Annotated in this window: 57 protein-coding genes and 2 rRNA genes (1 of these 59 cut by a window edge); 28 read left to right on the top strand and 31 right to left on the bottom strand. The window is 63.7% G+C overall.

Features of this window, described 5'->3' with window-relative positions:
- From BLR34_RS11090 to BLR34_RS11060, 7 genes are all read left to right on the top strand, one after another.
- Positions 1–103, top strand: partial view of a DHH family phosphoesterase gene (locus BLR34_RS11090; RefSeq protein ID WP_092702993.1) — the 3' end only. The gene continues 1403 nt to the left of window position 1, outside the view; the window shows 103 of its 1506 coding nt (coding positions 1404–1506); its start codon lies off the left edge, out of view; the stop codon is at positions 101–103.
- Positions 104–148: 45 nt separating this feature from the next.
- Positions 149–943 (top strand): CBS pair associated ParBc domain-containing protein, encoded by a 795-nt coding sequence (locus BLR34_RS11085; protein ID WP_092702991.1) that lies wholly within the window; start codon positions 149–151, stop codon positions 941–943.
- Between the two features lie 233 nt (positions 944–1176).
- Entirely contained in the window at positions 1177–2877 is a 1701-nt protein-coding gene (locus BLR34_RS11080; protein WP_092702989.1) for an acyl-CoA mutase large subunit family protein, read from the top strand.
- A gap of 50 nt (positions 2878–2927) precedes the next feature.
- Positions 2928–3152, top strand: a complete 225-nt coding sequence (locus BLR34_RS11075; RefSeq protein WP_092702987.1) for a hypothetical protein — start codon at positions 2928–2930, stop codon at positions 3150–3152.
- A 241-nt stretch (positions 3153–3393) separates the two neighbouring features.
- Positions 3394–3897 (top strand): hypothetical protein, encoded by a 504-nt coding sequence (locus tag BLR34_RS11070; RefSeq protein ID WP_143414154.1) that lies wholly within the window; start codon positions 3394–3396, stop codon positions 3895–3897.
- A gap of 259 nt (positions 3898–4156) precedes the next feature.
- Positions 4157–4480, top strand: coding sequence for a DUF5783 family protein (locus tag BLR34_RS11065; RefSeq protein ID WP_092702983.1), 324 nt, complete (start codon positions 4157–4159; stop codon positions 4478–4480).
- A 60-nt stretch (positions 4481–4540) separates the two neighbouring features.
- Positions 4541–5665 (top strand): acyl-CoA dehydrogenase family protein, encoded by a 1125-nt coding sequence (locus BLR34_RS11060; protein WP_092702981.1) that lies wholly within the window; start codon positions 4541–4543, stop codon positions 5663–5665.
- A gap of 7 nt (positions 5666–5672) precedes the next feature.
- On the opposite strand, the gene BLR34_RS11055 is transcribed toward BLR34_RS11060, so the two are convergent.
- The 3 genes from BLR34_RS11055 to BLR34_RS11045 form a co-directional block, all read right to left on the bottom strand.
- Positions 5673–5912, bottom strand: a complete 240-nt coding sequence (locus BLR34_RS11055; RefSeq protein WP_092702979.1) for a hypothetical protein — start codon at positions 5910–5912, stop codon at positions 5673–5675.
- Positions 5913–5965: 53 nt separating this feature from the next.
- Positions 5966–7207 carry an MFS transporter gene (locus tag BLR34_RS11050; protein ID WP_092702977.1) on the bottom strand — a complete coding sequence of 414 codons (1242 nt, stop codon included), beginning with the start codon at positions 7205–7207 and terminating at the stop codon, positions 5966–5968.
- Between the two features lie 80 nt (positions 7208–7287).
- Positions 7288–8052 (bottom strand): DUF2797 domain-containing protein, encoded by a 765-nt coding sequence (locus tag BLR34_RS11045; RefSeq protein WP_092702975.1) that lies wholly within the window; start codon positions 8050–8052, stop codon positions 7288–7290.
- A gap of 95 nt (positions 8053–8147) precedes the next feature.
- Between BLR34_RS11045 and BLR34_RS11040 the strand changes: the two genes are divergently transcribed.
- Together BLR34_RS11040 and BLR34_RS11035 are read left to right on the top strand one after the other, a co-directional pair.
- Positions 8148–8462 carry a YbjQ family protein gene (locus BLR34_RS11040; RefSeq protein ID WP_092702973.1) on the top strand — a complete coding sequence of 105 codons (315 nt, stop codon included), beginning with the start codon at positions 8148–8150 and terminating at the stop codon, positions 8460–8462.
- Between the two features lie 14 nt (positions 8463–8476).
- Positions 8477–8938, top strand: a complete 462-nt coding sequence (locus tag BLR34_RS11035) for a hypothetical protein (protein WP_092702971.1) — start codon at positions 8477–8479, stop codon at positions 8936–8938.
- Here the strand turns inward: BLR34_RS11035 and BLR34_RS11030 are convergent.
- Complete coding sequence (locus tag BLR34_RS11030; protein WP_143414153.1) at positions 8935–9423, bottom strand: hypothetical protein; 489 nt, start codon at positions 9421–9423, stop codon at positions 8935–8937. The two genes, BLR34_RS11035 and BLR34_RS11030, sit on opposite strands and share 4 nt — an antisense overlap.
- 136 nt (positions 9424–9559) lie before the next feature.
- On the opposite strand from BLR34_RS11030, the gene BLR34_RS11025 reads away from it, so the two are divergent.
- Entirely contained in the window at positions 9560–11617 is a 2058-nt protein-coding gene (locus BLR34_RS11025) for a S9 family peptidase (protein ID WP_092702967.1), read from the top strand.
- 245 nt (positions 11618–11862) lie between these two features.
- Here the strand turns inward: BLR34_RS11025 and BLR34_RS11020 are convergent, their stop codons facing one another.
- Entirely contained in the window at positions 11863–12789 is a 927-nt protein-coding gene (locus BLR34_RS11020; protein ID WP_092702965.1) for an NAD-dependent epimerase/dehydratase family protein, read from the bottom strand.
- 45 nt (positions 12790–12834) lie between these two features.
- The gene (locus BLR34_RS11015; protein WP_176765306.1) at positions 12835–13998 is read right to left on the bottom strand and encodes an outer membrane protein assembly factor BamB family protein; all 1164 of its coding nucleotides are present in this window, start codon (positions 13996–13998) and stop codon (positions 12835–12837) included.
- An 84-nt stretch (positions 13999–14082) separates the two neighbouring features.
- Between BLR34_RS11015 and BLR34_RS11010 the strand changes: the two genes are divergently transcribed.
- Together BLR34_RS11010 and BLR34_RS11005 are read left to right on the top strand one after the other, a co-directional pair.
- Positions 14083–14481: a VOC family protein gene (locus BLR34_RS11010; protein ID WP_092702961.1), complete on the top strand. Its 399-nt coding sequence runs from the start codon at positions 14083–14085 to the stop codon at positions 14479–14481.
- Positions 14482–14545: 64 nt separating this feature from the next.
- Complete coding sequence (locus BLR34_RS11005) at positions 14546–15478, top strand: DUF3179 domain-containing protein (protein WP_092702959.1); 933 nt, start codon at positions 14546–14548, stop codon at positions 15476–15478.
- 33 nt (positions 15479–15511) lie between these two features.
- Here BLR34_RS11005 and BLR34_RS11000 read toward each other — a convergent pair whose 3' ends face one another.
- On the bottom strand, positions 15512–15892 hold the full coding sequence (locus tag BLR34_RS11000) for a SpoIIAA family protein (RefSeq protein WP_092702957.1): 381 nt from the start codon (positions 15890–15892) through the stop codon (positions 15512–15514).
- A 121-nt stretch (positions 15893–16013) separates the two neighbouring features.
- Between BLR34_RS11000 and BLR34_RS10995 the strand changes: the two genes are divergently transcribed.
- Entirely contained in the window at positions 16014–16271 is a 258-nt protein-coding gene (locus BLR34_RS10995) for a hypothetical protein (RefSeq protein WP_092702955.1), read from the top strand.
- Between the two features lie 16 nt (positions 16272–16287).
- On the opposite strand, the gene BLR34_RS17025 is transcribed toward BLR34_RS10995, so the two are convergent.
- The 5 genes from BLR34_RS17025 to BLR34_RS17755 form a co-directional block, all read right to left on the bottom strand.
- On the bottom strand, positions 16288–16461 hold the full coding sequence (locus tag BLR34_RS17025) for a hypothetical protein (protein WP_176765305.1): 174 nt from the start codon (positions 16459–16461) through the stop codon (positions 16288–16290).
- A 42-nt stretch (positions 16462–16503) separates the two neighbouring features.
- Complete coding sequence (locus BLR34_RS10990; RefSeq protein ID WP_092702953.1) at positions 16504–17064, bottom strand: CAP domain-containing protein; 561 nt, start codon at positions 17062–17064, stop codon at positions 16504–16506.
- Between the two features lie 83 nt (positions 17065–17147).
- The gene (locus tag BLR34_RS10985; RefSeq protein ID WP_092702951.1) at positions 17148–18104 is read right to left on the bottom strand and encodes a succinylglutamate desuccinylase/aspartoacylase family protein; all 957 of its coding nucleotides are present in this window, start codon (positions 18102–18104) and stop codon (positions 17148–17150) included.
- A 176-nt stretch (positions 18105–18280) separates the two neighbouring features.
- A complete protein-coding gene (locus BLR34_RS10980) occupies positions 18281–19588 on the bottom strand; it encodes an ABC transporter substrate-binding protein (protein ID WP_092702949.1) in 1308 nt (435 codons plus the stop codon).
- Positions 19589–19770: 182 nt separating this feature from the next.
- The gene (locus BLR34_RS17755) at positions 19771–19890 is read right to left on the bottom strand and encodes a DUF7859 family protein (protein WP_438267595.1); all 120 of its coding nucleotides are present in this window, start codon (positions 19888–19890) and stop codon (positions 19771–19773) included.
- A 111-nt stretch (positions 19891–20001) separates the two neighbouring features.
- Between BLR34_RS17755 and BLR34_RS10975 the strand changes: the two genes are divergently transcribed.
- The 6 genes from BLR34_RS10975 to BLR34_RS17020 all read left to right on the top strand — a co-directional run bounded on the left by BLR34_RS10975 (position 20002) and on the right by BLR34_RS17020 (position 27548).
- The gene (locus tag BLR34_RS10975; RefSeq protein WP_092702947.1) at positions 20002–21969 is read left to right on the top strand and encodes an outer membrane protein assembly factor BamB family protein; all 1968 of its coding nucleotides are present in this window, start codon (positions 20002–20004) and stop codon (positions 21967–21969) included.
- Between the two features lie 49 nt (positions 21970–22018).
- Positions 22019–25261 (top strand): isoleucine--tRNA ligase, encoded by a 3243-nt coding sequence (gene ileS / locus BLR34_RS10970; RefSeq protein WP_092702945.1) that lies wholly within the window; start codon positions 22019–22021, stop codon positions 25259–25261.
- A 48-nt stretch (positions 25262–25309) separates the two neighbouring features.
- Positions 25310–25525 carry a hypothetical protein gene (locus tag BLR34_RS10965; protein WP_092702943.1) on the top strand — a complete coding sequence of 72 codons (216 nt, stop codon included), beginning with the start codon at positions 25310–25312 and terminating at the stop codon, positions 25523–25525.
- Positions 25526–25608: 83 nt separating this feature from the next.
- A complete protein-coding gene (locus tag BLR34_RS10960; RefSeq protein ID WP_092702941.1) occupies positions 25609–26811 on the top strand; it encodes an outer membrane protein assembly factor BamB family protein in 1203 nt (400 codons plus the stop codon).
- A 294-nt stretch (positions 26812–27105) separates the two neighbouring features.
- Positions 27106–27354, top strand: coding sequence for a DUF7576 family protein (locus tag BLR34_RS10955; protein WP_092702939.1), 249 nt, complete (start codon positions 27106–27108; stop codon positions 27352–27354).
- A gap of 38 nt (positions 27355–27392) precedes the next feature.
- Complete coding sequence (locus BLR34_RS17020; RefSeq protein ID WP_176765304.1) at positions 27393–27548, top strand: hypothetical protein; 156 nt, start codon at positions 27393–27395, stop codon at positions 27546–27548.
- Here the strand turns inward: BLR34_RS17020 and BLR34_RS10950 are convergent.
- Positions 27545–28072: a GNAT family N-acetyltransferase gene (locus tag BLR34_RS10950; protein WP_092702937.1), complete on the bottom strand. Its 528-nt coding sequence runs from the start codon at positions 28070–28072 to the stop codon at positions 27545–27547. The genes BLR34_RS17020 and BLR34_RS10950 overlap by 4 nt on opposite strands.
- Positions 28073–28155: 83 nt before the next feature.
- A complete protein-coding gene (locus BLR34_RS10945) occupies positions 28156–29295 on the bottom strand; it encodes a thiolase family protein (RefSeq protein ID WP_092702935.1) in 1140 nt (379 codons plus the stop codon).
- A 180-nt stretch (positions 29296–29475) separates the two neighbouring features.
- Here BLR34_RS10945 and BLR34_RS10940 point away from each other — a divergent pair, with 180 nt between their 5' ends.
- Positions 29476–31740 carry a sensor histidine kinase gene (locus BLR34_RS10940; protein WP_092702933.1) on the top strand — a complete coding sequence of 755 codons (2265 nt, stop codon included), beginning with the start codon at positions 29476–29478 and terminating at the stop codon, positions 31738–31740.
- Between the two features lie 40 nt (positions 31741–31780).
- Positions 31781–32404, top strand: coding sequence for a VOC family protein (locus BLR34_RS10935; protein WP_092702931.1), 624 nt, complete (start codon positions 31781–31783; stop codon positions 32402–32404).
- Here BLR34_RS10935 and BLR34_RS10930 read toward each other — a convergent pair.
- Together BLR34_RS10930 and BLR34_RS10925 are read right to left on the bottom strand one after the other, a co-directional pair.
- The gene (locus BLR34_RS10930; RefSeq protein ID WP_092702929.1) at positions 32401–33900 is read right to left on the bottom strand and encodes a carboxypeptidase M32; all 1500 of its coding nucleotides are present in this window, start codon (positions 33898–33900) and stop codon (positions 32401–32403) included. The genes BLR34_RS10935 and BLR34_RS10930 overlap by 4 nt on opposite strands.
- A gap of 63 nt (positions 33901–33963) precedes the next feature.
- The gene (locus BLR34_RS10925; protein WP_092702928.1) at positions 33964–35046 is read right to left on the bottom strand and encodes a M20 family metallopeptidase; all 1083 of its coding nucleotides are present in this window, start codon (positions 35044–35046) and stop codon (positions 33964–33966) included.
- A gap of 82 nt (positions 35047–35128) precedes the next feature.
- Here BLR34_RS10925 and BLR34_RS10920 point away from each other — a divergent pair, with 82 nt between their 5' ends.
- Complete coding sequence (locus BLR34_RS10920; RefSeq protein WP_092702926.1) at positions 35129–35323, top strand: methytransferase partner Trm112; 195 nt, start codon at positions 35129–35131, stop codon at positions 35321–35323.
- Between the two features lie 46 nt (positions 35324–35369).
- Positions 35370–35930: a DUF7524 family protein gene (locus BLR34_RS10915; protein WP_092702924.1), complete on the top strand. Its 561-nt coding sequence runs from the start codon at positions 35370–35372 to the stop codon at positions 35928–35930.
- On the opposite strand, the gene BLR34_RS10910 is transcribed toward BLR34_RS10915, so the two are convergent.
- The 3 genes from BLR34_RS10910 to BLR34_RS10900 form a co-directional block, all read right to left on the bottom strand.
- Complete coding sequence (locus BLR34_RS10910; RefSeq protein WP_092702922.1) at positions 35931–36797, bottom strand: SDR family oxidoreductase; 867 nt, start codon at positions 36795–36797, stop codon at positions 35931–35933.
- Positions 36798–36855: 58 nt separating this feature from the next.
- On the bottom strand, positions 36856–37161 hold the full coding sequence (locus BLR34_RS10905) for a hypothetical protein (RefSeq protein WP_092702920.1): 306 nt from the start codon (positions 37159–37161) through the stop codon (positions 36856–36858).
- 70 nt (positions 37162–37231) lie between these two features.
- Entirely contained in the window at positions 37232–38653 is a 1422-nt protein-coding gene (locus BLR34_RS10900; protein ID WP_092702918.1) for a RecJ family nuclease, read from the bottom strand.
- Positions 38654–38751: 98 nt separating this feature from the next.
- Between BLR34_RS10900 and purL the strand changes: the two genes are divergently transcribed.
- On the top strand, positions 38752–40926 hold the full coding sequence (purL, locus tag BLR34_RS10895) for a phosphoribosylformylglycinamidine synthase subunit PurL (RefSeq protein ID WP_092702916.1): 2175 nt from the start codon (positions 38752–38754) through the stop codon (positions 40924–40926).
- 56 nt (positions 40927–40982) lie between these two features.
- Positions 40983–42098 carry a DUF7115 domain-containing protein gene (locus tag BLR34_RS10890; RefSeq protein ID WP_092702914.1) on the top strand — a complete coding sequence of 372 codons (1116 nt, stop codon included), beginning with the start codon at positions 40983–40985 and terminating at the stop codon, positions 42096–42098.
- Here BLR34_RS10890 and BLR34_RS10885 read toward each other — a convergent pair whose 3' ends face one another.
- A complete protein-coding gene (locus tag BLR34_RS10885) occupies positions 42099–42452 on the bottom strand; it encodes a DUF5830 family protein (RefSeq protein ID WP_092703172.1) in 354 nt (117 codons plus the stop codon).
- 107 nt (positions 42453–42559) lie between these two features.
- On the opposite strand from BLR34_RS10885, the gene BLR34_RS10880 reads away from it, so the two are divergent.
- Positions 42560–43219 carry a TVP38/TMEM64 family protein gene (locus BLR34_RS10880; RefSeq protein ID WP_176765303.1) on the top strand — a complete coding sequence of 220 codons (660 nt, stop codon included), beginning with the start codon at positions 42560–42562 and terminating at the stop codon, positions 43217–43219.
- Positions 43220–43313: 94 nt separating this feature from the next.
- Here the strand turns inward: BLR34_RS10880 and BLR34_RS17565 are convergent, their stop codons facing one another.
- From BLR34_RS17565 to BLR34_RS10840, 9 genes are all read right to left on the bottom strand, one after another.
- Positions 43314–43430 (bottom strand): HVO_2523 family zinc finger protein, encoded by a 117-nt coding sequence (locus BLR34_RS17565; RefSeq protein WP_303646357.1) that lies wholly within the window; start codon positions 43428–43430, stop codon positions 43314–43316.
- Positions 43431–43447: 17 nt separating this feature from the next.
- Positions 43448–46552, bottom strand: a complete 3105-nt coding sequence (locus tag BLR34_RS10875) for an adenosylcobalamin-dependent ribonucleoside-diphosphate reductase (RefSeq protein ID WP_092702910.1) — start codon at positions 46550–46552, stop codon at positions 43448–43450.
- Between the two features lie 427 nt (positions 46553–46979).
- Positions 46980–47576: an anthranilate synthase component II gene (trpG, locus tag BLR34_RS10870; protein WP_092702908.1), complete on the bottom strand. Its 597-nt coding sequence runs from the start codon at positions 47574–47576 to the stop codon at positions 46980–46982.
- Positions 47573–49162: an anthranilate synthase component I gene (gene trpE, locus BLR34_RS10865; protein WP_092702906.1), complete on the bottom strand. Its 1590-nt coding sequence runs from the start codon at positions 49160–49162 to the stop codon at positions 47573–47575. Before trpE ends, trpG begins: the two co-directional genes overlap by 4 nt.
- Positions 49159–49818 (bottom strand): phosphoribosylanthranilate isomerase, encoded by a 660-nt coding sequence (locus BLR34_RS10860; protein ID WP_092702904.1) that lies wholly within the window; start codon positions 49816–49818, stop codon positions 49159–49161. Before BLR34_RS10860 ends, trpE begins: the two co-directional genes overlap by 4 nt.
- 4 nt (positions 49819–49822) lie before the next feature.
- Positions 49823–50836, bottom strand: coding sequence for an anthranilate phosphoribosyltransferase (trpD, locus tag BLR34_RS10855; RefSeq protein ID WP_092702902.1), 1014 nt, complete (start codon positions 50834–50836; stop codon positions 49823–49825).
- A gap of 203 nt (positions 50837–51039) precedes the next feature.
- The gene (locus BLR34_RS10850) at positions 51040–52311 is read right to left on the bottom strand and encodes a serine hydrolase domain-containing protein (protein WP_092702900.1); all 1272 of its coding nucleotides are present in this window, start codon (positions 52309–52311) and stop codon (positions 51040–51042) included.
- Positions 52308–52511, bottom strand: a complete 204-nt coding sequence (locus BLR34_RS10845; RefSeq protein WP_092702898.1) for a helix-turn-helix transcriptional regulator — start codon at positions 52509–52511, stop codon at positions 52308–52310. The genes BLR34_RS10850 and BLR34_RS10845 overlap by 4 nt, the downstream gene beginning before the upstream one ends.
- 2 nt (positions 52512–52513) lie before the next feature.
- Entirely contained in the window at positions 52514–52969 is a 456-nt protein-coding gene (locus tag BLR34_RS10840) for a DUF2178 domain-containing protein (RefSeq protein WP_092702896.1), read from the bottom strand.
- Between the two features lie 119 nt (positions 52970–53088).
- On the opposite strand from BLR34_RS10840, the gene engB reads away from it, so the two are divergent.
- Entirely contained in the window at positions 53089–53706 is a 618-nt protein-coding gene (gene engB / locus BLR34_RS10835; RefSeq protein ID WP_092702894.1) for a GTP-binding protein EngB, read from the top strand.
- A gap of 48 nt (positions 53707–53754) precedes the next feature.
- Entirely contained in the window at positions 53755–55050 is a 1296-nt protein-coding gene (locus BLR34_RS17015; protein ID WP_176765302.1) for a hypothetical protein, read from the top strand.
- A gap of 87 nt (positions 55051–55137) precedes the next feature.
- On the opposite strand, the gene rrf is transcribed toward BLR34_RS17015, so the two are convergent.
- Positions 55138–55259: ribosomal RNA gene (gene rrf / locus BLR34_RS10825) — 5S ribosomal RNA — on the bottom strand.
- Between the two features lie 127 nt (positions 55260–55386).
- Positions 55387–56071: ribosomal RNA gene (locus tag BLR34_RS17255) — 23S ribosomal RNA — on the bottom strand; the annotation flags it as partial.

Here is a 56071-nt window from a genome sequence, read left to right as displayed (position 1 = left end):
GACTCAGCCCGTCGACGACCACTTCGAGGGCGACCGGTATCTCGTCCAAGACGACGACCGAGCCATCGGGTCGGGTGCGTTCACCCGGGACGAGGACAGATAGCGGCAGACGAGAGGCTTTTGCCCTTCGTCCCCGTCGGTGCGTATAATGACAGCGGACCGAAAGCCCAGCGTCGAGGATTACATGACGCGAGAGGTGGCGACAGTGTCGCCGGACGCGACCGTCGGCGAGGTTGCCCGGCGCATCGCCGAGAGTGACGGACACAGCGGCTTCCCAGTCTGTGACGGCCGCCACGTCGAGGGGTTCGTCGCCGCCCGCGACCTCCTGTTACACGACGACGGCGAGCCGATATTCAAGATTATGACCCGTGACCTGCTGGTCGCTCACCCGGAGATGAAACTCGACGACGCCGCCCGGGTCATTCTCCGGTCGGGCATCCAGCGCCTCCCCGTGGTCGACGACGCCGGCAATCTCGTGGGAATCATCTCGAACGCCGACGTGATACGCAGTCAGATAGAGCGAGCCACGCCTGGGAAAGTCGACAAACTCATGCGGACACTGGAGAACATCCACGGCGTCGCCGCCCGTGAGGAGCGCCGCGAGATTGACCTGCGTGCGTTGACTCCCACACAGGGGAAGGTGTACGCCGACGAACTCGAAGGCCGCAAATACGAACTCGAACGCGGTCTGGCCGAGCCGCTGGTCGTCGTCGAGACGCCAGCGGACTGTCTGCTCGCGGACGGCCACCACCGCGTCAAGGCCGCCAGCGACCTCGGTATCGAGACGATGGACGCCTACGTTATCGTCATCGACGAGGCCGTCGACATCGGCATGGCAAAGACCGCCGAAAAGGAGAATCTCGACGCAATCGCCGATATCGAGGCTGTCGACTACGCGCATCACCCCCTCATCGAAACGACACAGCGCCTCCAAGAGCAGTGAATCGCCTCGGTGTCAAGTGGTTCGAGAGACTTCGTCTCTCGTCATCACGGAAGACTGCGTCTTCCCTACGACCCCGAGGCATTCGCCTAGGCCGCCTGTAAACGACGACGACCCCCTCGTCTGCTGGCAGTTGTCCTGTCGACAGCGGCCGCTGTACCGTGAGACCCGGCAGTTGGTCGGATACTACTGTTCTATCCGGAATTTTATTGCGGGAGCCCCACGTACTGGGTGACATGTTCGACGAGGACGAACTCGACAAAATCCGCGAGTCGGCCGCCGAGTGGGAGACAGAGCGGCGCGACCCGGTGCTCGACGCCTACGGGGAACGACAGGACCGCTTTGCCACAGTATCGAACCTGGAGGTCGACCGACTGTATACGCCCGACGACGTCGAGGACATGGACTTCGAGGAGGATATCGGCTTCCCGGGCGAGCCGCCGTACACGCGCGGCGTCTACCCGACGATGCACCGCGGCCGGACCTGGACGATGCGCCAGTTCGCCGGCTTCGGGACCGCCGAGGAGACAAACGAGCGGTTCCATTATCTCATCGACGAGGGCCAGACCGGCCTCTCGACGGCGTTTGACATGCCCACGCTGATGGGTATCGACTCCGACCACAAGATGAGTCGGGGCGAGGTCGGCAAGGAGGGTGTGGCGGTCGACACGCTGCGGGACATGGAGATTCTGTTCGACGGCATCGACCTCGGAGAGGTCTCGACGTCGTTTACCATCAATCCCAGCGCAGCGGTCATCTACGCCATGTACATCGCGCTGGCCGACCAGCAGGACGTTCCACGCGAGGAGATTCGGGGCACGCTTCAAAACGACATGCTCAAAGAGTTCATCGCACAGAAAGAGTGGGTCGTTCCCCCGGAGCCGTCGCTGCGTGTCGTCACGGACATCATCGAGTTCTCCGCCGAGAACACGCCAAAGTTCAAGCCCGTCTCCATCTCGGGGTATCACATCCGCGAGGCCGGCTCGACGGCCGTCGAGGAGCTCGCCTTTACCCTTGCTGATGGGATGGCCTACGTCGAGGACTGCCTCGACCGCGGGATGGATATCGACGAGTTCGGGCCGACGCTTTCGTTTTTCTTCAACTCCCATAACTCCTTTTTCGAGGAAATCGCGAAGTTCCGCGCGGCGCGGCGCATCTGGGGTCGGGTCACCGAAGAGTGGTACGACGCAGAAACCGAGGCCGCCCGCAAGCTCAAGTTCCACACCCAGACGGCCGGCCAGTCTTTGACCGCACAACAGCCGCTGAACAACATCTCCCGCGTGACAATCCAGGCACTGGCCGCAGTGCTGGGTGGCACACAGAGCCTTCACACCAACAGCTACGACGAGGCGCTGGCCCTGCCAAGTGAGGAGGCCGTTCGGGTGGCGCTGCGGACCCAGCAGATTATCGCCGAGGAGTCCGGTGCGGCCGATATCGTGGACCCACTCGGTGGCTCGTTTGCCGTCGAGTCCCTCACCAACGAGGTCGAGGAGGAGGCGATGGAATACATCGAGGAAATCAAAGAGATGGGCGACGGCTCGATGAAAGACGGCGTCTTGCGCGGCATTCAGGACGGCTACTTCCAGCGCGAGATTCAGGAGTCGGCCTACGAGTATCAAGAGCGTGTCGAACGCGGCGAGGAGACCGTCGTCGGCGTCAACAAATACGAAATCGAGGAGGACACCGAACCGGAACTGCTTCAGGTCGACAAGGAGACCGAGCGCCGCCAGAAAGACCGCCTCGCACAGGTCAAAGACGAACGCGACGAGGAGGTAGTCGAGGCGACGCTCGACGAACTCGACGACGCTATCCGTAACGGCGACAACGTCGTCCCGCCGATTATCGACGCGGTGAAAGCCTACGCGACGATGGGCGAGATTATGGGCGTCTTCGAGGACCAGTACGGCTCCTACCAGGAGACACTCAGCGTCGCCTGATTCGGCCCGATGCGGCAAGCCTAATGCCCGTCGGTGACAGCCTCTGACTGATGAACGAGCGTGACGGCTTCGATATCGCCCTCGTCGTGTTGGTCGGCCTCGCGCTCGCTCGCGAGTCGCTGGCCAGCAGGTCTGGCCGTGTCACGACTATCGAGGCCCTCGTCGGCGCAGTGACGGAGCTCGACCCGGTATATTACCTCATCGTCGGCGGCGTCTTCGGTGTGTTTTTCCTCAGCTACATCACCATCTATCTCCCGCAGAAACAGAACTCGTAGCCGGCCACCGCAGTGATGGGAAGCGGTTGACACGCTTTCCGGTCGGCCCAACTCATGTAGGTAACACGACGGTACTCGGTATTACTGCTAGCTGTCACAAACAACGTCCTCAACCCAAAGAAAATATTCGCTGACCGGTACGCTCAACGACGCTAGTCGAGTTGCCTAGCCACACGAACGAGCCGTTCGGAGACGGCACTTGAACGAAAGGGATATGACCGTTGGATGAGCAGTGGTCGTTATGCGTCGTCGTGCCCTCCTCTCCGCCACTGTTGGAATGACCGTAGGTAGCGCTGGTTGTCTCGCATCGATACGCGATTCCAACCGCCAGATGGTCCAGCTCGGCTGGTTCGGTGTCCACAATGCCGATCCAAAATCCAGCCATACTTTCACGCTTATTGTCGAGAGAGATGGAAACGTCGTTCACGAATCGTCACACGATGTCGATGCAGCGGAATACTCCGACCCCGGCGTGGCAATGGATGGTGCCGTCGCTGAGTGCACGTGGAAAGGAACGTCCGGTGATTACTCTGTTCGTGTCCGTCGGGACGGAGAGGAAGAGACCGAGAAATCAGTCAGTGCGTTCGCGGCAGAAAGAGGAGTTGAGTGTGTGGTTGCAGAGGCCGAATACGAAAACTACGATGTCACCTCGGATTTCCTCGACGGGAAGCGCCTCTCCATTTCCCTTCGAGAAGGCTGTGACAACGACGGCTACGCCGGAAAGTGTTCCGTTACCCAGGAGTGACACACTCCGAGTCTCGGACTGCCCGATCAAGGGTTCTGTTCCGAACCTAGTCGCGTTCTCGGAAGCCTAGACAGCGGTGTTAGAAGCAGGACTCGACACGTTGGAGACGCAGGACCAGTCGTAACGTGGCGGTTTCTTACCGGAGGTTACGCGATTCACGCCCGGATTCGATCGCTGTATCAAGACAGCCGTCGAATCGTCACGTGATACGTTCGTCCAAACGGCAAGAATTTGGGTGTCGGTCCGCTATCGTCACCCGATGACCGACTTCGACCCCGAGAAATTCGAGGATAAGTACGCCAACTACTTCACAGAACTCCAGCGCGCCTACAAACAGGCCTTCGAGACGATGAACGACGCCTACGACTCGGAGCTGATTCACGCCATCGACCAGGGGATTCTCGCCGAGAGCGAACCGTTCTACGAGGGCAACGGCCAGTTCCGTATCGAGTTGCCAGAGAACCCCGCCGACCGACTGCAGGGCGTCGTCGTCGACGAGGAGAAACTCGACGCCACGCTCGACCGCTATCTCGACGAAATAGAGGCCGAACTTCAGGACGTGTTCGGACTCGCCGAGGACTGACCGGTCACTGTCCGCTCGACAATTGACAGCGTTTACTACACAGGCGTCCTACTGTCTCGTATGGAACTGACCGCCGAACAGGAGATGATTCAGGAGACGATTCGTGACTTCGTCGAGGCGGAGGTCGCCGACGTGGTCGACGAAGCCGACGAGACACAGACGTTCCCGGAGGGCGTCTGGGACGAACTCGCGGAACTCGGATTCGCCGGCCTAACCGTCCCCGAGGAGTACGGCGGATTCGACGCCGACGAAGTCACCTACAGCATCATCAACGAGGAACTCGCCCGCGGGCACCTCTCGCTTGCGACCGCGCTCTCGGTCCACTGTCTCGCAACGTCCTGTATCGCGGAGTTTGGCTCCGAGGAACACAAAGCGGAGTGGCTGCCGGAGATGAACGAGGGCCGTCCCGTCGGTGCGTTCGCGCTCTCTGAGCCCCACGCGGGCTCGAACCCCGCCGCGATGACGACGGAGGCCCGACGAGAGGGCGACGAGTACGTCATCGACGGCAAAAAGCAGTGGATAACAAACGGCACCCGCGCCGGTGTCGTCATCCTCTTTGCGAAGACCGACCGGGACGACCCGGATACGGTCACTCAGTTCCTCGTGCCGATGGATACCGAGGGCGTCGAGGTGGGCAAAAAGGAGGACAAGCTGGGGCTTCGAGCGAGCGATACGACGACGCTCATCTTCGAGGACGCCCACATCCCTGCGGAGTACCGGCTGACCGAGGTCGGACGCGGGCTAAAAGCCGCGTTCTCGATTCTCACCGGCGGTCGCATCGCCATCGCCAGCCAGGCCGTCGGCCTCGCACAGGCGGCACTTGACGACTCAATCGAGTACGCCCACGAGCGCGAGCAGTTCGGCAAGCAGATTGGCGAACACCAGGCAATCGCCCACAAGCTCGCCGACATGCAGACGAACGTCCAGGCCGCCCGTCTGCTCACGCGGGACGCCGCCAGACAGAACGAGGGAGCGGTCGCGCCACAGGCTGCCTCGATGGCGAAGTACTTTGCCAGCGAGACCGCCGTCGACGTGGCCGACGAGGCCGTCCAGATTCACGGCGGCTACGGCTTCACCAAGGACTTCGACGTCGAACGGTACTACCGCGACGCCAAGATTACGACCATCTACGAGGGGACCTCCGAAATTCAGAAAGACATCATCGCCCGACACCTGGGCGAGTAATCACGGCTCACTGACCGGGGACACTTTGTGGGTTCGGATATCTCGGCTCCCGTTTCTGCATGTAGTAGACGAGGACGGCGACGGCACCGATTAGTGGCGGAACGAAGAAGCCGACGAAGAATCCGACGGCCCACATGTCTGCGGTCTCCATCTCTCGTTTTGTGGCGTCCTGATATATCCAGACCGCACCAAGTGCCGCGAGTACGAGCGCGAACGGGCCGGAAAAAGAGATGGCGACGCTGACCATGCTCGTAGTTCGGCCACACTACTGAAAGCAGTTCTGGCGCGCGATGCAGACAGTTACTCCGAGGGAGTTCCCTGATACCGGACCCAGAGAAACGCCCCCAGCCCGGCACCGACCAGCGCAAACGCAGACAGCGCGGTAAAGAAGACCGCAAGCTCGAAGGAGCCGAGCAGGAACCCGCCGACTGCAATCGACGCAGAGCCGAAGCCGAACTCGCCGAGATAGGTGTACCCATACGAGAGTCCCCGACCCTCAGGTGGGGTGTAGACTGCGACGGCCTCCTGATAGAACGGCTGGATGGCAAACAGGAAAAAGCCGAGAATACAACACAACACCACAAGCGGTCCGAGACCGAGCTCGGAGACTGGCACGAACAACAGCGCAAGCGCAGCAAGTACCCCGAAGATGCCGACGATACCGCGCTCTGGACTCACCCGGTCGGTGGCTTTCCCGCCGACGTACTGCCCGCCCATGCCGACGACGAGCAGGCCGACGTAGATGTAGTCGCCGGGCTCGATACCCTCCAGTCCGGGTCCGGGGTCGAAGTTGACGAGCGCGGGCAGGTCCTGCAGAATTTCCGGCAGGTAGGTCAACATCCCGCGGTAGAACAGCCCCTCGAAGGAGACGATGAGAAAGACGACGGCGAAGGCACTCGCAAACAGCGCCCGCGAGTTGGCGAGGATGTCCGTCAGCGAGGAGGGTGTCTCCTCGGTCTCTTCGTCGAGTTCGTCGGCGGCCGCGACGGGGTCGAAATCTGCAGAGAGGCCGTAGGCGGCTGCGAGCAGCCCCGGCACCGCCAGGCCTGTGGCGACGAGTTCCCAGTCGTAGAAGATGAGTAGCGTCGCAGCGACAAACGGTCCAAGCGCGATGCCGATGTTGCCGGCGATACCGTGGTAGGCAAAGACCGTCCCGCGATCGCTGACGCCCGTCGAGATGAGCGAGAGGCCGGCGGGATGATACACGCTGGCGGCGACCCCCCAGAGGACGAGTCCGCCGCCGATGGCGTAGATGGAGTTCGCAAGCGACAACAACAGGAATGCGACGCTCATTCCCGCCAGACAGAGGACGATGAGTCGCTTCGTGCCGTACCGGTCGGCGAGGACGCCGCCGGGGAGCGCACCGAGGCCAAACGGCGCGTACCCGAGCGCGACAATCACTCCGAACAGACCGACGGCAACGTCGAACTCGGCGAGCCAGACGACCAGAAAGATTGGAATCGAGGTCTCGAACCAGTGGACGAGCGCGTGGCCGGTCATCGTGAACCCTGCGATCGCTCTGTCGTTGGCGGTCAGACTCATCGGGGTTGTGGTGTGCTTTTTCCCGACACACTTAGCCTCTCTTGTTTCGACAGATTCTGGTCAGGCGGCTGAAACGACGGTCACTGGAAGGCCGCGAAACTCGACTGGAGGGAACGGTCTGGCTCTCCTTCCGTGAGTTCGTACCCGACTAGGTCCCGGAGGTCGACCGCGTAGGTGCTTCCGCTGTATTCTACGATGAGCACCCGGCCCTGTGCCCCGCGGACGGTCCCGCTTGCAATCGTCTCGGCGACCGGCCGCTCGGTCAGGTCGAGGCCGTACTCGAACGTAAAGGTCTCTTGGGGGTCGAACTTGGCCAGCAACTCCTCCCAGGCGTCGTCGTCGACGACTTCGTGGAGGCCCGCAATCTTCGTCGGTACGCGCACTCGGTCGCCAACGTCGGTGGCAATATCGGCCTCTATCTGTCTAGCGACCCTGCCGTTCGAGAGCGTCCGGAGGTGGGCGGCCCGGTCTGCGCCCTGTTCGCGCAGGCGGGTCTCCAGACGCCACGACCGAGTGACACCGACCTTGAACGTCGCGGGCGCAAACGCCGCGAGATAGAGTGCGTGTTTCTCGTGGCAGGTCTCGAGTGGCATTTCGCAGTCGCCGGTACACCGCGCACACGCCCATCGCGAGGTGTGACGGTCGCAGTACGGAGCCGACATAGCCGAACAGCCGGTGTGACGGCCGTCCTCGATAGTGCCGGCGCAGTGGCGCTCGCCGAGTCGGTAAGTGAGGTCGGTCCCGGGCGTCAACGGCTCCCGGGAGACAGTGCCGTCGCTCGCAAGCAGCAACGCGGCCGCGTCCGTGTTTCCGACCGGAGCCGTCTCGTAGCCGACGACTTGCACGTTCGACCGTATTGAGTCCTGGCACAAAGGTCAATCGTTGCTCGGTGTGAAACACAGGCAACACTTTTGTACGACACTACGTCCTACGACGTGATATGCAGGTCGTAAACACCGACAGTATTCCAGGCGAAGAGGTTGCAGAGACGCTTGGTATCGCGCGGGGCAACACGGTCGAGGCCCGCAACGTGGGGCGTGATATCACGCAGAGTATCCGGAACCTCACGGGTGGTGAACTCAAAGCCTACTCCGAGCTGTTGACCAAAGCCCGCGAGGAGGCACTCGACCGGATGGTCACCGACGCAGAGTCGATGGGTGCCGACGCAGTCGTCAACGTCCGGCTCGAAAGCTCCGAAATCTCACAGGGCGGCTCGGAAGTACTCGCCTACGGCACCGCGGTCAGACTGAAATAATCCGGCCATACCAGATGGTCGAGCAGCACGACCCCGCTCACGCGGGGGTAAAAGCCGGCCGCGTCGTCGGTCTGTTGACGGCGCTTCTCGTCGTTATCAGTCTGTTCAGGGTCCAGGAGTCGTTCGTGGGCCGACTCGTCTCACTCATCGAGTTGACCGGCATCGACCCCGGCCCCTCGGTAACGGTGTACTTCTATCTGTACGTTGGCGGTGCGGCCCTCGGGCGGTACGCGCTCTGTTATATCGTCGGCTCGCTCATCGGCGTCGTCTACGACTGGCTCGATGACCCGCCGGTCGCAGTGCTGGCTGGCATCGCGTTACTCGCCGGGCTTATCGACGGAGCCGCTGCGGCCGGCGATACCCGGAGCATCTTGATTGGACTCGGCTACGTCCTCGCCTGGCTCTGTTACGTGCCGGTCTTTTTCTGGCTGTTCGAGGACGGCGACCGGGGGATTCGCCGGTTCGAGGAGCGCTAGTCCTCGAAGTCGTCTTCGAGTTCGGCGAAGTCCTCGATTGCCTGAATCGTGAGAAACTCCTCAGTCCAGCGCTCGCTGAAGAAGACGACAATCTTCTCGGGGTCGGGGTCGGTAATCTGGAGGCGCTTGGCAGCGGTAACTGCCGCGCGGTCGCTCGGCCCGGCCGCATCGAGTTCGAGTGTCAGCTCGTAGCGACCGGCAGTCGTCAGCACGTCCTCGTAGAGGATTGACGGCTCGCCGTCTTTGTCACCCGATTCGGGCGCGAGGTTCACGTCTTCGTCGAGCACCGTCTCACCATCGGGGTCGACGAGCGTGACCGGCCCGGTAAGGCGGTCCTTCGAGAGATTAAATAGGTTGAGTTCGCCGACGACGTAGTCTGCGACGAACTCGCTGAGCCGCGTACAGCCGGCCAGCGTCCCGGTGACCACCCCTGCCCCGGCCCCGAGAAGGCGTCGACGGCTGAGCGATGCGCGAGGTGATGCCATTTGGTGATAGTTTCGGCTACAGATACAAGTACGCCAGGGCTCGTTGCTGGCGCGGAAATTCGCCGGTAGAAGCTGTGAGACGAGCGACAGCTCCGTAACCGAAACCCCCTTTGGAACAGGAGAACACACCGAGAGCATGGAGCGAATCGAGGCGGTCGATTTCCACGACATCGTGCAGATAGAGGAGCCACGAGTGTCGCCTGACGGCGAGTCGGTTGCCTTCGTCCGTAAGGTGCCCGAGGACGAGGCGTCCTACGCTGCTACCATCTACGTCGTCTCGACTGGGGGCGACGACCTCCGACGGTTTACCGTCGAGGAGGGCGTCGACAGCCAGCCGCGCTGGAGTCCGAGCGGCGACCGGCTCGCTTTCGTCTCGACGCGCGGCGCGAGCGACGACCGCCCACAGCTGTGGGTCCTGCCAACAGCGGGCGGCGAGGCCCGGCAGGTCACGAACGTCGTCGGCGGTGTCAGCGAAATCGAATGGTCGCCCGACGGCTCGACGATTGCGCTCGTCCAGAGCGTGGACGAGGACGACCGCGACACCGGGCGCGACATCGAGGTCCCCGAGGAGTTCGAGCCCGACGACCCAGACCCCCGTGTCATCGACCGGACGGTCTACCGTTCGATGGAGCGGTACTTCGACGGGAAACGAAGCCACGTCTACACGGTCGACCTTGGTGGCGACCGCCCCGGCGAGGACGATTCGATACAGCGGCTCACCGACGGCGATGCCGACTACGCGAGCCCGTCCTGGGGCGAAGAGGGAACACTGTACTACACCAAAAGCATCGGCGACGACCCCGACGACTCCGAGACCTACGAGATTATCGAGCACGACCTCGAGACGGAGACGAGCGAGACGGTCCACACGACGACCGGCTGGAGTCAGGGGCTGGCGGCCACCAGTGACGGACGCGTCGCCTTCCTCTACAACGAGGAAGACCAGTCGACGCTTCGCCAGGTCGAGTTGAACGTCCTCGACGCCGAGACGGGCGACGTGTTCCGACCGACAGCCGACCTCGACCGGACACTGGGGTACGCCGCCGCGCCCCAGTGGGGACCCGACGAACAGCGCCTCTTTTTCACGACGCCCGACGAGGGAGCCGTGTCACTGTGGCGTGTCGACTACGAGGACACTGACCCGGAGCGCGTGTTGCGAGAAGACTGGAGCAGCCTCGACGCTGCCCACATTGGCGAGGACCTCGTAGCCGTCGTCCGTAGCGAGTGGGACCACCCCGGCGACCTCTTCGTCTCGACGCTCGGCGGGGCCGAGGAACACCGCCTCACGCGTATCAACGCCGACCTGCTCGACGACCGGGCAGTCTCGCGACCTGAGGAACTCTCGTACACGAACGACGGGACCGACCTGCAGGGGTGGCTGCTCACGCCCCCGGATTTCGACCCCGACGAGACTTACCCCCTCGCTGTCGAGGTCCACGGCGGGCCACACGCGATGTGGACCACGAGCGGGACGATGTTCCACGAGTTCCAGACGCTCGCCGCGCGGGGGTATGTGGTCTTCTGGTCGAACCCCCGGGGGTCGGCGGGCTACGGCGAGGAGTTCATGACAGCAATCGAGCGCGACTGGGGCTCGGTGACGATGAGCGACGTGACCGCGGGCATCGAGGCGGCGACAGACCGCGAGTACGTCGATGACGACCAACTGTTCCTCACTGGCGGCAGCTTCGGCGGCTACATGACCGCCTGGATGGTCGGCCACACCGACCGATTCGAGGCGGCGGTCTCACAGCGCGGCGTCTATGACTTGACGAGCTTCTATGGCTCGACAGACGGTGCCTACTCGCTCGTCGAGGGCGATTTCGACACGACGCCGTGGGAGGAGCCTGAGTTCCTCTGGGAGCGGTCGCCGACCGGCCACGCTCACGAGGTCGAGACACCGACGCTGGTCCTCCACAGCGACGACGACTACCGGACGCCAGCCTGCACGGCAGAGCTGTTCTATCGCATTCTCCGCAAACACGGCGTCGACACTCGTTTCGTCAGATATCCGGGTGAGGGACACGAACTCTCGCGAAGTGGCCAGCCCGGCCACATCGTCGACCGTATCGAACGCATCGTCCGGTGGTTCGACGGCTACTCCGAGTACCACGACACAGAGCGGGCACTCGACCGCGACGAAGACGCTGGCCTCTCCGGGGGTAATGAGGAAGACACAGCAGAGAGCAGTGAGTGAATAGATTGGTCTTCGGACCTACGTGTAGTCGTCGTCCAGTTCTGTTTCACACGCCGGACAGCGGCTGTTGATGTGCTTGTTGAACGTCCGCCCGCAGTCGGGGCAGTCACGGAGGCGGCCCCCTACGTCGTCCATGTTTCTGGTACGGTGGCGAGCAGTCGTCTTAAAAGTTATCATTTACATTGACACAGTATCTCACTGATGAGCAGCCACCGGGACGGAATCACTGTGACAGAGTGACTGGCTTACAGTTCAGAGCCGAGTTCTCGGGTCGCCTGGCGGACAGCGTCGTCACTCGACTGTGACGGCTCCCAGCCCAGCCCCGCAAGCTTCTCGACGGAGAGGCGCATCCGTGGTACGTCGCCGGTCCAGCCCCGGTCGCCGCCGGTGTGTTCGTAGGTCGGGTCGACACCGAGTTCGTCGGCCACGATATCTGCGATTCGGTCGACCGAAGTGGTGGTCCGCGTCCCGAGATTGAAGACGTTCAGGTCGTCGGCCGCGTTCTCGACAGCGAAGCTGATGGCATCGAGACACTCCGTGATGTGCATGTATGATTTTTCCTGGCGGCCGTCGCCGAGGATGACCAGCCGCTCGGGGTCCTCGCGGAGCTTCTCGATAAAGTCGGGAACGACCGCACCGCGGAGCCGTGGACCGACGATGTTTGCAAACCGGAACACCCAGCTCTGAATCCCGTGGCTGTGGGCATACGTCGAGATAATGCTCTCTTCGGCGAGTTTGGCCGCGCCGTAGGGGCTGATTGGCTCTAAGGGCGCGAAATCCTCCGGCGTCGGTCGCGGTGCCTCGCCGTACACCGTCGAGGAGGAGGTAAATGCAAGTTTGTCGACGCCGACCTCGTCCATCCGTTCGAGGACGTTGTAGGTCATCGTCTGGTTGTCCTCGAACTGTGCCCGCGGGCGGTCGGTATCGACGGCCTTCGCAGCGGCGAGGTGAAACACGCCGTCTACGTCGGCTGTAATCGCGTCGGCGGCCACGTCCGGGTCGGTCAGGTCGCCTTCGAGGACCGTCGCTTCATCTGGAACTGCTGTTTTGTCGCCGTTCGAGGAGTCATCGACGACGAGTACGTCGTTTTCGTTGAGAAGTCGCTCGACGAGATGCGAGCCCACAAAGCCCGCGCCGCCGGTGACGACGAGGCGCTTGTCGCTGAGGTTCATATCCGACCCTGTGAGCGGCCGATAAAGTGTCTTCTGACCTGTCTGTTACCCGCGCGCGGTCACCGTGCTGGAGTTGCTTGTGAGGAGGGCGTTCGACGCCGTGACGAGTGTGGCCTGCCCGTCTGTTTTCGTCTGCCACAGTGTCGTCCCGTCGGTCCGGTCGATGGCGGTTATCGCGTCGTCTTCGGGGACGAGCACTGCGTCTCCGGCGACCGTCGGTGGGCGCTTCGCCGCGGCGTTGTGGTCGTAGGTCCAATCTTGTTTGCCCTCTCGTGTGAGCGCGTACGTCGTCGCGCCTCTGGTGACGTAGACGTGGCTGTCGTCGACAGCCGACTGTAGCCGGCGCGGCGTCTGGTTTGGCAGAGACACCGCCCACAGCTCGCCGCCGTCGGTATCGAAGGCCCGGACGACCGAGCCGGTCTGTGCCACCACGAGCCCGTCGTGAACGACCGGGCCGGCGGTCACCCGTGGCGTCGACCGCGACCAGTCGGTCTCGCCGGTTTCGGCGTCGACCGCGACGACGCCGGTCTGGCCCGAACTCGACCCCAGATACAGTCGCCCGTTTTCGACTGCCGCCGCGTGCGGGAAGGTCCGTTGTCCGGCCGCGGTGCCGACGCGACGAGCCCACCGAACCGAGCCGTCGACCGCCGACAGCGCGTGGACAGTCCCGCTCCAGTCCGGGAGAAACACTGTCGTCACGTCGAAGGTAGGTGGTGCGGTCACACGGGCGTCGACATCGTACAGCCACTCCTCCTCGCCGTGTGGCTCACTGAAGGCGACCAGTCGGCCTCGCTCAGTGCTTCGCTTGCCGCTGGCGAGGATGCGTCCTGCCGTGACTGCCGGCGGCCCGTTTGGCTCTGCTCGGAGCGGGACCTGCCAGCGCTCCGTACCGGTTTCTCCTGAGAGAGCGTGTATCCCATAGCGGTGTCGCGCCTGTTCGGAGACCGAATCGACCGGGACGTACACCTGGCCGTCGACGATTGCGGGGGTGCCAACCGAGCGGGTGTCCGGTAGCTCTGTCGTCCACACCGTCTCCGGGTTGCTCGGTACTCCGGAGACAGTGCGCGAGTGCCCTACGTTGCCGCCAGCGACCGGCCACGACCCGTCGAGGTCGTCCAGCGAGCCGGTCCCCGTGGGACGGGAGAGACAGCCAGCGATACTGGTCGCGACGATACCCGCGAGTGCCTGCCGGCGTGTGTAGGAGGGCATAGTTCGTCTGTCGTCACCCGAGGCTGAAATATCTGGTTTCTCTCGCGTGCCCCAATATAAGTCTCGCAGGCCCCAACCGGGAGTATGGACGTTGTCGACATTGACCATATGGCGATTCGGGTGACGGACATCGACCGCGCGCTGTCGTTCTACCACGACCAGTTGGGGTTGCCGGTCCGGGACCGCGACCGCTACGAGGCGGGCGAGGTTCCCTACGTCGCGGTCGTCGCCGGTGGACGACACATCCACCTCGTGCCGACCGACGACGATGTGGAGGTCGGCGGCGAACACCTCTGTCTGCTGGTGCGCTCTGAGACGGTAGACGCTCGGGAGGAACTCGACGACATGCTGGCCGACCTCCGAAACCACGGCGTCGAGGTCGAGGACGGCGAACCCTACAAGCGATACGGTGCCTACGGCCGGGCGTGGGCGGCCTACGTCCGTGACCCCGACGGCCGTCGGGTCGAACTCAAACTCCACTAGTGGTCTGTCTCCGGAGCCACACACACAGCACACATTCTTACCTGAGACAGGTGAATCCAACTCCATGAACGTCGTAGACGTCCTCGAGAAAGACGCCATTCCGAGCATCGATGACCCCGTGTTCGGCGAGAAGTTCGTCGGCGGTGCAGACGACGAGGTCCTCGTCCTCGACGGGGACCCCCCGAAGGCGTACCCGATTCGCATCCTCAACTTCCACGAAATCGTCAATGACCGCATCGACGGCGACCCGGTAGCGGTGACGTGGTGTCCCCTCTGTGCCAGTGGCGTCGTCTACGAGCGGACCGTCGGCGAGCGGGTGCTGACCTTCGGTGTCTCGGGGAAACTCGCCGACGACGACCTCGTAATGTACGACCGCGAAACCGACTCCGAGTGGAAGCAGTCCCGGGGCGAGTGCCTCTCTGGCACCTTCGAAGGGACGGAGTTGGCCGTCCGGCCGGCGGGCATCATCACGTGGGAGCGGTTCTGTGTGGAGTATCCAGACGGTGTCGTACTCCAGCCACCAGACATCAAAAGCGAGGCAGCCAGCGACGACGACCAGCCGGCCCCGGTCGATTACACCGACGACCCTTACGAAGAGTACTTCGAGATAGACGAGTTCGGCCTGAAGGCACACCGCACCGGCGAGGGGCGCTCTTGGGACCGCGAGGATGTCAGCCCGAAGACGCTGGTACTGGGAATCGAACACGGCGGTGAGTCCGTCGGCTACCCCGAGCCGCGCCTCCGCGCTGAGGGCGGTGTCGTCACCGACACAGTCGGCGATATGGACGTGGTGGTCACCGCCGCCGACGGCCTCCACGCGTTCGAGGACCCCGGCTACGACTTCGCAGTTGTCGACGGCCGACTCGGTGCCGACGGCACGACGTGGGACCCGGCCACCGGCGTCGCCGCCGACGGTCGCCAGCTCGAACGGGCCCCCGCCCGGCGGCTGTTCGCGTTCACATGGCAAGACGACCACGGCCCGGCAGCGTTTTACTGAGCGCGTCGGCGTCGCGGCTGTGAGGAGGCGTCGTCAACGGCCGCCCCGTGCCCACTCGATTGCCGTATCGAGGTCTTCGAACGCCTTGATTTCTGCGTCCGGAACATCGAGCTTGTTCTGGAGTGCGAACCGTTTGAGACCATCCGCGACCAGCGCACCGCGTTCGTAGTTTGGCAGCTGTGAGGACTCCTGTGCTGCCTGTTCCCAGACCTCGAGGACATCGTTTCCGAGCCTGTCGTCGACCTCGACAAGGTCGGCCGTTCCCACGATGTCGTCTTTGTGCTCGCCGATTATCGCCTCGAAGGCTGGATACGCTTCGGTTTCGAAGGCTTCGAGCGGCATCTCCTGACCGAAGTGACCGACGACGACTCCGTCTACGAACTCGAGGCTCCAGTGTTCCCCGTCTTTTCTCATACAGGCCAGCTTAGTGATAGGCAGTGATATTATTGTGGGTGACACACTCACACAAGGTACATAGACAGGGACGTCGCTGGCTTCGACAGTTCTATAAACCAGTGCTGCAGAGATACAAACGATGATTGACGACAGCAAGAAACCGCTCCTGTTCGCGTTCATCGTTGCTGGGCTCGCAGCGACGGTGTCGGTGCCGCTTTCGTACATCGTTGGCACAGTCACGACCATCGCATTCGGGACGGTTCACGACACCGTCGGCGCTGGTGACGTCACGTTTGGCATCATCACTGGCGCCATCACAACGCTGTTTTTCGTTGCGTACACCAGCTACGCCACGTACAGCTTCAGCAAGGCGAAGTACGTCAAAGACTCGATTTGAAGGGCCGCGTCGCGTTTTACTCGTCGTTCAATCTGTCGGTCAGCCTGTTGCTCAGGTAAAACCCCAGCATCCCGAACGCCGCTGCGAAGACGATAGAGACCGGCGAGAGGTCGTAACCGAGCACCGACACCAAGGTTCCCCAGATGAGCAACAGCCCGGTCGTCCAGGCGAACAGTCGCCAGGTTTCCATATTCCATCTTTGCGTGGCCGCCTAAAGACGTACCGTTCCCGTCTACGAACAGAATACCTGCGTGATGTAGACCGTATCCTCGTCGGCGACGACGCCGACACCTGTTCGTGACCAGTTCTCGGCCACGATATTCATCAGGTGTCCCGCAGATTCGAGCCACGATTCGACGGCCGTCTCTGCCAGTGGCTCCTCGTGGTTCTGTCGTGGTAAACGGATAATATTCTCGCTGACCGCCTGGCAGGCTACCCCGGCGCGGTCGACCCGCTGGCTCGGGCCGACACCATCGGGAGTCGTGTGGTTGAAAAAGCCGCGCTCGGCCATATCTCGGCTGTGGTTGCGCGCGACGGCGCTGAGGGTGTCATTTCTCGACAGTCGTGTCAGGTTGCTCCCGGCGCGGGCGTCGTTTACCTTCTCGTGGACGAGCGTCTCGGTCGTCCCCTCGTCGAGTTCCAGAGACGGATAGACTCGGTCCCACGCCGGGAGCCGGTCCTCGCCCGGAATGCCGTTTGCGCCGACGAACGCGACCCCGGCGACGCTTCCGACGAGGAGACACAGAGAGACCGCAATCGCCCGGCGGGAGCGAACTACCGACTGCCAGTCCATACTCGCGATAACGCCCGAACGGACATAAAATGCGTACCGAACTCGTAGCGGCTATTGGAATCGAGACAGCCGCGCAATTGCGATCAGTACGTGTCGATATCCGTCCCGACAGAACAGACGTACTCGCCGGAGGCGACCGGTGGGCGGCGCCGGGTCCGCCAGAGGATGCCCGAGGTATCGGCGGTGATGTCCGCCTTGACGGTTCCGAAGACGTCGGTCACGGTAAACAGCGTCGTCCCGCGCGAGACCGTCTCACCGAGTTCGACCTGGAAGTCGACGATACCGCCGACGGGTGAGCCGTACTGTTCGAACCCGCTGGCGCGGGTCTGTGAGCGCATCGTGACGTGCCCGTCGAGGAAGTCGTAATACCGGAGGACGTTAAATACCCCTTCGACTCCGTACTGGACGCTCTCCTCGTCGAACCCGACGGCGCCGCCGAGTTCCGGGTCGACAGTCGGAATCCCTTCGTCGGGACCGACACGGGCGAGCTGGCCGTCGGGGCCTTTCTGGTCGAGGATGTGTCCACAGCCAAACACCTTGGCGAGTTCGAGACAGTCGTCGTGGAGCCGGTGGCGCCGCCCACACCTGACGCGCACCTCGTTTATCATCCGCGAGGTCGAGCCCTGATGCAGGTCGACAATCAGGTCAGCCCGGCGGGCAGCACCGAACGTCGCCGCGGCGATGCGTTCGGTCGAGGTGCCGTTCTCGTCACCGGGATAGGTCCGGTTGAGTTTCGTATCGTCGATTGGATTTCGGTGCTCGCCGCGCTGGAAGGCGTGGTAGTTGGCGACGCCGACAATCAGAATCGTCCCCGAGAGTTCCCGCGGGTCGAGTCGTGGAACGACCCGCTGGAGGGCGCCGACGCCGTTGAGTTCGTCGCCGTCGCTTGCGGCCTGCATGTAGAGTGTCTTCCCCGTGCTCGTGCCGTTGACGACCGCTACGGGCAGCGACACCGTGCTGCCGTCGCGGGCCTCGCCGACGTCCAGTTCACCGGTGGCCATCTCCCCAGGGTCGGCACGCGCCGTACCCAGACGTGTCATTATTTGTAGTGGCGGGTGCACGGTCTTTAGCGGTTCGGTATCGCGCAACTGGTCTGTGTCTCGAAGAAACTCGCCACATAGCACCCGTCTCGACACGGCCGAGTTAGCCTCGGAAGCAGAAGGCTAATAGACAGGTTCACTATATAAATTGATAAAAAGCGAGTCGGTGGCGGTCGTTAGCTGAAGTCGATAGTTCGTTGGACCTGTGCCTCGCCGTCCTGGTACCGGAGGACGTCGTAGGAGACAGCCTTCATGTCGCCGTTCTCGTCGAAGTCTACTGCCGACGACGCGCCGGTGTACTGGATTTCCTCGCCGGCGGCGGCCATTCGGAGCCCCTCCGCGAGGTTGTCTGCGGTAATCTCCGTTCCCGGTGGGTTGGCGACTTCACGCATGTTATCACGGATTGCGGTGCCGTCGTTCTCGCCGGCCCGAGCGTTTGCAAGGACGACACAGGCGGCGGCGTCGTACGCGTGGGCGTTGAACACGCCCGGTTCACGGTCCCACTCCTGTTGATAGAGCTCAGCGAACCGCTCTGCGCCGGCGCCGCCGGCCGCCGGAGCGGTCCCCCAGACGTTTGTCATCGGGTTGCCGACCTCGCCGGGGAGCGTATCGTCGATAAGACCGTCCGGAACGATAATCGGGAAGTCCTCACTGAAACTGTTATAAAAGTCACGGAACAGTTGGATACCCGACTGTGGGAAGCCAACAATCCACAGGAAGTCAGGGTCGGCGCTCATCGCCGTGTCCAGCTGTGAGGCATACGAGGCCTGTTCTGGCTCGAAGGAGACACGTTCGAGCGCCTCACCGTCGTGCTCGTTTCTGAATGCCTCGACGAACGACTCTTCGAGGGCCTGCCCGTAGTTGTCGTTGAGGAACATCGTCGAGACAGTACTGGCGTCGAACTCCTCGACTGCGACCTGCGCGATAACGGGGCCCTGTAACGCGTCGGATGGGGCCGTCCTGAAGATGTACCCGTTGTCGTCGAGTTGGGTAACCGCCGGTGCGGTCGACGACGGCGAGATACCGACGACTTCGTTCGGGATGAACGACTGTCGGGTTACCTGGAGGTTGACGTTCGAAGACGCCGAGCCAACGACAGCGGGATAACCGGCGTCGACGAGCGAGTTCGCCTCGCTGATACCGGTCTGTGGGTTGGTCTGGGTGTCGCTGGAGCTGACGTCGAAGCTGAAGTCGGTCTCGCTTTCGAGTTGCCGGGCAACGAGTCTGGCACCGTCGCCAATCGGCCCACCGAGTGAGCCGAGGTCACCGGTCTCGGGCATCAACACGCCGTACATTATCTCGCGAGTCTCGACGTCACCGCCGTCACCACCGTCACCGTCGCTGCCGTCACCGTCGCCGCCGTCGCTGTCGCCGCCGTCGTCTCCATCGTCGCCGTCGTCACCGCCGCCGATACAGCCTGCTAAGCCGATAGTGCCTGCTGCCCCAATGCCTTTGAGTAAGTCACGCCGTCGTTTTTTGTGCATGCCTGAAAGACTATAGCACACCGGGTTAAATAAAACCTATTGTAAAATCGACCGGAATACCGAGGTTGGCCCGGCGTCGTCCTCGCCGAGAGGATAGCGCTCGATGGCATCAAATATAACCAAGACATCACATCAGCGTCAGAACGACGACACGACAAGTTGTGATAGCCACGCCGCGGCGTTCAGCGGCCCTGTTCCATGCCCTCTTTGAATCCCTGTGCGCTCCGCCGTATCAGCAGGAAGACGAAAAAGACGAACAGCAGGATGAGCGCGAGGACCGAGACGACGATGACCGTGTTCATACGTGAGCATCCACTGGCAGGCAAAAAGGGCTTTCGGCGCGACACGCCCGGCGGCGGCCCACGCGAGGCGGCCCCGGTTGTATTTGTGTGCCCAGGCAGTACTACCGAGCGATGGCAGACGACGCCGCCCACTTCGTCCGCGACGCCACAGGCATCGCGGCCGCCGACCTCCGCGACGAGACCGGTGCCGTGCAGGTCTACGCCGCACGCCTCACAGACGGCCCTGACACAGTTCGTCTCATCACGACGACAGCGGAACAGACGGCAGTGACCGACCGCCTCGACGCCTGGGCGTCGCTCAGTTCACGCCCCGGTATCAGCACCGTCCACGAACGGGGGACGACCCCGCGCCCGTGGCTCGCTGTCACCACGGCGGGAACACCCCTTTCGGAAGCCGCCCCGCTGTCGGTCGAGCAGACACGGGCGGTCGTCGGCGACGTGGCCGAAGCCCTCCGAGCGGCGGCCGCTGCCGGCCACAGTCCGGCCACGATTTCGCCGGCCAGTGTGCGTGTCACGGCAGACGGAGGGACACTTGACTGGCCGATACAGCCTCGGGACGAAGCGACCACGTCTGACGATACCGCGGTCACTCAACTCGGCCGACTGGCGTACTACGCAGTGACGGGTCAGCTACCCGGCGCAGACGACGGACAACAGCCCCTCGAAGACGCAGTGCCACCGGCCGTCGCGGCCGTCATCGAGACTGCTCTCTCAACAGACGCTGACGAGCGGTACGATTCGCCGTACGCGTTCAAACGCGCGCTCCTGTTCGAGAGCCACACGACTCCCGACCCGCCCGATGAGGGGGAGCGCCCTGCCCGCGACACAGAGCCACCAACCGGAATGGGGCCGCCGAGTGACAGCGGCGACGTGGAGGCAACCGACGACAGCACGGCGGTCGGTCGTCGAGCCGTGCTCGGTGCGGCCGGGCTCGCGGCTGTCGCGGCCGCGGGCGGTGCCTGGGCGACGGCGACCTACCTGCAGGACTCGAAGAGCGGGCGGTTCCCGCAGTTTCGGTTCGATGCGGCGAACACGGGGCACGTGACGGCGTCGGCCGGCCCGACCGCCGACGTAACCGAGGCATGGTCGGTCGAACTCGGCGCGGATGTGCGAACGTCCCCGGTCGTCGCAGAGAAGACAGTTCTAGTCAGTGACGGCGACGGCTCCGTCTACGCGCTGGCGACCCAGGACGGAGGCGAGCGCTGGCGTGCATCACTCGAGGCGTTCGGTGCGGTGACGGCAGCACTCGACGACGGTCGCATGTATTTCGCCGACAGCTCGGGTGACGGGCCAGCTATCGCGGCCCGGTCGCTCGCAGACGGAGCCGAGCGCTGGCGGAACGAGACCGTCGAAAGTCCACTTAGAACGCCGACCGTCGTCGACGAGCGACTGTACGCCTTCGGCAACCAGGGCGTGTACGCGTTCACCACCGACGGCGAGCGAGAGTGGGAAGCTGCCGGCCTGTCGACGACGAGTCTCGCCGGTGCCGTCGTCGACGACACGCTGTATGTGGGCGCGCTGACCCGCGAGACGTCCGAGACAACCTGGGAGGAACAGACCAGGGGAGTCGTTGCGCTCGATACGGCCGACGGGAGTACACGCTGGACCTTCGACGGGGGGTCGACTGTCGGCTCTTCACCCGCTGTCGCCGACGGTCTCGTCTACGTCGGTCTCGAAGAGGATGGCCTCGTGGCACTCGACAGTGAGGAGGGAACGGTGGAGTGGCGGTTCAATACGACCGCACCGGTCGTCTCCTCGCCCGCCGTCACAGACCACAACGGTGGCACCGTCTACGTCGGGTGTAACGACGGCTCGGTCTACGCGGTCGACAGCAAACGGGGAGGGATAGAGTGGGAGTTCGACACCGGTGCGGCGGTCATCTCCTCGCCTGCTGTTGCCTCGGACACCGTCTACGTCGGCAGCACCGACGGCGCCGTCTACGCGCTGGATACGACTGAGGGGACCGTCCGCTGGCGTTTCGAGACGGGAAACGATGTCATCTCCTCACCTGCCGTCGTCTCGAACACCGTCTACGTCGGCAGCAACGACGGCGCTATCTACGCGCTGACCGAGCCCTGAGCCGGGACAATCGATTCTCCTTTAATCCCGGCGAACGGTTAGCACACATATGAGCGACGACACACCGGACGGACGACGGTTCGGCGATGTCGGCGACCAGTACGAACCAGATGCGGTCGAGGACCGCGTCTTCGACCACTGGGAGGCCGTCGACGCCTACGAGCGGACGAAAGAGCACCGGGCCGACGAGGAGCCGTACTATTTCCTCGACGGGCCGCCCTACACCTCGGGGTCTGCACACATGGGTCACGCCCTGAACAAGAGCCTCAAAGACTGTTACATCCGGTTCAAGCGCATGCAGGGTCACGATGTTTACGACCGGCCGGGGTACGACATGCACGGCCTGCCAATCGAGACGAAAGTCGAGGAGGAACTCGACTTCCAGAACAAGAAAGACATCGAGAACTACGGCGTCGATAACTTCGTCGACGACTGTCGGGACTTCGCCGAGGACAGCCTCCAGCAGCTCACGGAAGATTTCAAGTCGATGGGCGTCTGGATGGACTGGGACGACCCCTACCGGACGGTCGAGCCGGAGTACATGGAGGCCGCCTGGTGGGGGTTCGCAGAGGCGAACGACCGCGGCCTCGTCGAGCAGGGCCAGCGCTCGATTACGCAGTGTCCCCGGTGTGAGACGGCCATCGCGAACAACGAAGTCGAGTACGAGGACGTTCACGACCCCTCGATATACGTGAAATTCGACCTCACCGAGCGGGAGGGCTCGCTTGTCATCTGGACGACGACGCCCTGGACGATTCCAGCGAACACCTTCGTCGCCGTCGACGGCGACCTGTCTTACCAGGCAGTCCGTGCGAGTGCGTCCGACGGCTCGGAAGAGGTCCTGTGGGTCGCGAAAGCCTGCGTCGATGAGGTAATCGAACAGGGCGGATACGAGGAGTACGAGGTCGTCGACGAGACGACCGGCGCGGAGATGGTCGGCTGGGAGTACGACCACCCGCTGGCCGAGGAGGTCCCGGACCACCCCGACTTCGAGGGTGCCTGCCAGGTCTACACCGCCGACTACGTCGAGGCCGACCGGACGGGGCTGGTCCACTCCGCGCCCGGCCACGGTGAGGAGGACTTCGCTCGCGGCCGCGAACTCGGCCTGGAGGCGTTCTGTCCGGTCGGGAGCGACGGCGTCTACACCGACGCTGCCGGCCGATACGCCGGCGAATTCGTCCGCGATGCCAACGAGGATATCATCGCCGACCTCGAAGCCGAGGGCCGGATGCTCCACGCCGGCGAGACCCAGCACAGCTACGGCCACTGCTGGCGCTGTGACACCGGTATCGTCCAGATGGTCACCGACCAGTGGTTCATCACCGTTACCGACGTGAAAGAGGACCTGCTCGACAACATCGAGGACAGCGACTGGCACCCCCAGTGGGCGCGTGAGAACCGGTTCCGGGATTTCGTCGAGGAGGCACCGGACTGGAACGTCTCCCGTCAGCGCTACTGGGGGATTCCGATTCCCATCTGGCTGCCAGGCGAGACAACCGACGGCGAGAGCCTGACTTGGAGCGGCGAGATGGACGATGCAATCGTCGTCCCCACCCGCGAGGAGCTCGCCGAGCGCGTCGACCAAGACATCGACCCCGAAACGGTCGACCTCCACAAGGGGACCGTCGACGACCTCACCATCACCGAAGACGGTGTCGTCTACGAGCGCGTCCCCGACGTGTTCGACGTCTGGCTCGACTCCTCGGTCGCCTCGTGGGGGACGCTTGGCTACCCGAGCGACGAGTCCGAACACGAGGAACTGTGGCCGGCCGACCTCGTTATCGAGGCACACGACCAGACCCGTGGCTGGTTCTGGTCACAGCTCGGCATGGGGACGGTCTCGGTCGACCAGGTCCCCTACGAGAACCTGCTGATGCACGGTCACGCGCTGATGCCCGACGGTCGCGCGATGTCGAAATCGAAGGACATCCGCATCGACCCTCACGACGTTATCGACGAACACGGCGTCGACCCCCTGCGGCTGTTCTTGCTGTCGGTCAATCCCCGCGGCGAGGACATGCAGTTCTCTTGGGAGGGGACCGAGAAGATGCAACGCCAGCTCAACATCCTCTGGAACGTCGTCCGCTTCCCGCTGCCGTACATGGCGGCCGACGGCTTCGACCCGAGAGAGACGAGCGTCGAGGCGGTCGAAGACGACCTCGAACTCGTCGACGAGTGGATTCTCTCGCGGCTCGCGACGACCGCCGAGACGGTCACCGAGGAGCTCGAGTCGTTCGCCAACGACTACGCGGTCGAGGCGCTGCTGGAGTTCATCGTCGAGGACGTGTCTCGATTCTACGTCCAAGTAGTCCGTGAGCGCATGTGGGACGAGGCCGACTCCCCCTCCAAGCGGGCGGCCTACGCGACGTTGTACCGCGTGCTCGAAGACACGGTGACGATGATGGCCCCCTTCGTTCCACTGGTCGCCGAGGAACTGTACGGCGCGTTGACCGGCGACGACGGCCATCCGACGGTCCATATGGCCGACTGGCCCGACCGCGACGCGACACTCCAAGACGAGCAACTCGAGGCAGAGATTACGGCCGTCCGCGCCGTCGAAGAGGCCGGCTCGAACGCCCGCCAGCAGGCAGAGCGTAAGCTGCGCTGGCCCGTTCCCGAAGTCGTCGTCGACACGGGCAGCGAGACGCTGGCCGACGCCGTCGAGACGCAGGCCGACCTCGTCGCCGAGCGGCTCAACGCTCGCGAGGTGCGGGTACTCGGTCCGGGCGACGAGTGGGGAGAGATTCGCTACTCTGCGACCGCGGACATGTCGAAACTCGGCCCGGCCTTCGGCGAGGACGCAGGCCCCGTGATGAACGCGCTCAACGCGGCACGCGTCGACGAGCCGACACTCGACGCACTCGAAGCGGCCGTCGAAGCCGAGACGGGCATGGACGTGGAGTTGACCGACGAGATGGTCGAAATCGTCACCGAGACACCCGAGGGTGTCTCCGCGACCGAGTTCGAGGCACTCGACTCGACGGGCGTCGTCTACGTCGATACCGAACTCACCGAGGGCATCGAGAGCGAGGGGTACGCCCGCGAAGTCATCCGCCGCGTCCAGGAGATGCGCAAAGAACTCGACCTCGACATCGAGGAAGAGATTCGGGTCGACCTCGACGTGAAAGACGACCGCGTGGCCGCGCTGGTTCGCAACCACGAGAGCCTCATCGGCCGGGAGGTCCGAGCCGCCGAGTTCGGCGCGCTTGAGGATGGCCACCGCGAGAGCTGGACCGTCGAGGGCGTCGAGATGGAAATCGCAATCAGGCCGCTCCAGGAGTCGACGGCCTGACGCTGGCAAGGAGAGTACTTATACGCTGGCGTAGCATACGCCTGTAACATGACAAATCCGGTCGAAGCGAACGTCGTGACCCGGTTCATTCTCGGCCTCGGTGTGATACTCGCGATGATGGTCGGCGGCGGCGCCACCGGCCAGATGGTCGGCGAAACTGGGATTCCCTACGGCGAGGGTGCAGGCGTCGCCGTGGGCGCACTCGTCGTTTTTCTCGCGTTCGTCGTCGTGTATCGCCGGTACGACGCCTCGTTCAGCGAATGACACACCCGCGGCCGCCTGTCGGTCATTTTCTCTGTCTGAAATTGGTGGCCGACCGGTAACTACGACCCCTTGGTAACGGCAGTATGGATTGGACCCGTAGACGCGTGATTGCCTGTGCGCTCGCGGGCAGCACGGCCCTGGCCGGCTGTCTCGACGACGACCCGAGCCGGTCGCTTCCGGCAATGCCGAGGGGAACCTGGGGCCAGTTCGCACACGACGCCGCGAACACCGGCGCCGCCGAGGTAGCGGTCCCCGACCGCGGAACCCTCGCCTGGGAGAGTGGCGACGCCTGGGAGATACCGCCACTCGTGGCCGGCGACACCGTCTTTTCGGTCGCTACGCAGATAGACGCACTCGACGCACAGACCGGCGAGACGCGCTGGAGCGTCGACCTCGACGCAGAAACCGGAGATGCCACCGCGCCTGCAGTGACCGCCGAGGCGGTGATACTCGGCGTCGCCGGACGTGTGGTTGCCGTCGAGCGCGACAGCGGCGACCTGTTGTGGGAGACACCGAGAGAGGGGGCTGCAGCGGGGCCGGTGACTGTCGACCCTGCCGGCGAACTCGCGCTCGTCCCGTTCGAGCGCCGCGGGCGGGACGACCTCGTCGCCCTCGAGGTTGGGACGGGAACCATCGCCTGGACAGTACAGATGCGCTTCGGACTCGACACGGTCCCACCAGCCGTTTTCGAGGGCCGCGTGTACGCGGCCGGTCGCCGCCAGGACGATACCGAGGTGCTTCGCGCCTACGACCTGACAGACGGGACACGAACCTGGGAGCGGGAACTCATCGCCGAGACGCCACCGGCCGTCACGTCGAACGGCGTGTTCATCAGCGACGAGGGGACGCTCCGTAGAGTCAGCCACTCCGGAGACGAGTCCCGGAGGCTGCTCGACCTCGACAGAGTGGACAGGGTGTCGCGACGGATACAGGCAGTAGCAGTCGCCGGGGAGACGGCATTTGTCCTCTCGCCGGCGGGACTGTTCGCCGTCTCTGTGACCGACGGGTCACAACAGTGGCAGACCGAGGTCGAGCCGCTAGCCGATGGTATCTGTGTCGGCCAGGAAAGCGTCGTCGTCTCCGTCAGGTCTGACGAGTTCGACACGATGTGGCCCTGTGTCGCCGCGTTCGACCGCGCCGACGGCTCGACGCGGTGGTATTACTCTGTCGGCAAGTCCTTCGACCCGACGCTGGGCCAGACGGCTATCGCCGACGGCGCGGTGTATTTTTTGAGCAACACAGTCGATGGCATCGCCGCACTGGGAGATTTGGCACCGAAAGGGTGAATACAACTAGTTTGTGGAATGACAACAGATTCCAATCACAAAAGTTATCACCCTCTACGAAGAGTATAGTAGTATGAATTCGCCGGGCCACTGTCTCGTTGCGCCCAGCGCACAGCCCGAGAGTGTCTTCGCCGCCAGTACTGCTTTTTCCACATTTTTTAAACGTTTTACACGTTTCACAGCGTAATCGCGCCAGTTCCGGGACATCGCTCCCGCGGCGCACGGTAATCGAGTTGCCGGGGGAACCCGGTCGCTCGGCTGTACTGTTTCACGATTGTCACTCACCCACAACAGATGTCTGCACATAACCCACCAGCGAACCGACGCCCCGACCGCACCGCAGCCGAACCACAACCAGAGCGAGGCGACGTATCCACGCGTGTCTTACTCGACTCGGGCACGCGCCCGACCTGTGACGCGTGTGGCGACAGCATCGAGCTGAAGGCCAAACACAAGTGTCTCACCGTGCCCGATGACGACGGCTTCGAAGAGTACACCTTCTGTGACGACGCCTGCCTCGCGCGACGCGTCGACCCCCAGTAGCGGCCAGTTTTTTACCACGCGAGCCGAAAGGCGAGACGATGCTCGGAACGGTGCTCAAAGCGCTCTGGAAGCTGGTCACGCTTCCGGTCGCCCTGTTCTTTCTCCCGTTCAAAATCGCGTCGTTACTCGTCGGTCTCGTCGTCTACGGGGCACTCTTTGTTGGGCTCGGTCTCGTCGTGGTGTTCGTCCTCTAGTTCCACTCGTCGGCGAGTACGCTGTACCAGTGGGTGTCGTGGTACTCGCCGTCGACGAAGACGGCCTCGCGGTGTCGCCCCTCGTGGGTAAAGCCGAGTGATTCGAGTAGTGCCTGCGAGGCGTCGTTGAATGCGAAGACGCGGGCAGAGATGCGGTGTAGTCCGCGCTGTCTGAAGCCGTAGTCGGTCAACGTGGCGACGGCCTCGCTGCAGTACCCCTGTTCGCGGTAGTCGGGGGCCATCCAGTAGCCAAGCTCCATGGCATCGTCGAGGGTGGCTTTGGGCGTCAGCGTCACCATCCCCGTGGCTTCGCCGTCGACGGCCACGAGGAGGTTCACCTGGTCGTCCTCGGAGACGACCTCTTCGAAGAACGCCTCTTCCTGGGGGCCGTTAACGGGGGTCGAGGTGCCGATTGCACGCCAGACGGTCGGGTCGTTGACCGCCCGCTGCATGAAATCGAGGTCTTCGCGCTCTATCGTTCGTAATTCGACGCGGTCGCCGGAGAGAAACACCGGGCCTGGCATACGACGTGATTTCGGTCGCGGGACAAAAGATGTTCGTTCGGTATGACACGATTAGACACACCGACCCCGGCAGTCGGCGCGTCTCAGGGCAGGTGGAGTTCGATTGCCGCACCCTGGCCGAAGCCGACGCACTCGGTCGCCAGTCCAAGGTCTGCACCGCGGCGGTTCATCTCGTGGGCGAGCGTGACGGGCAGACGTGCGCCAGAGGCTCCGAGCGGGTGGCCAATAGCGATTGCGCCGCCGTTGACGTTGAACATGTCGTCGTCGAAGCCGAGTTCGTCTCGGCAGTACAGCGTCTGGCTGGCGAATGCCTCGTTTAGTTCGACGAGGTCGTAATCCTCGATATCGCGGCCGGTCCGCTCTGCGAGTTCTCGAACCGCGGGGACCGGGCCGACACCCATAACGGTCGGGTCGACGCCGGCGACGTTGTGGTCGCCGATTTCGGCCAGTACGTCGAAGCCGCGCTCGTCGGCGAACTCTCGGCTGGTAATCAGGAGCCCGGAGGCTCCGTCAGAGACCTGCGAGGCGTTGCCCGGTGTGACGGTCCCGTCGGCTTTGAACACCGAGGGGAGCCCGGAGAGGGCTTCCATCGACGTGTCCGGTCGGATACCCTCGTCTTCCTCGACGACGCCGTCGTCGGTCTCGATTGGGACAATCTCCTCGGCGAAGCGGCCTTCCTCGGTGGCCGCGGCGGCCCGTTGCTGGCTCCGAAGTGCGTACTCGTCTTGCTGTTCGCGGCTGATGTCGAACTCCTCGGCAACCTTCTCGGCGGTCATCCCCATGCCGAGTTCCGCGACGTTGTACTCCTCGTTCAGGCCCGGGTGGACGTTGTGGGTGTTCGACCCCATCTCGACGCGACTCATCGACTCGACGCCACCGGCGACGAGCACGTCGCGCTGTCCCGCCGCGATGGCGTCGGCCGCCCGCATCACGGCCTCTGCCGAGGAGGCACACCAGCGGTTGAGCGTACTCGCTGGAGTCGCCTCGCCAAGTTCCGAGAGCAACGCGATGACGCGGGCGAGGTTGTTCCCCTGCTCGTCTCGTTGCTGGGCACAGCCCCAGAGCAGGTCGTCGACGTCCTCGCCGGTCAGCCCTGTCCGGGCGAGCATCTCGTCGATGAGCGGGACCGAGAGGTCCTCGCTGCGGACGTCGGCGAAGACGCCGTCTTCTTTACCCTGTGGTGTTCGTACCGCTTCGACAATAACTGGGGTATTTGCTGACATACACCTCGTTTCGACGGTCGGCATGTTAAACACACGGGAACCCTGACCCCGTGGTGAATCGTTGTTTCGGCGGCGAGAGCCACGGAGCGGCGTCTCGGCGAACCGGACCCAAACACTCAATGGTCTTATGACCCAACACCTCGGTATCCACAGCGGCCCCCGTCGCAGGCGGCAGATATCATGAGTCTCACAGAGAAGGTTCCGGACGTGCTCCGTTCGCGGTACGCGTTCAAGCTGTTCGCAATCGCGGTGCTCATCGTCGCCGTCATCGGGACAGTCGGCACGGTGATGGCGCTGCAGGTCTCCGACCAGGTAACAGACCAGCAGCTCCAGTCACTAGAGAACAACGCCGAACTCGAGGCCGACCAGCTCGCCCGCTGGTTCGACGGCGAACAGGAGTCGATTCGCGTGCTCTCGGCCCACCAGGGTATCGACCTCGACGACCCGACGCTGACCCGAGAGACGCTGTATTCGGAGCTGGAACAGCGCTCTGAGGAAGTTGTCAGCTTCCACATCGCCGAGCGCGCGAGGACCCAGCCCTCCAACGGAACTACCGAGCCTGTCGTCGTGAGCACGAACCAGACGCTGGAAGGCGACCCGCTCACGGCAACCAACATCGACTGGGGTGAAGACACCGACGGCGAAGAGATACAGTACGCTTTCGAGAGCGTGAACGACATTCTCGTCTCGTGGGTGTATCTCGACAGCGGCAACATGTCCGTCGCTATCGCGTCGCCGACCCCGGACGGCGAACACGTGCTCATCGGCGAGTACGAACCAAGCGTGCGAATCGGCGAGTCGACACACGTCATCGAGGGGACCGAAACGGTCGTCCTCGGCGGCGTGAGCGCGTACGTGATGTTCGAGGCGAACAGTCCAAACGAGTTTCGGCCCTACAAGGGACAGCAAAACCGGACCGAGGTCGGGTCACAGATTCTCGCCCGCGAGGACCAGTTCGCGCCGCTGAACGGCTCGGAAATCGCCGACGACGAGGTTCGAGGGTATCACAGCGTGCCCGGCGAGGGCGTCAACTGGGTCGTAGTCAAGGAGGCACCGCGGGCGAACGCGTTGGCGCTGACAGACCGAGTCCAGACCGACCTGACGGTGCTGGTCGGAACGATGTTTCTGGGCTTTCTCCTCGTCGGTGCGGTCATCCAGTACGGCCCGATTCGGTCTATCAAGCGCCTGGCCGGGCAGGCCGATGCCATCGCCGAGGGCGACCTGAGTGTCGATATCGAGGAGACGGGTCGCATCGACGAAGTCGGTCGCCTCAGGCGGAGTTTCCGTAACACCAAGCGGTATATAGAGACGATTACCCGCCAGTCCGAAGCGCTGTCGCGCCAGGAGTTCGACGCCGACGTACTGGACGAGGAGATTCCCGGCCGCGTCGGCGAGGCGATGGCGGCGATGCAGACCGACCTGGAGCGGTTCATCACCGAGATAGAGCGCGAACGCGAGCGGTACACGACGCTGGTCGAACAGAGCAGCGACGGCGTCGTCGTCGTCCAGGACGGCCGGTGCGTGTTCGCAAACGACCAGTTCGCCGAGATTACCGGCTACGACCACGACACCCTCGTCGAGTCTCGGCTCATCGACCTCGTGGTGCCGGGCGACCGTGACCGCGTCAGCGAACGCTACGACCGACGGCTCGAGGACGCCGCCCCAACCCAGTTCGAGGCCGACATCGAGACGCGAGACGGCACCCGGCGTACGGTCGAACTCTCGATGGCCCGCATCGAGCGCGACGGCGAGCCCGCAGTCCTGGTGAACATCCGGGACGTGACCGAGCGCAAACACCGCGAGCAGCGCCTCGAAGTGTTCAACCGCGTCCTCCGGCACAACATCCGAAACCAGGCCGACGTGGTCAAGAGTCACGCCGAGGTGTTGAGCGACAGGTCAGCGGACCAGCACGTGAGCCAGATTCTGGACTCGGCCGACCGTCTCTCGGTCATCGGGAACCGGGCCCGAACTATCGACCGTATCATCTCCCGGGAGGTCCAGCCCTCGACGGTCGACCTCACCGAGCTATTCGGACGCGTACAGGCAGGTGCCGAGCCACGCCGAGAGAGTGTCACTGTGACGACACGCGTCACGGGCGTCAACAGCCTTGTCACCGACGAGTGGATTCTCGAAGCCATCTTAGAGAGTCTGGTGGCGAACTCGCTGCGATACGCAGAGTCGACCGTGACTATAACCGCCGAGCAGACTGCCGAGGGCTGTGTGCTCACGGTCGAGGACGACGGTCCCGGTATCCCGCCCGACGAGATAGCGGCACTCGATGCCGGAACGGAGACCACACTCCAGCACAGTCGGGGACTGCTCGGGCTCTGGCAGCTCAAGTGGGGCGTCGAGAAGCTCGCCGGTACCCTGACGTTCGATACGGCAGAGGGAACGACCGTCCGGGTCGTCCTCCCCGACTGGGGCGGAAACGACGGTGACATCTAAGTCACCACAGATATTCGGTGGTGTAGCCTCTAGAACGGGTATGGCAGACGACACGACAGAACCGGTCACGGCAGCGCCACCAGAGAGTCCGTTTCAGACACTCGGGACCGACCACATCACCATCTGGGGGTCGAACGCCGAGGCGACAATCGAGTACTACCGCGACCTGCTGGGGATGTCGCTGGTACTGCGCCAGCCGAACCTCGACGACCCCTCGCAAGAACACCTCTTTTTCGACACCGGCGACGGCACGATTCTGACCTTCTTCGTCAGCGACGACCGCCAGTCCAACTCCCGCCCTCAGCGCAGCGGCGTCGGCGGTGTTCATCACCTCTGTTTCAACATCGACCCCGACCGCTTCGAGGCGGTCGCCGAGGCGCTGGAGGAGGCCGGGCGGTCGTACAACGTCTTCGACCGGGGCATCTTTTTCTCGCTGTACACCCGGGACCACGACGGCCTCATCATCGAACTGACCGCCGACAAGTTCGACATTCCCGACGACCGAAAGGGCGAGGTTCTCGCGAAGACACAGGAGAAACGGGTCGCCGACGGTGCGGAGTACGCCAAGACAGAACACCTCGCGGCTGCGCTGGACGAACTGGGTATCGAGGCCGAGGCCTACGACCTCCCGGACGCCACGAGCGGCGTCGGCGGCGTCAACTAGAGGTCATAAAGGTCGCCGTACTTCTCGGTCGCGTAGTCGAGGAAGTAATCGGCGGTGAACTCCTCGCCGGTGGCCTCCCGAATCAACTCGGGGGTGGTGTACCGACAGCCGTGTCCGTGAACGTTCTCGTTGAGCCAGCCGTACAGCCGGTCGAACTCGCCGGACTCGATATCGTCATCGAGGGCGCCCAGCTCGCGCTCGGCGGCGGCAAACAGCTGTGAGGCGAGCACGGAGCCAAGCGAGTAGGTCGGGAAGTAGCCGAAGTTGCCGTGTGACCAGTGGATGTCTTGGAGACAGCCCTCGGCGTCGTTCTCGGGGCGCACGCCGAGGTACTCCTCGTATTTGTCGTTCCAGACCTGGGGGACCTCGCTCACCTCGAGGTCGCCCCGAATCAGGTCGCGCTCGATTTCGAACCGGACGACGATGTGCATATGATAGGTCAGCTCGTCGGCCTCGACCCGGATGAGGTTGTCGTCGTAGACCTCGTTTGCGTGTTCGTACAGCGCACGCGGGGTGGCGTCGACGCCGAGGTGGTCCTCGACGGCCGGCGCGAACAGCCGCCAGAACGGCAGCGAGCGGCCGACGTGGTTCTCCCAGAGCCGGGACTGGGACTCGTGGACGGTCATGTCACGGCTGTCGCCCAGCGGTGTGCCGTAGTGCTCGTCGGGGAGGCCGAGCGTGTAGCTGGCGTGACCGAACTCGTGGATAGTCGAGCCGACCGCGCCCATCGGGTCCGCCGGGGCAAACCGGGTCGTCACGCGTGCGTCGAACTGCGTCCCCGTCGAGAAGGGGTGGGCAGCCGTATCGAGACGGCCGCGGTCCCAGTCGTAGCCGAGCGTGTCGAGCGCCTCGCGGACGAGGTCCTCCTGGGCGGCCGGGTCGTACTCGCCCTCGAAGGGGTCGGCCGGCTCCACGTCGCTGTCGGCGATAGCGTCGATGAGGGCTGGCAGTTCCTCGCGGAGTCGGGTCAGAATCGCTTCCGCGGTCTCGATGTCGATGTACGGCTCGAAGTTCTCGAACAGCACCTCGTATGGGTCGCGGTCGGGGTCGATTTCCGCGGCGTACTCCCGGCGGAGTTCGACCAACTCTTGGAGTGTCTCCTCGAACTGCGAGAAGTCGGCGTCGGCCTTTGCCCCCTCCCAGACCGGGAGGGCGTTCGAGCTCGCCTCGGAGATTCGCTTGACGAGGTCTTCGGGCACCGCGCTTGCGCGCTCGTGGGCGCGCTCGACCTCTCGGACGACCGCCTGGCGTTCGTCCTCGACAGCACCGTCGAGTTCGTCGAGCCAGGCCGCGAGGTCGTCGTCGGTGAGCAGGTCGTGGCGTAGCGTCGACAGCGCCGAACTCTGCTTCGACCGGGCGGGTGTCCCCTCCTCGGGCATGGTCACCTGCTGGTCCCAACCCAGGACACCGGCCGCGTCGCCGACGTAGTTGTACGTCCGCACGTGCTCCAGAAACGCCTCGTAGGTTTCGTCAGTCTGCCGTGCCTCCGGTGACATGAACGCACGTAACGCGACCAGCCCCAAGAACGCATCGCTCCGCCCAGATGTGGCCGTCAGCGCCTACGCCAGCGCCTCGAAGTCCTCGGCACACCGGCGATAGATGTCGTAACACCGGTCGAGGACAGCCGCCGAGACACTCTCGTCGGCCGTATGTGCCTCCCCAGGTTCGGCCGCGCCACACACCACACAGGCCGTCCCCGCCTCGGCGAGCCAGCCAGCGTCGGTGGCGTGTGGTTTTTTCACCTGCTCTGGGGAGCCGTCCTGTGTGACGCCCGCGGTCTCGTGGACGAAATCGGCAAACGCTCTCTCCGCACACGCCATCGGCGGGAGGTCCTGGTCGATTGCGAGGGAGACCCCCGGAATATCTTCGACGTGGGCAAGCGGGGCGCGCTCGCCGGGCACCGTCCGCTCGTCGACGGTGACGGTACAGCCGTCGGGAATCATGTTCCAGGCTGTCCCACCCTCGATTTCGGTGACGGCGACCGAGCCCTCCATCGTCTGGCCCAGTACCGTCGTCTCGGGGAACGGGAGGTCACGCACTACGTCGATAGCGTCGGTCGCGCGGTAGATAGCGTTCTCGCCGGCCTCGGGTTCGCTGGCGTGGGCAGCGGTCCCCTCGACGTGGATGGTACTGCCTCGTCGGCCCCGGTGGGCGATAGCCACGTCGGTGACACCGGGTTGTGAGTAGTTCGTCGACCCTTCGCCGACGATGGCGTAGTCTGGCGAGAAGCCGTCTTCGATTGCGCCACGGGCACCGGTGCCGCCGACTTCTTCGCCGACGAACGAGGCGAAAACGAGTTCACAGAGAGGGGAAGCATCGCGAAACGCACACATCGCAGCCGCGACCGCGCCTTTCATGTCGGCCGCCCCGCGCCCGTAGATGCGTCCGTCGCGTTCGGTGACGCGGTAGCCGTCGTCACCGACCTGTGACTCTTCGGGCGGGACGACGTCGTGGTGACCCACGAGGGCGAGGGAGGTGTCGCCGCTGCCCTTCCGTGCGATGACGTTCCCGTGTCGGTCGCGCTCGACGGCGCCGTCGGTTTCCTCGCGGAGCCAGCTCTCGATGTAGTCACCCGCCGCGGTCTCGTCCTCGTGGCTCGGTATCGCAACCAGGTCCGTCGTCAGCGCTGGAGCGTCTGTCATTATCGGTAGGGAGAGGGCTCGCGGCAAAAACCTTCGTCCGACAAGCACAAACGCTTTTGCCGGGCCGCTCGTGGAATCGGATATGAACGAGGACCTGATGGACATCCTGTGCTGTCCGCTCGACAAACACGAACTCGAACTGGCCGTCGAGAGCCGCGACGACGACGAAATCCTCACCGGGACGTTGACCTGTCCTGAATGTGGCGAGGTCTACCCAATCGAGGACGGTATCCCGAACATGCTGCCGCCAGACATGCGCGAAGAAGCACCAGCCTAACGAACCGGCCTGAAGATTTTTCTACCAGCCCGCCCGACACGTTACCGTGACAGACGAGTTGCCCGTGCACATCAGCCGGGAGGAACTCCACGCCCTCGACGTGCCGGCGTCGTTCGAGACGACGGGCTCGTTCGATATTCGCCTAGTCAACCACGCCGAGGCGCTCCACCTCCACCTCCACCTCGACGACCCGCTGTCGGAGGTGGCCGATATCGACGCGGGCAACCACTACATCGAAGCCGACTCCGAGCGGCTCGTGCGTGTCACCGTCGACCGCGACCGGGTGACCGACGAGGGGCTGTTGGGGAAGCTCAAGGTGGCCTCGGCCTACGGTGCACAGACGCGCTGGATTGATATCGAGCTCGCCGAACCGGCCCCGGAACAGCGGTCGGTACAGGTCGACGAATCCCTCGCACAGCCCCAGCACACGACACAGGAAAGCGAGCCAGTCGTCGAAAACCCCACGGCGCTCGTCCTCGGGCTCGCCCTCGTTTCGGTCCTCGTGGCGACCGTCGCGGCGGTCTCTATCGCGGACCCGCTGGTCGCCGGCGGGGCGTTGGTCGTCGTCGGGGGCGTCCTGCTCGCGTTGTTTTTCCTCTTACAGTGACTACTCCGAGCGACTGTACTCTGGGTCGGCCATCTGTGCCGACATCGGCGCCGGGTCGCCCGGCGTGAGATTGTACGCAGAGAAGTCATCGAGGCCTGCCTCCCGGAGAAGTTCCTCGTCGTAGACGGCGTTTCCGGTGAACTCCGCGGGGTCGCGGCTGAGGATTTCGAGAACGGTATCGGAGACGATATCGGGCGAGCGCCAGTCGTCCTCGGTTCCGAGGCCGAAATACCGGGTTGCACGCGTGTCGATTGCCGTCACCGGCCAGAAGGAGTTACAGCCGATGTCGTACTCGTCGAGTTCGTCGGCAAGCGAGAGGGTGATAAACGACATACCGAGCTTCGACCAGGTGTAGGGCGCGCTCCCGGGTTTGCGGTCGATGCTGACAGGTGGTGCGTTGGCCAGAATCCAGGCGTCGTCGACGGTTTTGAGGTGGTCGATGAACGCCCGGGCAGTGAGGTAGGTGCCTCGGACGTTCACGTCTGTCATCAAATCGAAGCGCTTTGGCGGGAGGTCTTCGACCGCATAGAGCTGTATCGCGCTCGCGTTGTTGATGACGATATCGACCTCGCCGAAGTGGTCGATGGCCTCCTGAGCGGCCGCATCGACGGCGTCTTCGTCACGAACGTCCACCTGAATCGACAGTGCCTCCGGGCCGCGCTGTTCGACCTCGCGGGCGGTCTGCTCGATGGTCCCCTCTATCTCTTTGTCCTCGCTGTACTCGTCGCCCTCCTCGCTCGTCTTCCCGGTCGAGACGATGTTACACCCCTGTTCGGCAAGGTCCAGCGCAATCTGTTTGCCGATACCGCGCGTCGTTCCGGTAATGAAGGCGGTACTTCCCGTCAGGTCGGGTCTGTCGAGACTCATAGGCTGGCTTCGACGGCCACGGATATAAGAGTGGGTAGCAATCGCCCGACGACACCGCTCATACCTCGCCCGCCCGGACGCGGACGTACACGCCGGCGAGTTTCGGTGTCGCTGCCACCGACAGCACGACGGCGAGGCCGAACGCAAGCCAGACGACCTCGGGGACAGCGACCAGTTCGTCGACGAGACCAAGAGTCACAAGCACGCTCCCGACGGCGAGGAGGAAATCGCCGAGGAACTCGGTAGCGACCTCGGGTGCAACCAACGGTTCCATGCCGCTGACGAGCCACGGCAACCCGAACAGGCGCATTGCCGCGCCGAGTGCGATGACGACGGCGGCGACGGCGATGGATTCGAGACTCACGGATTGCCGTCGTCGGGTGAGACACATAACTGCAGGCAGTTCGTCCCAGTGACAGCAACGCCGACGGCAGTCAGCCGAGTTGTTCGCCTACCAGTGTGTCGGCTTCGTCGACAAACTCCGACTCGGTGCCCGCGGGGACGGTCGCACCGGCGGCGATGTCGTGGCCGCCGCCGTCGCCGCCGACCGCCCGCGAGGCCGTCGTCATCACGGCAGAGAGGTCGAGCCCGCGCCCCACCAGGCGGCCCGTTCCGCGGGCAGAGACTTTCGTCTCCTCCTCGTTTTTCCGTGCGAAGGCGATAATCGGCCGGTTCGGGTCGACGCCGTCGATACCAAGCGCCATACCGGCGACGATGCCGACGATTGTCTCGCGTATCTCCTCGCCGGCGTCGAAATACTGGACGTGCTCGGCCTCCTCGACGCCCTGCTCGCTGACCGTTTCGAGTCCCTCCGAGAGGTTCCGGCGATGGGTTTCGAGCAGGTGTCGCGCCCGGTCGAGTGCTTCGTCGCGGTCGCCGAGACAGACGGCAAGCCCCACGTCGGCGCGTTCGTAGCGGGCGGTGGCGTTCAAAAGCGTCGAGAACTCGCTCGCATCGCGCAGTTCGGACCCCTCAGACTCGCCAAGCAGGCGGTAGGTCGTCCCGACGAGGCGCTGTGCCTTCTCGGAGGGGACGCCGCGTTCGAGCGCGCGCTGGAGCAAGGCGCTGGTGACGGTCTGTTTCTCGTCGGCGGTCAAATCGACCCAGCGACGCCACGTGCCTTCGGTCCGGAGGTCGACATCGAGCTCCTGCAGGAAGGCGACCGCACCCTGTTCGTCGTTCGAGATGCCCGGAATCCGCACGTCGTTACCGTATTCGAGCAGCTTCGGCAGCGGGCGGGTCTGAGTGCCATACAGCGTCAGGTCGGTCGCCTCCTCGACGACCCCCGCCTCGGCGCCCTCGGCGACGATTGCCTCGTTTGCGCCGACAAGTTCGCCCTCGACAGTCTGCATGTCGCCGACCGCGCCGACGACCGCGAGCGCCGCGAGGTCACGGTTGTCCGTCGGTGTACTCTCGTCGGTGTCTGCGAGCGCGCGGGCGAGGAGGTAGCTCGCGCCGGCCCCGGAGAGTTCCGAGGCACCGTCGATATCCTCCAAAAGCGGGTTGAGGTGGTACTCGGTGGTCGCGTCGGCCGGCTGGTGGTGGTCGGCGATGACCGCCTCGAAGGCGCCGGCCTGCTCGTGCTCGGCGATGACATCGAGCTGACCGCTCCCGAAGTCGGTGAACAACACCGTCTCGTACTCGGTGGCTGCAATCGAGGCGATTTCGGTCTCGTCGAGCTGTTTCTTGAAGACGACCTCGTGGGGGAGCGACGCGCGTTCGAGCGCCGTCGAGGCGATTGCGGCGCTCGTCAGCCCGTCGGCGTCGATATGCGAGGCGAGCAACACCCGGTCGGCCTCCTGGAGCCGGCGAGCACACGCCGTCGCACGCTCGTCGAGGGCGGGGACTGGTCCCATCACGACGGGGTTGGTCCGGCTTCGGACTTAAGCTTGCGGTCGTCAACGCTCCCGACGCATAGAAAGCGATTTAGCCCGCCTGGAGCAAGGAGCCGACAATGCCACTGGCCGATTCGGACCACGAACTCGTCGTCGCGGAGCTCGGCCGCGAGCCGACGCCCGCGGAGGCGGCGCTGTTCGAGAACCTCTGGAGCGAACACTGCGCCTATCGCTCCTCACGACCTCTGCTGTCGGCCTTCGACTCCGAAGGCGAGCAGGTTGTCGTGGGACCGGGTGACGACGCCGCTGTCGTCGCACTGCCGGGCGAGGAAGACACCTACATCACGCTGGGCATCGAGAGCCACAACCACCCCTCGTACGTCGACCCCTTCGACGGGGCAGCGACGGGTGTCGGCGGCATCGTCCGGGATACGCTTTCGATGGGTGCTTACCCCATCGCGCTCGCGGACTCGCTGTATTTCGGTGCCTTCGAGCGCGAACACTCCCGGTATCTCTTCGAGGGCGTCGTCGAGGGCATCAGTCACTACGGCAACTGTATCGGCGTCCCCACCGTCACCGGGAGCGTCGCCTTCCACGACGATTACGAGGGGAATCCGCTGGTCAACGTAGCGTGTATTGGCCTCATCGACGACCCCGAGCGCATGGTCACCGCCGAAGCACAGGAGCCAGGCAACAAACTCGTCCTCGTGGGTAACGCGACGGGACGGGACGGCCTCGGCGGGGCGTCCTTCGCCAGTGAGGACCTCTCCGAGGACGCCGAAACCGAAGACCGTCCGGCCGTCCAGGTCGGCGACCCCTACACTGAGAAGCTCCTCATCGAGGCAAACGAGCAACTGCTCGACGAGGGGCTCATCGAGTCCGCACGCGATTTGGGCGCTGCCGGCCTCGGCGGCGCAAGCAGCGAGCTAGTCGCCAAGGGCGGACTCGGGGCGCGTATCGACCTCGACGAGGTTCACCAGCGCGAGCCGAACATGAACGGCCTCGAAATCCTCCTCTCGGAGTCCCAAGAGCGGATGTGTTACGAGGTCGACCCCGCAAACGTCGACCGCGTCGCCGAAATCGCCGACCGGTACGACCTCGGCTGTTCGGTCATCGGCGACGTGACAGAGGAGAAGTACGTCTGTACCTACGACGGCGAGACACTCGTCGAGGTGGACGCAGAGTTCCTCGGCGAAGGTGCGCCGATGAACGACCTGGCGATGGACGAACCGACCGAGCCTGCCCGCGAGTTGCCTGACGTGGACACGAAATCGGGGGTCGAGGCGGTCCTAAGCAGTCCAAACACCGCCTCGAAGCGATGGGTCTACCGCCAGTACGACCACGAGGTCCAGACGCGAACCGAACGCCGGCCCGGCGACGACGCCGCCGTACTCGCTATCAGAGAGACTCTCCCCGAAGACACAGCAGACGAGGCGGGCACCGGTCTCGCGTTCTCGTCTGGCGCAGACCCCAACTGGACAGACACAGCGCCCTACGAGGGTGCGCGCGCGGTCGCACTCGAAAACGCGACAAACGTCGCGGCAAAGGGCGCGACTCCACTCGCGGCGGTCAACTGTCTCAACGGCGGCAACCCCGAGAAACCGGATGTGTACGGCGGATTCGGCGACATCGTCGACGGCCTCGCCGACATGTGTTCTGACCTGGAGACGCCGGTCGTCGGCGGCAACGTCTCACTGTATAACGACTCCCCGAGCGGGCCGATTCCACCGACGCCAACGCTCGCGCTCGTTGGCACCAAAGCGGGGTACGACGCGCCGCCGCTCTCGCTGTCCGGCGAGGGAGAACTGCTGGTCGTCGGGGACGGTGCCCTCGCGGGCGAGACGACGCCGGGGCTGGGTGGCTCCGAACTGCTCTCGCAGTTCGGCGGCACGGATGCGTTCCCGGCGCTGCCGGACAACCCCGGCGAACTGGTCGAGACAGTCGCCGAGGTGGCAGATGCGGATTCGACGCTCGCGACACACGACGTGAGTCACGGCGGGCTGGCGGTCGCGCTCGCAGAGATGGTAACCGAGGAGGCAGGAGCGACCGTCGAGATAACCGGCGAAGCAAGCGCCACGGAGTTGCTCTTTCACGAACAGCCCGGCCGTGTCGTCGTCGAGACGACCGACCCAGCGGCCGTCGAGGAAGTCTTCGACGGCGTCGCGCCCGTCACCCGCCTCGGAGCCGCAACGACAGAGGGGACGCTCTCGCTGTCGGTCGAGGGGATGACCGTCCACCTCGACGCCGAGACGGTCGCCGACTACCGCGCGACAATCGCGGACGCGCTGTCGTAACGCGCCAGAGACCGAGTACCCGCGGATTTATATTCTCAGGGCGGAACATCCACAGCATGGAGATACCGGACCCCATCGTACAGCAACTCGGCGACGAGGAGCTGGAATCCGCCGTCAACCTCGGGGACGAGGACCTCATCTGCTTTACTCCGTCCCGGACACTCCTCTATCGCGGAGAAGGGCTGTTGAGCGACGAGTCCCTCGAGGTGTTCGACCACGATGTCGAACGCCTCGGCATCTCGGAAGGCCGACGGAAGACGTCGTTCACGCTCACCTACGTCGACAGTGAACAGCGGTTCACCATCCCACGCGACCGGACGGAGCCGGTACTGGAGCGACTGCTCTCGGGCGTCCTCGAGACGGCCGGCGTCATAGAGAGTGAAGAACCAATCGAGGGCGTCTTCCGGTTCAGCGAGCTGGCGCTGGTGGTCACCGACCGGCGCATCGTCAAACACATCGGCGCGTACCTGTGGGACCCCGACTACGAGGAGTACCCCTACTCACAGGTAACCGGTCTCGACTTCGAGGAAGGCAGTGTCGCTACCTCCGTCGTCATCTCGGTCGACGGCAGACCACAGCGTATCAAAGCCCCCAGCGGCGAGGCAGAAGTCCTGCGTCGTGCGCTTACGACCGCGCTCTTTTCGTACTACGAAGTCGACAGCCTCGACGAGCTAAACGCCACGCTCGGCGAGACCGACCCCGAGCCGACCGAGTCGAACGGGTCGCTCTCCTCGGACATCGAACTCGACGACACTATCGACCCGCTGGTCACGCCGGACGACGAAGCGGTCGACGACCTCACGGAGCCACCAGCCGAGACCACCGAACCCGCAAACGGGAGTACCTCGGAGTCGCCGAGAAACACGACTGAGCCGCCGGTCGAGACAACAGAACCGTCAGCCGAGACCACAGAGCCCTCGACGGTGGCCGCCGACGCTGAACCGGACGACACCGACCGCGACCACACGGCCACAGTCGACACGGGGACACAGACTACGACGACCGACCAGTCGGCCGACACCGCGACACCGGAGGTTGACCCGGCCGATATCGAGGCGATGAAGTCACGGCTCGACACGCTGACCGAGGTCGCAAAGCGCCAGAACGCACTGCTCAAACAGCAACAGGAGACGATAACCCAGCTCGTCGACGAGCTGAAACGACAGCGGTAGTCATTCTCGGCCGGTCACCTTGCGGATACACGAGGAGCCGAAAGGGCCGTGTTCACCAGCGTCGAAGACGACGAAGTAGCCGGTGGTGATGGTCGTCCCACAGCGTCGACACGAGAACTCGCCGTCTCGTGAGACAACGTCGGCTTCGAAGCTCACGAATGTGCCCCGCTGTGGGCGGATAACGCCATCCTCACGCTCGATGACGCCGCGCATCTCTGCGGTGTCGAGAATCTTGCGGGTCACCGCCGGGTCGGTCGTAACCGTCTCGACTCGGTCGAGAGCTTCCTTGAGCGACAACTCGCCGTCTTCGAGGTGAGCGAGCAACGCCACGCCGAGTTCGACCGTCTCGGCAATCGGGTCATCCCCGGACACACCGGAAGCGTTTGGCCGCCCCGGTAAAGTGTTTACCGCGACTCGTCCAACCACAAAGCGTTTGTCTCCGGCGCGAAGTTATACCGATGATGAAACGAGCGACGGTCCGCCAGCTCGTCGGTCTCGGTGGACTGGGCGGTCTCGCTGCGGCCGCGGCGCTTCTCTTCTCGCCCGGGACAGTCATCGCCGAACTCGAAGCACTGGCGACCCGCCCGCTGTTGTTCGGGCTCGCGCTCGTCGCCGTCTATCTCGTCCGTCCATTCCTGTTGTGGCCGGTCTCCTCGGTCGCACTCGTGCTCGGCTTTCTGTATGGCACGGCGGTTGCGCTCCCGCTGGCACTGGCGGGCGCGGCGCTGACGGCACTGCCGCCCTATCTTGTCGGGCGGTACGCCAAGACTGATATCGGGCTGTTCGGCGCACTCGGTAGCTCCGGCGAACAGTTTGTCGAGACCGTCGGTGAGTTTCGGGGCGTCGTCGCCGCGCGGTTCTCGCCGGTCCCGGGAGACCCGATTTCGTACGGTTCCGGACTGTCGGGCGTCTCCCTGAAGCCGTTTCTGGCCGGGACGGTCATCGGCGAAGTGCCGTGGGCGCTCGTGACTGTGCTGACGGGCGCGTCGATGCGGACGCTCTCGGTGTCCGAGTTCTCGCTGGGTCCCGAACTCGTCGTGGCGCTGGCTGGGCTGGCGATTCTCATCCTTGCTGGCCCGCTCTACCGGACACTCAAGCAGCCACAGGCTGTCAGCGACTGATACCACCATCGTTTCTCGACTGTCACGCGGGCGAGAAGCTTGCTGTCACCAGACGCTCGCGCGTGCTGTCGCGAATGCAAAAGCGAACGGACAGTCAGTAGAACGTGTCCGAACAGTCGTAGACGACGCCGTGTTCCGGACAGACGTACTTGCAGTGACGGTGGGTCATCGGGCGGTCACAGACCGGACAGGGACGGCCACCGTCGTTCATGGCTCCGTAGTGTCTCCTTAGCACTCGCTCCAGCCACAGGACTCACAGGTCTTGCAGCCTTCGGCGTAGTACAGCGAGAGCGAGCCACAGTCGGGGCACTCGGGGCTCTCGCCGGCGTCGAGTATCGTCTGCTGGTCGGCCTCGACGGTCTCGGCGCTGACCGCGCCGCCGTCGGGTTCGGGTTCGTTGGGGTCGACACGTGTCTCGGCCGAGCGCGACTCGGTAGCGGTCTCTTCGAGGGTTGCCTGGTCGGGGTAGGCCTTGTCGACCTCGTCGTCGAGGTAACGACGCAGCGCCGTCCCGAAGGCGTCCGGGATGGAGTTAATCTGCTCGCCTTTGTCCCAGGCGACTTTCGGCGACCGGATGCCCTGAAGCTTGTCGACGATTTCGTCGGGGTCGACACCAGAGCGAAGCGCAACGGAGATTGTCTTCGCCAGCGCGTCGGTAAAGGAGTTGGTGAAGCCACCGGAATGGCCCGTGTTGGCGAACAGCTCGAACGGTTCGCCCGTTTTGGGGTCCTCGTTGATAGTGACGTACAGCTTGCCGTACCCGGTGTCGATGCGCTGTGTGACACCGTGGAGTTGGTCGGGGCGTGGCTTCTTTTCGGCGTAGCGCGTGCCAGCGTCGAAGATGTCGTCCAGGTCGGCTTCGAGCTCGGCGCGAACGTCCTCGTTGTCGAGGAAGCCTTCGATGCCGCCGAAGGTCTCCTGAATCTGCTCGACGATGGCTTCTGCGGCCTCGTCTTCGTCGGCGAACTCGGTGTTCTGGGCGCGCGTCGTCAGCACCTGCTTCGAGCGGGTGCCGTCGCGGTAGTAGGTGACGCCCTTGCCGCCGTTCTCGTAGATGTACTCGAAGACCTCCTTCGCGTCCTCGACCGTCGAGTCGTTGGGGGCGTTGACAGTCTTGGAGATGGCCGAGTCGACGCCGTGCTGGCACGCCGTCTGGACGCCGGCGTGTTCTTTCGCCGAGAGGTCACCCGTCGTCACGAACAGCTCACCGACGGCGTCCGGGACCGTCTCCAGCCCGTCGACGCCGTCGAACTCGTTGTTGGCCATCTGCTCGGTGGCCTCCTGTTTGACGGCCTCGACGTCGATGTCGTTGTCCTCTAGCGTTCGGAGGAAGTAGTCGTCGAACTCGACGAGCATCTCGTCGCCCTGCACGTCGTCGGAGACGTTCTTGTAGTAGGCGACGTTGTAGATTGGCTCACAGCCGCCGGTCGTGTTGCCGACCATGCTGGTCGTTCCCGTCGGCGCGATGGTCGTCGTGTTGTGGTTCCGGATAGCGAAGCCGTCCTCCCACCCGTCGGCGTCGAGCCCAGTCTGTTTCTCGAACCACTCGCGGTACTCCGTCGGGTTGGCGAACTTCGAGTTCTCCCACTCGGCGAAGGTACCCCGCTCGCCGGCGAGTTCGTGGCTCGTCCACTTGGAGTGGTGGTTGATGTGGGTCATCAGCTGGCGGGCAACCTCGTTTGCGGGGTCGCTACCGTATTTCAGCCCGAGCTGGATGTAAAGCTGGGCCAGTCCCATGATACCCAGCCCGATTTTGCGCATCTCGCGGACCTTCTGTTCGATTTTCTCGACCGGGAAATCCGACATCGTGACGACGTTTTCGAGGAATCGCGTCCCCATCTCGATGCGGCGGTCGAACTCCTCGAAGTCGACGGCCTCTTGGAGGAAGGCGCCGATGGCCTCGGCCTCGGTGTCGAACTCCTCGGCGTGTTCGTCGGCCCAGACACGCCAGTCGGGAGCGTCCTCGGCCGCGAGTGTCGAGAGGTTGATGTGTCCTAGATTACATGCTTCATACTCTTCCAAGGGCTGCTCGCCGCAGGGATTTGTGGCAAGAATCTGATGGTCTGGATGTTTCTCCACGTCGAAGGAGTGTTCCTTGTTTACGCGTTCGAGGTAGATGACGCCCGGTTCGCCGTTCTCGTGGGCGCCCTCGACGATGCGGTCCCAGACCTCGCGTGCCGGGACCGAGAGGACCTCGCCGGCCTCGACGTACTCGCCGAGACCGAACATCTCGTAGAGTTCGACAGTCTCCTCGGTCGCGACGTGGGGCTCTTCGGTGCGTGGGTTGGTGAAGGTATACTCCTCGTCGTGTTTGACCGCTTCCATGAACCGGTCGGTGATGCCGACCGAGATGTTGAAATTCGAGAGGTGACCCTCGACGGCGTTGCGGAGGTGTTCCGGGACGCGTCCCTCGTCGTCGATGAGTTCGCGAGCCTCCTCGAGGGCATCCTTGAAGGAGTTGTGCGTGAAGTCGTCGGGGTCGTTGAGTCGGAGGGTGTGGGCGAGCGAGACGTCCTTGTTTTTCGCGTGGATGAACTGAATGACGTCGGGGTGTGAGACGCGCATGACGCCCATCTGTGCGCCGCGCCGTGCCCCACCCTGGGCGATGGTCTCACACATCTGGTCGTACGTGCGCATGAACGTAATCGGGCCGGAGGCGATACCGCCGGTCGAACCGACGGCGTCGCCGTAGGGCCGGAGCTGCCAGAAGGCATACCCCATGCCGCCCCCGGACTGGAACACCTGGGCGGCCTCTTTTGCCGTCTGGTGGATGTCGTCGATGTCGTCTGCCGGCGAGTCGACGAAACACGCCGAGAGCTGCTGGAGTTCGTCGCCCGCGTTCATCAGCGTCGGGCTATTGGGCATAAAGGAGAGATCTTCCATGCTCTCTTGGAACTCCGCCGCCGTCGCTTCGACGTGGTCGCGAATCTCGTCGGGCAGTTCCGGGACGACCGTGTCGTAGGCAAACTTGTTGACGTTGTACTCCGACAGCGTCGTCTCGACGTCGTCGTCGGCCGTCGTCCCCTTCCCGAAGACTTCGGCAGCAAGCTCGTCTCGACGCGGGTGGTCGGGCTTGAGTTGGCCTGGCGTGACCGTCACCTCGACGTCCTGCTTGCGCGCCTCGAAGACGGCCTCGGCCAGTGCGATGTTCTCGGCGACGCGCTCGAAGAGTTCTTCCTGGTCTTCGGTAACCGCCCCGTCGGCGTCCTTGCGGAGATACCGTGCCGGGAGAATGTTGTGGTAGGCGTTACCGGTAAGTCGCTCTTCGAGCGTGTCGCCGTCGGTTCGCTTGATTGGGAGTGTGAGTTCGTCGGCCGCGAGTTCCTGACTCATGCCGAGTCACCTCGCTGTGGTGTCTGACGGGTGATGCGCCCTGCGTGTGTGGTTCCCTGGTCGCTCATTTGTGACGAAAGTCGTGTTGGCGTCGGGACTCAATAAGGCTTCCGTCCCGGATTTCTTATTCTATTCTTTACAGTTGTAACTGTCACCTGTACTGCGCCGCGAGACACCCTGCTAGCTGGCGTGTACTCGCTGGCTTATACTCAGGTGGGACTCCCTATTAATCCTAGTCAGACCGGAGTGAAAGTAGAGTGTATCTGACGAATTTGCCAGACAGCGGCGGTCTATCCAGCCGAACAGATGGGGGGATTCGTCTGGAGATAGTGAGCCGATGTGTTGGCGTCACCCCGGGTGTGGGACCACTGGCAAGGGCGTCGCTACCACGCTCAAACGTCTACCAGCCGGCCGTAAATGATGGAATCTATATGTTTTCGAGGAAGTTCTGGATAACGTCGTGCCCGACGGCGGTTAGCACCGATTCGGGGTGGAACTGTACACACGAGATGGGATGTTCGCGGTGGCGGATTCCCATGACGAGTTCGTGGTCGTCGACGGTGGTGGTCGCGGTGACTTCGAAGGAGTCGGGCACGTCGGTCGCGACGAGCGAGTGATAGCGCCCGCCCTGGAATCCCTGGTCGAGTCCCTGGTAGACGCCCTCGCCGTCGTGGTCGACAGGGAACGCCTTGCCGTGAATCGGCTCGGGCGCGTGGCCGACCTCGCCGCCGTAGGCGTAGACGGCGGCTTCGAGGCCGAGACAGACGCCGAGTGTTGGCACGTCGGGGCTCATCTCGCGGAAGACATCTGTGCTGACGCCCACGTCGCGCTCGTTTGCCGGGTGACCCGGTCCCGGCGAGACGACAATTGCGTCGGGGTCTGTGGCGCGCACGTCCGCGAGTGAGACCGTGTTTCGGACGACCTCGGTGTCTGCGTGTTCGCTGACATACTCCACGAGGTTGTAGGTGAACGAGTCGAAGTTGTCGATGAATAGGACTCGCCTCTCGGTTGTCATGGTACTCATTGTCGAGCCTCGGTGACGGTCTCCTCGATACGGTCAAGCGCAGAGAGGACGCCGTCCATCTTCTTCTCTGTCTCCTCGTACTCCGCGACCGGGTCGCTGTCTGCGACGACACCCGCTCCTGCTCTGACGGTTACACAATCGCTCTCGCCAGCAGGTTCGATGGTAGCCGACCGAATGACGATAGCGAAGTCGGCGTCGCCCTGCCAGGAGACGTAGCCGACGCCGCCGCCGTAGACGCCACGAGGCGAAGACTCGAGATCGTCGATGAGTTCCATCGCCCGCATCTTCGGCGCACCCGAGAGCGTCCCCGCCGGGAACGAGGCCCGCACCGCGTCGAAGGCGTCGCTGTCGGCCCCGAGTGTCCCCGTCACGGTCGACTCGATGTGCTGGACGTGGGAGTATTTGAGCACGTTCATGAACTCCTGGACGCGGACGCTTCCGGGTTCGGCCACCCGGCGAACGTCGTTGCGCGCCAGGTCGACCAGCATGGTGTGTTCGGCTCGTTCCTTGTCGTCGGCGAGCATCTCGCCGGCCAGCCGGCGGTCTTCGACCGGACTCGACCCCCGCGGGCAGGTGCCCGCAATCGGGTTCGAGACGACCTGCTCGTTGCCGACCGAGACCAGCGTTTCCGGACTCGCTCCGACGATTGTCCGGTCGCCGTAAGAGAGGACGTACATGTACGGCGAGGGGTTGATGTCACGCAGCGCCTCGTAGAGGCCAAGCGAGTCGACGTCGCCGTACAGCTCTCGGGTACGGGAGATGACGCCCTGATAGATTTCGCCGTCGAAGACGGCCTCTTTGGCAGTCTCGACGGCCTCCTCGTAACGGTCCCGCTCGCCCGCGCGTTCGCGCTCGGGCCGGAAACCGCCGGTAGAGAGCGGCGCCGCCTCTGTAAGCAGGTCGGTCACGCGGCCGAGTTCGGCCACGAGGTCGTCGTAGCGCGCGCCTGCGTCGTCTCCGGGACGGACCACGGGCGTACAGACCAGCGAGAGCGTATCCTCGGCGTGGTCGAAGGCGAGCGTCCGCGTCGTGAGGACGAACTGTGCGTCCGGGGTGGCCGACTCGGGCGGGTCGACCCCGACCTCGGCGAGGTGGAGGTCGTAGACGGCGTCGTAGGCCAGAAAGCCCACGAGCCCACCGTCGAGGTGCTGGCGGTCGCGGTCGGGCATCCCGCGCAGGGAGACATCCGGCAGCGCATCCCGGAGCGTGTCGAGTGTGTCGCCCCCGTTCGTGGTAACCAGACCGTCGTAGCGGTCGTCAAGCACCTCGACGCTCCCCTCGCCACCGTCGACCGTGACGACGGCCGCCGGGTCGTATCCGACAAAGGAAAACCGTGCGTGGCGCTCCGCTGGCGCGGGCGCGAACGCGCCGTCGGGGTCGCTCGAGGGCACCTTCTCTGCGCTTTCGAGCAGGAAGCCGTAGTCGGCGGCGTCGGCCTCGGTCGTCCGTCCGGTCAGCGCCGCGTACGCGTCGAGTGGGTCCGCGTCGACGGCGAGCTCTGCCTCGACCCGAACGACTGCCGGTCCGTCAGTGTCAGCGAGGTCGACAAACTCCTCGCGGTCGATACCGAAGGTCGCGTCCGTCATCGGGCCGACACCCCGGTTGCGCCCGCGACGAACGCAGCGACCGCGTCGTGGTCCTTGCGTCCGCCCTCGCGTTCGACGCCCGTGGCGGTGTCGACGGCAAAGGGGTCGACCGCCTCGACGGCGGCCTCGACGTTCTCGGGGGTTAGTCCACCCGCCAAGATGACCGGCGTCGCGGTGTGCTCGACGAGTCGGCGTGTCTGCTCCCAGTCGTGTGTCTCGCCGGTGCCGCCCCCACCCTGGTCGTCGGTCGAATCGACTAACACGGCGTTGGCACTGTCGGCGTACGCCGCTATGTCGTCGTCTGTCGCGTCGACCGCTGCAATCACGCTGGCGTCGATGCCTTCACCGAGCTGTGCCAGCTCTGTGGGAGCGAGTCCGCTGTGTACCTGCACGGCGTCGGCACCGACCCGTTCCTGCAGCGTGACGACGTCAGCGACGGAGTCGGGCATCGTCACCAACACCGTCGTAGTGAACGGCGGCGCACCAGAAACGAGGGTCGTCGCCTGGTCGACGGCAACCTCTCTGGGCGTCTCGACCGGCACGTCGGTGATGAAACCGAGCGCGTCGGCCCCGGCACTGACAGCGGCGTCACGATCGGTCTGAGTAGTGAGCCCACAGATTTTGACCCGCGTCCGGCCAGCGGTGGCGTCGGTCATCGGTTCAGGCCGCCCCACACAACTCGTCGAGTTTTGCTGCCGCCCGCCCGGACTCGATACTCTCGCGGGCGCGCTCGACGCCGTCGGCAATCGACTCGGCAGCATCGGCGACATACAGTGCCGCGCCAGCGTTGGCGAGGATGACGTCTCGCTTCGGGCCGGCCACCTCGCCGGTGACGATACCTCGGAGGTCCGCCGCGTTCGACTCGGGAGAACCGCCTGCGATGGCCTTGACTGGCGCGCGGTCGAGCCCCAACTCGGCGGGTGTCAGCGTGTATTCGGTGACCGTCTCACCGTCGACCTCGGCGACGGTCGTCTCGTCGTGGACGGCGATTTCGTCGAGTCCGGAGCCGTGAACGACCAGCGCGCGTTCGACAGCCATCTGTGCGAGCGCTCGCGCGAGCACCGGGACGAGGTCCGAGTCATAGACGCCGACGACCTGTGCCTCGGCTCCCGCAGGATTCGTGAGCGGGCCGAGGACGTTGAAGATGGTCCGCATCCCAAGCTCCTGGCGCGGGCCGATGACGGCTTTCATCGCCGGATGGAACACGGGCGCGAGCATGAAGCCGATGCCGTCGTCCTCGATAGCGTCCTCGACGGCGGGCGGTTCCGCATCGACTGTAACGCCGACCTCCTCCAGTACGTCCGCGCTCCCGGACGACGACGAAACCGAGTAGTTGCCGTGTTTGGCGACCGGAACACCCGCGCCAGCGACCACGAGCGCGCTCGTCGTCGAGACGTTGATAGTGTCGTAGTCGTCGCCACCGGTCCCACAGGTGTCGACCATCCCCTCGCGCTCGGGCGCGATCGTCCGCGCGACGGCTCGCATCCCCTCGGCGAAGCCTGCGATTTCGGTTTCGGTCTCGCCCTTGCCGCGCAACGCGGCGAGCAATGCACCGATCTGTGCCTCCGTCGCCTCCCCGAACACCAGCCGAGAGGCTTCGCGTGCCTCCGCCTGGGTGAGGTCCTCGCCGTCGGCGACGCGTTCGATATACGTCTGTAGCGTCTGCTCACTCATTTATCAGTCACCGATGTACGTTTTCGTTATACGATGAACAAATGCGTACACAGATTTAAGCGTGTCGCCTCTCGGGATAGAGCGGTTTCGCCGGCGACACCTGCGAGCGAGGACGGCAATCCGGTCCGTGTCATTTGCTGGTAGCGACCGATAGCCCGTTGTCACGGTTGAGGGCAACCGAGAGAAGGCAGTAGCGATAGGGCTCAATTGTCGATGCTGCTGAACGCCTCGTCGAGTTGCGTGTGAATCTGCTGGGGATTTCCGCGCAGGTCGCGGTCGTTGAACAACGTGACGACCCACCCGTCGGGACGACGACCGGCGTACCCGAAGGAGTCGTAGATTGAGCCGAACCACGCAAGCGTCGACTGGTCAATCTGCTCGAACACCGATTCGAGAGACTCGTAGGGCTGGCCGTTGAGCCAAAACCACTGGAGTTCATCGAGTGCGCGGGCGAGGTCAGGGGCGCGCGCGACGAACCCGCCGGCACCGCTAAACGCGCTGAGGACTATTCCGTAATCGGCACAGGCTGCCGACCCGTCCCGGGTAAAGACGTTCTCACACTGCTCTGAGTCGTCGTACCAGATTTCGTCTGGCCGTCGGTTCTCCGGTCGAGTCGCGCCGAGGTGGATATCTGTCGCATCCGCAGCCTCGAAGAGATTCGCCGAGACGACCGACTCGAAGGACTCGCCGGTAACGCCTTCGACGACCAGCGACAGCATGACGTATCCAATGTTCGAGTAGACGTTGTCCGTGCCGGGGTCGAACTGCAGCGGTTGGTCGAGGACGTATCGGACAAAGTCGTCGCGCGCGGGTGTATCGTCGAGGCCGAGTGACTCGACGACGACAAGCGGATTGAACAGCGGATTCGCGTTTTCGAACCGATTCCAACCGCCAGCGTGGTTCAGCAATTGCTCGACAGTGACCTCGCGGATGCGCTCGTCTGCCGGCTCACCGTCCGGTGGGTCGACAGACAACAGCGGGTAAAATTCGTCCTCAAGTGCGAGTTCGCCGGCCTCGACGAGGCGGAGGACAGCGTCGGCGGTAAACAGTTTGGAGATGCTTCCGATACGGTACATCGCCTGAGGGTCGACCGGCTCGGTTCGCTCGCGGTCGCCCCAGCCATACCCCCGAACTAGTTCCATCTCCTCGTCGCGATAGAGCGCGAGCGACCCCGCGCCGTAGTCGAGCTCCGTCATGTACTCGACGGTCGCCTCGTCGAGCGGTCGCAGCTCGGGAACAGACTCGCCGGAGACTGGAATCTCGTCGGTCGGCTGTGTTGGGGTTTCGGTCGGCGTGTCCGTAGCGGTCTCTGTTTGTGTTGGCGTTGCCGTCTCGGTCGTTGTCGCGGTGGTAGTCGGCGACCCCCCGCCGTCGCCGCCGAGACAGCCGGCGAGAGTCAACACGCCGGTAGCCGCGCCCGTGCGAAGGAGCGTCCGTCGGTCGATACGATTCTGGGTCTGTGATTCGTCGGTCATGTGTCTGTGAGGTCAGGGTCGAAGATGTCTTCGACATAGCAGTCGAAAAACTGTGCGAGCTTGAACGCCAGTTCGAGCGAGGGATCATAGCGCTCGCGCTCGATGGCGTTTATCGTCTGCCGGGATACCCCCACAGCAGCCGCGAGGTCTCCCTGCGAGAGGTCGTGCCGGTCGCGGAGGTCCGGTAAGCTGTTTTGCATGGTCAGTACTGTCGTTTGGTGTACCAGTGAGCGACGGCGAAAATCCCAAAGAGTGACGCGTATCCCCATATCATGCCGTTGAGCCAGGGCGGAGCCGTGTAGACGCCCGTCTGTCCGAGCGTGGCCAGCCCCGGCGCGCCGAGTATCAGGAGGAACCCGGCGACACCGAGCGTTCGTCCCGCCGCTTCCGCGTTGATTTCCTCTTCGCGCTCGTCTTCGATTCCATCTGGCCCGAAGTGCAGGACGCCCAGCCCGAGCACGATTGCGCCCCAGTAGACGCCAACTGCACTGACGGCAATCGCGTCACCACCCACGCGGTTCCAGACCGTCACTAAAGCAAAGTAACCGACAATTCCCACGGTGAGGATGCCGTAGAACAGTCGCTTGTATCGTTTGCGTCGCTGTAGCTGGGTCCGTGCTTCCGAAAGGTCCGTGTCCGGCGTCTTTGCTTCGTTCATGTGTAAAGCCCCTTTTACAGTAAAGCCTACTTTACACACTTACTTAATTCTGTTGACGAGGTTCGGTCCGGGAAACGGCCGATAGACACGTTTATCGGCTGTTCGACACAACATCGGGTATGTTCGAAACGCGGCCGGACCGCGAAGGCGAAGTCGTGTTGGTGGGGCGGTCGAACGTCGGGAAGTCGACGCTGATGCGTGAGATAACGGGACATACGTTCGATACGGGCCAGCGACCCGGTGTCACGCGCAAGCCCAACCACTACGACTGGGCCAGCGAAGACTTCGTGATAACAGACCTTCCCGGATTCGGGTTCATGAAAGGGACTCCAGAGGAGGTTCGCGAACAGATAAAGACCGACGTCGTCCAGTACATCGAGCAGTACGCCGACAACATCCTCGCGGGTGTCCTCGTCCTCGACGGGAAAGCAGCCGTCGATATTATCGACCGCCATTCCGGTCCTGACGAGGTGCCACACACCGTCGAGCTGTATCACTTCTTACGAGACGTCGGTGTTCCAGCCGTTATTGCGGTCAACAAGATGGACAAAGTCGACAACCGCGACGACCGCCTCGACGAGGTCGCCGAGCGGTTCGGTCTCGTCCCGCCCTGGAAGCAGTGGCAGGACGTGATTGCTCCAATCAGTGCCAAGCGAGGAACTATCGGCCCGCTCAACGAGGCGGTCCGAACGCACCTCCACGAAGCCGAACGCGACGACCTGTTCAAGTTCTTCTAGCGCCACCGGGACGTATCTATATCTGGCTCGCATTCTGTGTCTGTACTGATGACAGACCAGCCCGGGCCGAAGCCGTCGACAGCGGACAGCGAGCCCGCCCCGACAATCGAGGAGTTGCTCGCCGACTTGGAGACGGTTGCGGGGGACCGTGCCGACGCCCAGACCCAAGCAGAGCGTCGAGATGTCGAGCATCTGTTGCTGGAAGCATACGAGCGCGGCCTGATAGAATCGGGCGTCCGAGACCTGGGACAACGAGACGCCGCCGAAGCGTTGGTCGGAAGTGTCATCTTCGCCTCCCCCCTTCTCGTCGAGGATGGCATTTTCGATATTGCGGACCACCTGTTCGACGTCGCGGTCGCTGGTGTCCCGGTGTTCCTGCTCGCGAACACGCTGTTTGTCGTGGTGATGACCTACGCACTGCTCCAGTGGACAGGACGAGACACCGACGAGACTGCTCTCCTGTTCGGGCACGTCCCTGCCCGGCTTGTGATGACGCTGGCTGTCTCCTTGCTCGTCACGACTGCCCTGATGACTGTCTGGGGTCGCGTCGACGGCTGGCAGTCACCCCTTGCGGCGCTTGCACGCATCAACGTCATCTGGACTGTCGGGTCGCTCGGCGCCGCGCTCGGAGATATCCTCGCCGACGATGCACCGGCGGTGGCGTCTTCACCGACACTGGATGACTCTCCAGCAGTCGCTGCGAAGCGGCCACAGGCGATTAGAGAGATGCGCGACAGTGCGCTCGTTGCGGCACTTCACGAACAGTTCGACGATCTCGAATCTGTCGTCGACGACACCGGCGAGCGACAGGCCGTAAACCGCATCCGTGAGCGTTCGGTCCAAGCGACGGTCGAAGACACACTGGGCGACCGCATCCAGAAGTATACCTCCCGAGACATCGCTGAGGGGTTCGTCGGCAGCATCTTCTTCGCGATTCCGTTCCTGGTCGAGGATGGTGTCTTCGACGTCGCGGAGTACTTTCTCTCCTTCCAGGTTGGCGTCTTTCCCGTGTTTTTCCTGCTCAACACCGTCTTCGTGTTGCTGATGATTCTGGCGTTGGTTTACTGGGCAGGTCCACAGGACGTCCGAGTCAACCGACCGCTGCTTGGAGTTATTCCGCGACGGCTCATCGGCATCGCGCTCGTGTCTCTCCTGACGACGGCCGCTCTCATGACGATGTGGGGCCGTGTCGCCTGGGAAGACCCCGTCGTTGCGCTCGCGCGAGTTAGTGTGGTTTGGACTGTCGCCTCCTTCGGTGCGGCGCTCGGTGATATTCTTCCTGGCGAGAGTTCCGGTGCGGATATCAACGACGACCTGGCGGCGCTTGCCGACCAGAACGACTGATCTGGCAGTCGCCCTCGAAAGCGCGACGTACATGAAAAAAGCCCACAACCAGCGTTGTCACTGGTTGTGGGCTACGAGTAGTATGAATGGAGGCGGCGAACCGAGTTTCCCAGAGACTCTCGTACTCCAGTACTCACCGGAACGCTGGTGGGCTTAACTTCCGTGTTCGGGATGGGTACGGGTGTAACCCCACCGCTATGGCCGCCTTAACGCTGATTCGCGGACTCGAACCGCGATCGGTGTGAGCCGATGCACCTGCAATCAGTGGTCGATGGGAAACCGTGTGTACGTGCGATCCAGATTGCGCCTGGACTCGTTTGACCGAGCCAATGCGTATGAATGGTGGCTTCGACCAGTTAGTACTCGCAGGCTGAACGTCTCGTTGCCTCGACGCGTACACCCCGAGTCTATTGATCTCGTCTTGTACGAGTGGTCTCAGCGGTGTCTCTTTTCCAGGTGGGTTTCCGGCTTAGATGCGTTCAGCCGTTACCCCGTGTGGCGTAGCCGCCCGGCAGTGCTCTCTCGAACAACCGGTAAACCAGTGGCCACCACCCGTAGTTCCTCTCGTACTATACGGGCGTTCCCGTCAGACACCAATACACCCCCAATAGATAGCAGCCGACCTGTCTCACGACGGTCTAAACCCAGCTCACGACCTCCTTTAATAGGCGAACAACCTCACCCTTGCCCGCTTCTGCACGGGCAGGATGGAGGGAACCGACATCGAGGTAGCAAGCCACCCGGTCGATATGTGCTCTTGCGGGTGACGACTCTGTTATCCCTAGGGTAGCTTTTCTGTCATTTTTGGCCCGCATCAAGCAGGCGCAAAAGTTCGCTAGACCACGCTTTCGCGTCAGCGTTCCTCGTTGGGAAGAACACTGTCAAGCCACCTTTTGCTCTTGCGCTCTCCGCCGAGTTTCCGACTCGGCTGAGGTGGCCTTGGGGCGGGCTCGATATCTTTTCAAGCCCGTACCGCCCCAGTCAAACTGCCCGGCTACCGGTGTCCTCCTCCCGGAGTGAG

It is taken from the genome of Halovenus aranensis (assembly GCF_900100385.1).
Lineage (GTDB): Archaea > Halobacteriota > Halobacteria > Halobacteriales > Haloarculaceae > Halovenus > Halovenus aranensis.
Note: the sequence above shows the minus strand (reverse complement) of the source record. Positions and strands in the feature narration are given on the sequence as shown.

Coding starts and splice junctions, on each gene's coding strand:
- BLR34_RS11070 (WP_143414154.1), top strand. CDS start 3,394: ATGCGTCGTCGTGCCCTCCTCTCCGCCACTGTTGGAATGACCGTAGGT.
- purL (WP_092702916.1), top strand. CDS start 38,752: ATGCCACTGGCCGATTCGGACCACGAACTCGTCGTCGCGGAGCTCGGC.
- BLR34_RS10850 (WP_092702900.1), bottom strand. CDS start 52,311: ATGACCGACGAATCACAGACCCAGAATCGTATCGACCGACGGACGCTC.
- BLR34_RS17755 (WP_438267595.1), bottom strand. CDS start 19,890: ATGAACACGGTCATCGTCGTCTCGGTCCTCGCGCTCATCCTGCTGTTC.
- BLR34_RS10900 (WP_092702918.1), bottom strand. CDS start 38,653: ATGGGACCAGTCCCCGCCCTCGACGAGCGTGCGACGGCGTGTGCTCGC.
- BLR34_RS11030 (WP_143414153.1), bottom strand. CDS start 9,423: ATGGCATCACCTCGCGCATCGCTCAGCCGTCGACGCCTTCTCGGGGCC.
- BLR34_RS11050 (WP_092702977.1), bottom strand. CDS start 7,207: ATGAGTCTGACCGCCAACGACAGAGCGATCGCAGGGTTCACGATGACC.
- BLR34_RS11025 (WP_092702967.1), top strand. CDS start 9,560: ATGGAGCGAATCGAGGCGGTCGATTTCCACGACATCGTGCAGATAGAG.
- BLR34_RS11085 (WP_092702991.1), top strand. CDS start 149: ATGACAGCGGACCGAAAGCCCAGCGTCGAGGATTACATGACGCGAGAG.
- trpE (WP_092702906.1), bottom strand. CDS start 49,162: ATGACGGACGCGACCTTCGGTATCGACCGCGAGGAGTTTGTCGACCTC.
- BLR34_RS11005 (WP_092702959.1), top strand. CDS start 14,546: ATGAACGTCGTAGACGTCCTCGAGAAAGACGCCATTCCGAGCATCGAT.
- BLR34_RS10860 (WP_092702904.1), bottom strand. CDS start 49,818: ATGACCGACGCCACCGCTGGCCGGACGCGGGTCAAAATCTGTGGGCTC.
- BLR34_RS11075 (WP_092702987.1), top strand. CDS start 2,928: ATGAACGAGCGTGACGGCTTCGATATCGCCCTCGTCGTGTTGGTCGGC.
- BLR34_RS10960 (WP_092702941.1), top strand. CDS start 25,609: ATGGATTGGACCCGTAGACGCGTGATTGCCTGTGCGCTCGCGGGCAGC.
- BLR34_RS17565 (WP_303646357.1), bottom strand. CDS start 43,430: ATGAACGACGGTGGCCGTCCCTGTCCGGTCTGTGACCGCCCGATGACC.
- BLR34_RS10880 (WP_176765303.1), top strand. CDS start 42,560: ATGAAACGAGCGACGGTCCGCCAGCTCGTCGGTCTCGGTGGACTGGGC.
- ileS (WP_092702945.1), top strand. CDS start 22,019: ATGAGCGACGACACACCGGACGGACGACGGTTCGGCGATGTCGGCGAC.
- BLR34_RS11080 (WP_092702989.1), top strand. CDS start 1,177: ATGTTCGACGAGGACGAACTCGACAAAATCCGCGAGTCGGCCGCCGAG.
- BLR34_RS10935 (WP_092702931.1), top strand. CDS start 31,781: ATGGCAGACGACACGACAGAACCGGTCACGGCAGCGCCACCAGAGAGT.
- BLR34_RS10890 (WP_092702914.1), top strand. CDS start 40,983: ATGGAGATACCGGACCCCATCGTACAGCAACTCGGCGACGAGGAGCTG.
- BLR34_RS10965 (WP_092702943.1), top strand. CDS start 25,310: ATGACAAATCCGGTCGAAGCGAACGTCGTGACCCGGTTCATTCTCGGC.
- BLR34_RS10945 (WP_092702935.1), bottom strand. CDS start 29,295: ATGTCAGCAAATACCCCAGTTATTGTCGAAGCGGTACGAACACCACAG.
- BLR34_RS10985 (WP_092702951.1), bottom strand. CDS start 18,104: ATGACACGTCTGGGTACGGCGCGTGCCGACCCTGGGGAGATGGCCACC.
- BLR34_RS10875 (WP_092702910.1), bottom strand. CDS start 46,552: ATGAGTCAGGAACTCGCGGCCGACGAACTCACACTCCCAATCAAGCGA.
- BLR34_RS11010 (WP_092702961.1), top strand. CDS start 14,083: ATGGACGTTGTCGACATTGACCATATGGCGATTCGGGTGACGGACATC.
- BLR34_RS10940 (WP_092702933.1), top strand. CDS start 29,476: ATGAGTCTCACAGAGAAGGTTCCGGACGTGCTCCGTTCGCGGTACGCG.
- BLR34_RS10910 (WP_092702922.1), bottom strand. CDS start 36,797: ATGAGTCTCGACAGACCCGACCTGACGGGAAGTACCGCCTTCATTACC.
- BLR34_RS10930 (WP_092702929.1), bottom strand. CDS start 33,900: ATGTCACCGGAGGCACGGCAGACTGACGAAACCTACGAGGCGTTTCTG.
- BLR34_RS11035 (WP_092702971.1), top strand. CDS start 8,477: ATGGTCGAGCAGCACGACCCCGCTCACGCGGGGGTAAAAGCCGGCCGC.
- BLR34_RS10995 (WP_092702955.1), top strand. CDS start 16,014: ATGATTGACGACAGCAAGAAACCGCTCCTGTTCGCGTTCATCGTTGCT.
- BLR34_RS17015 (WP_176765302.1), top strand. CDS start 53,755: ATGACAGACCAGCCCGGGCCGAAGCCGTCGACAGCGGACAGCGAGCCC.
- BLR34_RS10980 (WP_092702949.1), bottom strand. CDS start 19,588: ATGCACAAAAAACGACGGCGTGACTTACTCAAAGGCATTGGGGCAGCA.
- BLR34_RS10990 (WP_092702953.1), bottom strand. CDS start 17,064: ATGGACTGGCAGTCGGTAGTTCGCTCCCGCCGGGCGATTGCGGTCTCT.
- BLR34_RS10920 (WP_092702926.1), top strand. CDS start 35,129: ATGAACGAGGACCTGATGGACATCCTGTGCTGTCCGCTCGACAAACAC.
- BLR34_RS11040 (WP_092702973.1), top strand. CDS start 8,148: ATGCAGGTCGTAAACACCGACAGTATTCCAGGCGAAGAGGTTGCAGAG.
- BLR34_RS10950 (WP_092702937.1), bottom strand. CDS start 28,072: ATGCCAGGCCCGGTGTTTCTCTCCGGCGACCGCGTCGAATTACGAACG.
- BLR34_RS11055 (WP_092702979.1), bottom strand. CDS start 5,912: ATGGTCAGCGTCGCCATCTCTTTTTCCGGCCCGTTCGCGCTCGTACTC.
- BLR34_RS11020 (WP_092702965.1), bottom strand. CDS start 12,789: ATGAACCTCAGCGACAAGCGCCTCGTCGTCACCGGCGGCGCGGGCTTT.
- trpD (WP_092702902.1), bottom strand. CDS start 50,836: ATGAGTGAGCAGACGCTACAGACGTATATCGAACGCGTCGCCGACGGC.
- BLR34_RS10840 (WP_092702896.1), bottom strand. CDS start 52,969: ATGAACGAAGCAAAGACGCCGGACACGGACCTTTCGGAAGCACGGACC.
- trpG (WP_092702908.1), bottom strand. CDS start 47,576: ATGAGTACCATGACAACCGAGAGGCGAGTCCTATTCATCGACAACTTC.
- BLR34_RS11065 (WP_092702983.1), top strand. CDS start 4,157: ATGACCGACTTCGACCCCGAGAAATTCGAGGATAAGTACGCCAACTAC.
- BLR34_RS17020 (WP_176765304.1), top strand. CDS start 27,393: ATGCTCGGAACGGTGCTCAAAGCGCTCTGGAAGCTGGTCACGCTTCCG.
- engB (WP_092702894.1), top strand. CDS start 53,089: ATGTTCGAAACGCGGCCGGACCGCGAAGGCGAAGTCGTGTTGGTGGGG.
- BLR34_RS11000 (WP_092702957.1), bottom strand. CDS start 15,892: ATGAGAAAAGACGGGGAACACTGGAGCCTCGAGTTCGTAGACGGAGTC.
- BLR34_RS10955 (WP_092702939.1), top strand. CDS start 27,106: ATGTCTGCACATAACCCACCAGCGAACCGACGCCCCGACCGCACCGCA.
- BLR34_RS11015 (WP_176765306.1), bottom strand. CDS start 13,998: ATGCCCTCCTACACACGCCGGCAGGCACTCGCGGGTATCGTCGCGACC.
- BLR34_RS10975 (WP_092702947.1), top strand. CDS start 20,002: ATGGCAGACGACGCCGCCCACTTCGTCCGCGACGCCACAGGCATCGCG.
- BLR34_RS10845 (WP_092702898.1), bottom strand. CDS start 52,511: ATGCAAAACAGCTTACCGGACCTCCGCGACCGGCACGACCTCTCGCAG.
- BLR34_RS17025 (WP_176765305.1), bottom strand. CDS start 16,461: ATGGAAACCTGGCGACTGTTCGCCTGGACGACCGGGCTGTTGCTCATC.
- BLR34_RS10925 (WP_092702928.1), bottom strand. CDS start 35,046: ATGACAGACGCTCCAGCGCTGACGACGGACCTGGTTGCGATACCGAGC.
- BLR34_RS11060 (WP_092702981.1), top strand. CDS start 4,541: ATGGAACTGACCGCCGAACAGGAGATGATTCAGGAGACGATTCGTGAC.